This window comes from uncultured Dubosiella sp. (genome assembly GCF_964018005.1).
Taxonomy (GTDB): domain Bacteria; phylum Bacillota_I; class Bacilli_A; order Erysipelotrichales; family Erysipelotrichaceae; genus Dubosiella; species Dubosiella muris.
The window spans coordinates 57,672-111,036 of the sequence record NZ_CAXHOA010000009.1; the positions used below are offsets into that span (position 1 = coordinate 57,672).

57 protein-coding genes and 2 tRNA genes (1 of these 59 running past the window's edge) are annotated in these 53,365 nt (G+C 52.4%); 42 read left to right on the forward strand and 17 right to left on the reverse strand.

The annotated features are described in order from the left end of the window. From ABNS49_RS07610 to ABNS49_RS07630, 5 genes are all read right to left on the reverse strand, one after another. A protein-coding gene (locus ABNS49_RS07610) for a sensor histidine kinase (protein ID WP_135979567.1) crosses the window boundary here: on the reverse strand, positions 1 to 1,117 show its 5' portion. The gene continues 863 nt to the left of window position 1, outside the view; the window shows 1,117 of its 1,980 coding nt (coding positions 1–1,117); its start codon is at positions 1,115 to 1,117; its stop codon lies beyond the left edge, outside the window. Between the two features lie 3 nt (positions 1,118 to 1,120). Next, the gene (locus ABNS49_RS07615) at positions 1,121 to 1,822 is read right to left on the reverse strand and encodes a response regulator transcription factor (protein WP_135979566.1); all 702 of its coding nucleotides are present in this window, start codon (positions 1,820 to 1,822) and stop codon (positions 1,121 to 1,123) included. A gap of 255 nt (positions 1,823 to 2,077) precedes the next feature. After that, positions 2,078 to 3,937 (reverse strand): ABC transporter ATP-binding protein, encoded by a 1,860-nt coding sequence (locus ABNS49_RS07620; protein ID WP_288342108.1) that lies wholly within the window; start codon positions 3,935 to 3,937, stop codon positions 2,078 to 2,080. Next, positions 3,934 to 5,667 carry an ABC transporter ATP-binding protein gene (locus ABNS49_RS07625; RefSeq protein ID WP_135979564.1) on the reverse strand — a complete coding sequence of 578 codons (1,734 nt, stop codon included), beginning with the start codon at positions 5,665 to 5,667 and terminating at the stop codon, positions 3,934 to 3,936. Before ABNS49_RS07625 ends, ABNS49_RS07620 begins: the two co-directional genes overlap by 4 nt. Next, positions 5,624 to 6,115 (reverse strand): MarR family transcriptional regulator, encoded by a 492-nt coding sequence (locus ABNS49_RS07630; RefSeq protein WP_135979563.1) that lies wholly within the window; start codon positions 6,113 to 6,115, stop codon positions 5,624 to 5,626. The genes ABNS49_RS07625 and ABNS49_RS07630 overlap by 44 nt, the downstream gene beginning before the upstream one ends. Positions 6,116 to 6,297: 182 nt before the next feature. On the opposite strand from ABNS49_RS07630, the gene rlmD reads away from it, so the two are divergent. The 3 genes from rlmD to ABNS49_RS07645 are packed head-to-tail and all read left to right on the forward strand — an operon-like array spanning position 6,298 to position 8,083. After that, complete coding sequence (gene rlmD / locus ABNS49_RS07635; protein WP_135979562.1) at positions 6,298 to 7,596, forward strand: 23S rRNA (uracil(1939)-C(5))-methyltransferase RlmD; 1,299 nt, start codon at positions 6,298 to 6,300, stop codon at positions 7,594 to 7,596. Continuing rightward, positions 7,593 to 7,913: a GNAT family N-acetyltransferase gene (locus ABNS49_RS07640; protein ID WP_348688154.1), complete on the forward strand. Its 321-nt coding sequence runs from the start codon at positions 7,593 to 7,595 to the stop codon at positions 7,911 to 7,913. The genes rlmD and ABNS49_RS07640 overlap by 4 nt, the downstream gene beginning before the upstream one ends. Then, positions 7,913 to 8,083, forward strand: a complete 171-nt coding sequence (locus ABNS49_RS07645) for a hypothetical protein (protein WP_277820752.1) — start codon at positions 7,913 to 7,915, stop codon at positions 8,081 to 8,083. Before ABNS49_RS07640 ends, ABNS49_RS07645 begins: the two co-directional genes overlap by 1 nt. Before the next feature lie 52 nt (positions 8,084 to 8,135). Here the strand turns inward: ABNS49_RS07645 and ABNS49_RS07650 are convergent, their stop codons facing one another. From ABNS49_RS07650 to ABNS49_RS07660, 3 genes are all read right to left on the reverse strand, one after another. Continuing rightward, positions 8,136 to 8,633 (reverse strand): flavodoxin, encoded by a 498-nt coding sequence (locus ABNS49_RS07650; RefSeq protein ID WP_135979561.1) that lies wholly within the window; start codon positions 8,631 to 8,633, stop codon positions 8,136 to 8,138. A gap of 72 nt (positions 8,634 to 8,705) precedes the next feature. After that, positions 8,706 to 9,305: a hypothetical protein gene (locus ABNS49_RS07655; RefSeq protein WP_135979560.1), complete on the reverse strand. Its 600-nt coding sequence runs from the start codon at positions 9,303 to 9,305 to the stop codon at positions 8,706 to 8,708. 52 nt (positions 9,306 to 9,357) lie between these two features. Beyond that, positions 9,358 to 10,011 carry a phosphatase PAP2 family protein gene (locus ABNS49_RS07660; protein WP_135979559.1) on the reverse strand — a complete coding sequence of 218 codons (654 nt, stop codon included), beginning with the start codon at positions 10,009 to 10,011 and terminating at the stop codon, positions 9,358 to 9,360. Between the two features lie 136 nt (positions 10,012 to 10,147). Here ABNS49_RS07660 and ABNS49_RS07665 point away from each other — a divergent pair. Further along, positions 10,148 to 10,232: transfer RNA gene (locus ABNS49_RS07665), tRNA-Leu, on the forward strand. A gap of 384 nt (positions 10,233 to 10,616) precedes the next feature. Then, positions 10,617 to 10,808, forward strand: coding sequence for a hypothetical protein (locus ABNS49_RS07670; protein ID WP_135979558.1), 192 nt, complete (start codon positions 10,617 to 10,619; stop codon positions 10,806 to 10,808). Positions 10,809 to 10,828: 20 nt separating this feature from the next. Here ABNS49_RS07670 and ABNS49_RS07675 read toward each other — a convergent pair whose 3' ends face one another. Continuing rightward, on the reverse strand, positions 10,829 to 12,202 hold the full coding sequence (locus ABNS49_RS07675; RefSeq protein WP_338400913.1) for an MATE family efflux transporter: 1,374 nt from the start codon (positions 12,200 to 12,202) through the stop codon (positions 10,829 to 10,831). Positions 12,203 to 12,390: 188 nt separating this feature from the next. On the opposite strand from ABNS49_RS07675, the gene ABNS49_RS07680 reads away from it, so the two are divergent. The 5 genes from ABNS49_RS07680 to ABNS49_RS07700 all read left to right on the forward strand — a co-directional run bounded on the left by ABNS49_RS07680 (position 12,391) and on the right by ABNS49_RS07700 (position 18,247). After that, entirely contained in the window at positions 12,391 to 12,666 is a 276-nt protein-coding gene (locus ABNS49_RS07680) for a DUF2500 domain-containing protein (protein ID WP_168353523.1), read from the forward strand. A gap of 69 nt (positions 12,667 to 12,735) precedes the next feature. Further along, a complete protein-coding gene (locus ABNS49_RS07685) occupies positions 12,736 to 13,401 on the forward strand; it encodes a hypothetical protein (protein WP_135979555.1) in 666 nt (221 codons plus the stop codon). Between the two features lie 83 nt (positions 13,402 to 13,484). Continuing rightward, positions 13,485 to 15,218 carry an ABC transporter ATP-binding protein gene (locus ABNS49_RS07690; RefSeq protein WP_289642005.1) on the forward strand — a complete coding sequence of 578 codons (1,734 nt, stop codon included), beginning with the start codon at positions 13,485 to 13,487 and terminating at the stop codon, positions 15,216 to 15,218. Continuing rightward, complete coding sequence (locus ABNS49_RS07695) at positions 15,211 to 17,016, forward strand: ABC transporter ATP-binding protein (RefSeq protein ID WP_135979554.1); 1,806 nt, start codon at positions 15,211 to 15,213, stop codon at positions 17,014 to 17,016. The genes ABNS49_RS07690 and ABNS49_RS07695 overlap by 8 nt, the downstream gene beginning before the upstream one ends. A 187-nt stretch (positions 17,017 to 17,203) precedes the next feature. Further along, positions 17,204 to 18,247, forward strand: coding sequence for a hypothetical protein (locus tag ABNS49_RS07700; protein WP_135979553.1), 1,044 nt, complete (start codon positions 17,204 to 17,206; stop codon positions 18,245 to 18,247). Between the two features lie 193 nt (positions 18,248 to 18,440). Here the strand turns inward: ABNS49_RS07700 and ABNS49_RS07705 are convergent, their stop codons facing one another. Then, a complete protein-coding gene (locus ABNS49_RS07705) occupies positions 18,441 to 19,505 on the reverse strand; it encodes a sugar kinase (RefSeq protein WP_135979552.1) in 1,065 nt (354 codons plus the stop codon). Positions 19,506 to 19,645: 140 nt separating this feature from the next. On the opposite strand from ABNS49_RS07705, the gene ABNS49_RS07710 reads away from it, so the two are divergent. The 8 genes from ABNS49_RS07710 to ABNS49_RS07745 all read left to right on the forward strand — a co-directional run bounded on the left by ABNS49_RS07710 (position 19,646) and on the right by ABNS49_RS07745 (position 23,826). Further along, positions 19,646 to 20,008, forward strand: a complete 363-nt coding sequence (locus ABNS49_RS07710) for a hypothetical protein (RefSeq protein WP_135979551.1) — start codon at positions 19,646 to 19,648, stop codon at positions 20,006 to 20,008. A gap of 128 nt (positions 20,009 to 20,136) precedes the next feature. Further along, complete coding sequence (locus ABNS49_RS07715; protein WP_135979550.1) at positions 20,137 to 20,562, forward strand: hypothetical protein; 426 nt, start codon at positions 20,137 to 20,139, stop codon at positions 20,560 to 20,562. Next, positions 20,555 to 20,899, forward strand: a complete 345-nt coding sequence (locus ABNS49_RS07720) for a hypothetical protein (RefSeq protein ID WP_135979549.1) — start codon at positions 20,555 to 20,557, stop codon at positions 20,897 to 20,899. The genes ABNS49_RS07715 and ABNS49_RS07720 overlap by 8 nt, the downstream gene beginning before the upstream one ends. Before the next feature lie 26 nt (positions 20,900 to 20,925). Then, on the forward strand, positions 20,926 to 21,348 hold the full coding sequence (locus ABNS49_RS07725) for a hypothetical protein (RefSeq protein ID WP_135979548.1): 423 nt from the start codon (positions 20,926 to 20,928) through the stop codon (positions 21,346 to 21,348). Beyond that, a complete protein-coding gene (locus tag ABNS49_RS07730) occupies positions 21,345 to 22,403 on the forward strand; it encodes a hypothetical protein (protein ID WP_135979547.1) in 1,059 nt (352 codons plus the stop codon). Before ABNS49_RS07725 ends, ABNS49_RS07730 begins: the two co-directional genes overlap by 4 nt. A 110-nt stretch (positions 22,404 to 22,513) precedes the next feature. Continuing rightward, entirely contained in the window at positions 22,514 to 23,107 is a 594-nt protein-coding gene (locus ABNS49_RS07735) for a hypothetical protein (RefSeq protein ID WP_288342227.1), read from the forward strand. Between the two features lie 33 nt (positions 23,108 to 23,140). Then, positions 23,141 to 23,452 (forward strand): hypothetical protein, encoded by a 312-nt coding sequence (locus ABNS49_RS07740; RefSeq protein ID WP_288342229.1) that lies wholly within the window; start codon positions 23,141 to 23,143, stop codon positions 23,450 to 23,452. After that, positions 23,449 to 23,826: a hypothetical protein gene (locus ABNS49_RS07745; protein WP_288342231.1), complete on the forward strand. Its 378-nt coding sequence runs from the start codon at positions 23,449 to 23,451 to the stop codon at positions 23,824 to 23,826. Before ABNS49_RS07740 ends, ABNS49_RS07745 begins: the two co-directional genes overlap by 4 nt. 27 nt (positions 23,827 to 23,853) lie before the next feature. Here ABNS49_RS07745 and ABNS49_RS07750 read toward each other — a convergent pair whose 3' ends face one another. Beyond that, positions 23,854 to 25,224 carry a helix-turn-helix transcriptional regulator gene (locus ABNS49_RS07750; RefSeq protein ID WP_348688155.1) on the reverse strand — a complete coding sequence of 457 codons (1,371 nt, stop codon included), beginning with the start codon at positions 25,222 to 25,224 and terminating at the stop codon, positions 23,854 to 23,856. Between the two features lie 22 nt (positions 25,225 to 25,246). Between ABNS49_RS07750 and ABNS49_RS07755 the strand changes: the two genes are divergently transcribed. The 7 genes from ABNS49_RS07755 (at position 25,247) to ABNS49_RS07785 (ending at position 32,368) form a co-directional block, all read left to right on the forward strand. Then, positions 25,247 to 25,390 (forward strand): hypothetical protein, encoded by a 144-nt coding sequence (locus tag ABNS49_RS07755; RefSeq protein ID WP_288342234.1) that lies wholly within the window; start codon positions 25,247 to 25,249, stop codon positions 25,388 to 25,390. Positions 25,391 to 25,422: 32 nt separating this feature from the next. Next, entirely contained in the window at positions 25,423 to 25,845 is a 423-nt protein-coding gene (locus tag ABNS49_RS07760; RefSeq protein WP_288342236.1) for a thioredoxin family protein, read from the forward strand. Positions 25,846 to 25,915: 70 nt separating this feature from the next. After that, positions 25,916 to 26,608 (forward strand): hypothetical protein, encoded by a 693-nt coding sequence (locus ABNS49_RS07765; protein WP_288342238.1) that lies wholly within the window; start codon positions 25,916 to 25,918, stop codon positions 26,606 to 26,608. 725 nt (positions 26,609 to 27,333) lie between these two features. Further along, complete coding sequence (locus tag ABNS49_RS07770) at positions 27,334 to 28,974, forward strand: ABC transporter ATP-binding protein (protein ID WP_288342239.1); 1,641 nt, start codon at positions 27,334 to 27,336, stop codon at positions 28,972 to 28,974. Then, complete coding sequence (locus ABNS49_RS07775; RefSeq protein WP_288342241.1) at positions 28,955 to 30,541, forward strand: ABC transporter ATP-binding protein; 1,587 nt, start codon at positions 28,955 to 28,957, stop codon at positions 30,539 to 30,541. The genes ABNS49_RS07770 and ABNS49_RS07775 overlap by 20 nt, the downstream gene beginning before the upstream one ends. 89 nt (positions 30,542 to 30,630) lie before the next feature. Then, positions 30,631 to 31,065 (forward strand): hypothetical protein, encoded by a 435-nt coding sequence (locus tag ABNS49_RS07780; RefSeq protein WP_288342243.1) that lies wholly within the window; start codon positions 30,631 to 30,633, stop codon positions 31,063 to 31,065. Positions 31,066 to 31,069: 4 nt separating this feature from the next. Further along, entirely contained in the window at positions 31,070 to 32,368 is a 1,299-nt protein-coding gene (locus ABNS49_RS07785; RefSeq protein WP_288342245.1) for a hypothetical protein, read from the forward strand. 56 nt (positions 32,369 to 32,424) lie between these two features. Here ABNS49_RS07785 and ABNS49_RS07790 read toward each other — a convergent pair whose 3' ends face one another. The 3 genes from ABNS49_RS07790 to ABNS49_RS07800 are packed head-to-tail and all read right to left on the reverse strand — an operon-like array spanning position 32,425 to position 35,867. After that, a complete protein-coding gene (locus tag ABNS49_RS07790) occupies positions 32,425 to 33,414 on the reverse strand; it encodes an aspartate-semialdehyde dehydrogenase (RefSeq protein WP_288342247.1) in 990 nt (329 codons plus the stop codon). Beyond that, complete coding sequence (locus tag ABNS49_RS07795; RefSeq protein WP_135979537.1) at positions 33,411 to 34,733, reverse strand: aspartate kinase; 1,323 nt, start codon at positions 34,731 to 34,733, stop codon at positions 33,411 to 33,413. The genes ABNS49_RS07790 and ABNS49_RS07795 overlap by 4 nt, the downstream gene beginning before the upstream one ends. 21 nt (positions 34,734 to 34,754) lie before the next feature. After that, entirely contained in the window at positions 34,755 to 35,867 is a 1,113-nt protein-coding gene (locus ABNS49_RS07800; RefSeq protein WP_288342250.1) for a homoserine dehydrogenase, read from the reverse strand. A 231-nt stretch (positions 35,868 to 36,098) separates the two neighbouring features. Between ABNS49_RS07800 and thrC the strand changes: the two genes are divergently transcribed. The 5 genes from thrC (at position 36,099) to ABNS49_RS07825 (ending at position 40,174) form a co-directional block, all read left to right on the forward strand. Further along, a complete protein-coding gene (gene thrC / locus ABNS49_RS07805; RefSeq protein WP_288342252.1) occupies positions 36,099 to 37,568 on the forward strand; it encodes a threonine synthase in 1,470 nt (489 codons plus the stop codon). After that, on the forward strand, positions 37,565 to 38,425 hold the full coding sequence (gene thrB, locus ABNS49_RS07810; RefSeq protein WP_288342254.1) for a homoserine kinase: 861 nt from the start codon (positions 37,565 to 37,567) through the stop codon (positions 38,423 to 38,425). The genes thrC and thrB overlap by 4 nt, the downstream gene beginning before the upstream one ends. Next, entirely contained in the window at positions 38,418 to 38,852 is a 435-nt protein-coding gene (locus ABNS49_RS07815) for an ACT domain-containing protein (protein WP_135979533.1), read from the forward strand. Before thrB ends, ABNS49_RS07815 begins: the two co-directional genes overlap by 8 nt. Then, complete coding sequence (locus ABNS49_RS07820) at positions 38,849 to 39,547, forward strand: TIGR01906 family membrane protein (protein ID WP_288342256.1); 699 nt, start codon at positions 38,849 to 38,851, stop codon at positions 39,545 to 39,547. The genes ABNS49_RS07815 and ABNS49_RS07820 overlap by 4 nt, the downstream gene beginning before the upstream one ends. A gap of 72 nt (positions 39,548 to 39,619) precedes the next feature. Then, a complete protein-coding gene (locus ABNS49_RS07825; RefSeq protein WP_348688156.1) occupies positions 39,620 to 40,174 on the forward strand; it encodes a Maf family protein in 555 nt (184 codons plus the stop codon). Between the two features lie 58 nt (positions 40,175 to 40,232). Here ABNS49_RS07825 and ABNS49_RS07830 read toward each other — a convergent pair whose 3' ends face one another. Beyond that, complete coding sequence (locus ABNS49_RS07830) at positions 40,233 to 41,144, reverse strand: AEC family transporter (protein WP_348688157.1); 912 nt, start codon at positions 41,142 to 41,144, stop codon at positions 40,233 to 40,235. Between the two features lie 124 nt (positions 41,145 to 41,268). Further along, positions 41,269 to 41,342: transfer RNA gene (locus tag ABNS49_RS07835), tRNA-Thr, on the reverse strand. Between the two features lie 177 nt (positions 41,343 to 41,519). Between ABNS49_RS07835 and ABNS49_RS07840 the strand changes: the two genes are divergently transcribed. From ABNS49_RS07840 to ABNS49_RS07880, 9 genes are all read left to right on the forward strand, one after another. Further along, entirely contained in the window at positions 41,520 to 41,900 is a 381-nt protein-coding gene (locus tag ABNS49_RS07840) for a hypothetical protein (RefSeq protein WP_348688158.1), read from the forward strand. After that, on the forward strand, positions 41,897 to 42,391 hold the full coding sequence (locus ABNS49_RS07845; RefSeq protein ID WP_289647321.1) for a GNAT family N-acetyltransferase: 495 nt from the start codon (positions 41,897 to 41,899) through the stop codon (positions 42,389 to 42,391). The genes ABNS49_RS07840 and ABNS49_RS07845 overlap by 4 nt, the downstream gene beginning before the upstream one ends. A gap of 104 nt (positions 42,392 to 42,495) precedes the next feature. Then, a complete protein-coding gene (locus ABNS49_RS07850; protein ID WP_135979526.1) occupies positions 42,496 to 42,783 on the forward strand; it encodes an HU family DNA-binding protein in 288 nt (95 codons plus the stop codon). 82 nt (positions 42,784 to 42,865) lie between these two features. Beyond that, positions 42,866 to 44,464, forward strand: coding sequence for a putative manganese-dependent inorganic diphosphatase (locus ABNS49_RS07855; RefSeq protein WP_135979525.1), 1,599 nt, complete (start codon positions 42,866 to 42,868; stop codon positions 44,462 to 44,464). Between the two features lie 18 nt (positions 44,465 to 44,482). After that, positions 44,483 to 45,682 (forward strand): peptidase T, encoded by a 1,200-nt coding sequence (gene pepT / locus ABNS49_RS07860; RefSeq protein ID WP_135979524.1) that lies wholly within the window; start codon positions 44,483 to 44,485, stop codon positions 45,680 to 45,682. Position 45,683: 1 nt separating this feature from the next. Beyond that, positions 45,684 to 46,859 (forward strand): malic enzyme-like NAD(P)-binding protein, encoded by a 1,176-nt coding sequence (locus ABNS49_RS07865; protein ID WP_348688159.1) that lies wholly within the window; start codon positions 45,684 to 45,686, stop codon positions 46,857 to 46,859. Between the two features lie 7 nt (positions 46,860 to 46,866). Next, entirely contained in the window at positions 46,867 to 47,712 is an 846-nt protein-coding gene (locus ABNS49_RS07870) for a patatin family protein (RefSeq protein ID WP_288343323.1), read from the forward strand. A gap of 41 nt (positions 47,713 to 47,753) precedes the next feature. Further along, positions 47,754 to 48,668, forward strand: coding sequence for an aldose 1-epimerase family protein (locus tag ABNS49_RS07875; RefSeq protein ID WP_288343325.1), 915 nt, complete (start codon positions 47,754 to 47,756; stop codon positions 48,666 to 48,668). A gap of 10 nt (positions 48,669 to 48,678) precedes the next feature. Next, positions 48,679 to 49,086: a PTS fructose transporter subunit IIA gene (locus ABNS49_RS07880; RefSeq protein ID WP_135979521.1), complete on the forward strand. Its 408-nt coding sequence runs from the start codon at positions 48,679 to 48,681 to the stop codon at positions 49,084 to 49,086. Positions 49,087 to 49,103: 17 nt separating this feature from the next. On the opposite strand, the gene ABNS49_RS07885 is transcribed toward ABNS49_RS07880, so the two are convergent. Further along, positions 49,104 to 50,273, reverse strand: coding sequence for an AraC family transcriptional regulator (locus ABNS49_RS07885; protein WP_135979520.1), 1,170 nt, complete (start codon positions 50,271 to 50,273; stop codon positions 49,104 to 49,106). A gap of 139 nt (positions 50,274 to 50,412) precedes the next feature. On the opposite strand from ABNS49_RS07885, the gene ABNS49_RS07890 reads away from it, so the two are divergent. The 3 genes from ABNS49_RS07890 to nagB all read left to right on the forward strand — a co-directional run bounded on the left by ABNS49_RS07890 (position 50,413) and on the right by nagB (position 53,205). Then, positions 50,413 to 50,886: a PTS sugar transporter subunit IIB gene (locus ABNS49_RS07890; protein WP_135979519.1), complete on the forward strand. Its 474-nt coding sequence runs from the start codon at positions 50,413 to 50,415 to the stop codon at positions 50,884 to 50,886. Between the two features lie 23 nt (positions 50,887 to 50,909). After that, positions 50,910 to 52,331, forward strand: coding sequence for a glycoside hydrolase family 1 protein (locus ABNS49_RS07895; RefSeq protein ID WP_135979518.1), 1,422 nt, complete (start codon positions 50,910 to 50,912; stop codon positions 52,329 to 52,331). 157 nt (positions 52,332 to 52,488) lie between these two features. Then, positions 52,489 to 53,205, forward strand: coding sequence for a glucosamine-6-phosphate deaminase (nagB, locus tag ABNS49_RS07900; RefSeq protein WP_135979517.1), 717 nt, complete (start codon positions 52,489 to 52,491; stop codon positions 53,203 to 53,205). The last annotated feature ends 160 nt before the right edge of the window (positions 53,206 to 53,365 follow it).

The following is a 53,365-nucleotide window of genomic DNA, read 5'->3' on the forward strand; positions in this document are numbered from 1 at the left end:
CATACGTCATGAGCAGCATCGCCACGATCCAGCCCAATGGCGCGATCGCGAATAAAATCGAAACGACGACAAGGGAAGCGACCATCGCGATGACGATTTTATCCAAATTGTGCCGTCCAAGATCGAGGGCGAAAAGCGCGTCCGTTTTTCCTTGCACCCAGTGGATGATCCCAAACAGCCACGTGTCGCGCTGGATGAAGCGGCCGATTCCCTCGCAAAAGATGCGCTTCAAATACACAAGAACCAAAAAGTAGGAGCCGTAAACGAGCGACCACACAAACCAAAGCAGCGTGTACAGCGCCTTGTAAATGTTGCCCTGAAGCAAGCCGTCAAACAGCAGGCTTTTGCCGTCCATCAAAGAGGCTTGCGACAACAAGATCACGCCCATGAACAAAAACGTGAACAACGTGCCGTAAAAGAGGATGGAAGGCTCGAGCTTCCATTGCAGCGTCTTGCGAACGAGCGGCGCCTCCTTTTCGTCCTTGTATGGAAACAACAGCACAAACAAGCCAATCAGGGCGAGCGGCACGCAAGCCGCAAGCAGGATGCAAGGCATCATGTACGAGTCGTAGTCGATAAACGAGGCCACGTATCCGCCATCGTTGACGAGCGGATCCTTGAGCGTGTATTCGAACGTGAAGCCGGCCGGCAGCGGATTGATCGTGTAGCCAACCTGCTCGCTGCCATAGTCCCAGCCCAAATGATTCATGATTTGCTGTTCGAGCGTTTCGACCTTCGTCGCCTGCCGGGCGTTTTTCAGCGCGTCGCCATCCAAATTGCCGGCGCTCTCTTTTTTGTAGGAAGCCTTGAATTGAAAGTTCGAATCGTCCTCCAGAAGATGGCGCGATTCCAGCACAAGCCCCTCGACTGCCTGCTCGACCATGTTGCGAAGCTCGGTCGGAGCGTTGTCCTCGAACGTGATGATTTCGTAGTCGGGATCCAGCTCCCTGGCATAGGAGAGCGCCATCGCCTCGATGTCCTCGTTCAGGCTTTGCTCGCCCCAGTGCGTCAGCGTGGAAGGCAGCGTACGCCCCTGGCCGATGGCGTACGTCGCGATCGTGGCGAAACCAAGTGTCAAAATGCAGGCGATCGTAAAGAAAATCTTGTTTTTTTTCATCCGTCAATCCTTTCTAAGCTTGTAGCCGACCCCCCACACAACCTGAATGTACATCGGCTTTTTCGTGTCCAGCTCGATCTTTTCCCGCAGCTTGCGGATGTGTACCGTAATCGTGTCGGTCGTGATCGCCTCCTCCTGCCAGATGAGCTCGTAAATCTGCTGGGCCGAAAACACCTGGTTAGGATGGCGCATAAGCAACTCGAGAATCGCGAACTCCTTGGGCGTCAAGTGCACTGGCGCCCCATGCGCGGACACTTCCTTGGTCAGCGGATTCAGCTCCAGGTCGCCAATGACGAGCGCGTCCCCCTCGGAGGCGCCACCCGACTGCAAGGCGAGAATTTGCTCGTAGCGACGCAGCTGGGCGCGTACTCTGGCAATGAGCTCCATGCTCGCGAACGGTTTGGTGATATAGTCGTCGGCGCCAATCATCAAGCCGTTGATTTTATCCATGTCCTCGCTTTTCGCGCTCAAAAAGATGACGGGAAAGTCGTACGTCTTGCGCGCCTGCACAACCATTTGAATGCCGTCCATGACCGGCATCATGATATCCACGATTGCCAGATGGATGGGATGCGTTTTCATTTTTTCCAGTCCGTCGGCTCCGTTTTCCGCCAGCACGACTTCATAGCCCTGGTTTTCCATATAAATGCCAATCGCCTCGCGGATGCCCTGGTCGTCCTCCACGACTAATATTGTATGTTCCATATATTCTCCTCCTCGCTTTCCTGCATCGGATGCAGAAGGAATCCGGCGCAAACCCACAAGATTCCAAGTCCGATTCCAATCCATTTTATCATTTCCATCGTTATCACCTCAATCAAAGGAGAGCGAAATGAATGTTGCGCGAAGGGCGCTCTCCTTATGGACGTACTATACGAAAACTTTCTAAGCAGAAACGACAGGATTTTCTAAAGATTTCCTAAACATGAAAAAAGTCCCGGAAAAACCGGGACTCTTGGGTTAGTCGAGCTCGAACGCGCCCGTATACAGCTGGTAGTACGTGCCTTTTTGCTTGATCAGGTCGTCGTGGTCGCCTCGCTCGATGATCCGGCCCTGGTCGAGCACCATGATGGCGTTCGAGTTTTGGATCGTCGACAAGCGGTGCGCGATGACGAACACCGTCCGGCCGCTCATGAGCTTGTCCATGCCTTCCTGCACGATGCGCTCGGTGCGCGTGTCAATCGAGGACGTCGCCTCGTCGAGGATGAGCACCGGCGGGTTGGCGACAGCCGCCCTGGCGATGGCGATCAGCTGGCGCTGGCCTTGCGAAAGCGACTCGCCCGAACCGGAAATGACCGTGTTGTAGCCATGCTCGAGATGGCGGATGAACTCGTCCGCGTTGGCGAGTTTGGCGGCCGCGACGCATTCCTCGTCCGTCGCGTCCAGCTTGCCGAACCGGATGTTTTCCATGATCGTGCCGGAAAACAAATTCGTATCCTGGAGCACGATGCCAAGCGACCGGCGCAAATCCGGCTTCTTGATCAGCTTGATGTCGATGCCGTCGTACGTGATCGAGCCTTTTTGAATGTCGTAAAAGCGGTTGATCAAATTCGTGATCGTCGTCTTGCCCGCGCCCGTCGCGCCGACAAAGGCGATCTTTTGTCCCGGCTTGGCGAACAGCGAAATGTCATGCAGGATGACTTTCTTTGGCGTGTAGCCAAACGTCACGTCTTCAAAGCGCACATCGCCTTTGAGCTCGACGAGCTCCACGTGGCCGTTGGGACGCGGATGCCGCCAGCACCAGTGGCCGGTGCTTTCCACGCATTCGACCCAGTGTCCGTTTTCGTCGCGGACGTTGACGAGCGTCACGACGCCATGGTCCTCTTCGCTTGGCGCGTCGAGAATGGCGTACACCCGGTTGGCGCCGGCGCCCGCCATGATGACGGCGTTGATTTGCTGCGAGATTTGCCCGATCGGGTTCGTGAACTGCCGGTTGAGCAGCAGGAACGAGGCGATCGTACCAATCGTCATGCCAAACATGCCGTGCAGTGCGAACCACGCGCCGATAAAGGCCGTGAGCACGTAGGAAACGTAGCCCAGGTTCATGACGATCGGCATGAGGATGTTGGCGAACTTGTTCGCTTCGGTGCTCGCCTTGCACAGCTTGTCGTTGACTTTTTCAAAGTCGGCGATCGACTGCTGTTCGTGGGTGAACACCTTGATGACTTTGCTGCCTTCCATCATTTCCTCGATGAAGCCGTTCACTTCTCCCAGCGTCATTTGCTGCTCGCGGAAATACTTGCCCGAGCGGCGGGTGATGAAGCGGCTTGTGAAAATCATGACGGCGCCCATGAAAATCGTGATCAGCGTCAGCGGGGCGCTGAGCATGAGCATGGAAATGAGGACGAACACCATCATCGACAGCGACGAGATCATTTGCGGCAGACTTTGCGAAATGAGCTGGCGCAGCGTGTCGGTATCGTTGGTGTACACCGACATGATATCGCCGTGGGCGTGGGTGTCAAAGTAGGCGATGGGCAGCGATTCCATGTGCTTGAACAACGACTCGCGGGTGTCGTTGAGCGTGCCAAGCGAAATGTTGATCATCAGCCGGTTCCACGTGTACGTGGACACGATGCCCAAGCCGTAAATGCAAGCCAAATACAAGATGGCTTTCGCCAGCGGGCCGAAATCCGGCTCGCTCATGATGGTCAGCGGCGTGATGTAGTCGTCGATGAGCGTCTGCAAAAAGACGCTGCCATACACGTTGGCGATCGCCGAAACGAGAATAAGCAGGAAGACGATCAGGCATTGGACCTTGTAGCGGCGAATCGTTTCCTTCATGACGCGTTTCAATCCATTTAAGTTGTTTCCAATCATTGTTCGTCCTCTCCTTTCTGCTGGGCCTCGTACGTCTGGCGGTAAATCTCGTTGGTTTTCAACAGCTGCGCATGCGTGCCCAGACCCGCGATCTTTCCATCGTGCAAAACGAGGATTTGATCCGCGTCCTGAATGGAGCTGATGCGCTGGGAAATGATGATCCGCGTCGTGTCGGGAATTTTTTCCAGAAACGCCTGCCGGATCAGCGTGTCGGTGCGGGTGTCGACCGCGCTGGTCGAGTCGTCCAAAATGAGGATTTTCGGCTTTTTCAGCAGCGCGCGCGCGATACAAAGACGCTGGCGCTGGCCGCCGGACACGTTCGTTCCGCCTTGGGTGATGTACGTATGGTATTTGTCCGGCATGCGCTCGATGAATTCGCTGGCTTGCGCGAGCCGGCACGCTTCCTCGATTTGCGCCTCGGTCGCGTCCGGGTCGCCCCAGCGCATGTTGTCGAGAATCGTCCCCGAGAACAGCACGTTTTTCTGAAGCACCATGCCGACGTTGTCGCGCAGCGTTTTCAAATCGTAGTCGTGCACGTTGACGCCGCCCACTTTCACGCTTCCCTTCGTCGTGTCGTACAACCGGGGAATGAGCTGGACAAGCGAGGACTTCGCCGAGCCGGTCGCGCCCAAAATGCCAAATGTCGAACCGGACGGAATCGTCAGGTTGATGTCGTCGAGAACGTATTCGTTCTCGTCGTTTTCAGCGTAGTTGAAATACACGTGCTCAAAGCGCACATCGCCGTTGTCCACGTGGCGCACGCCGTCTTTTGGCGACTCCAAATAGCTGACCTGAGTGATGACTTCGGTAATTCGCTTGGCGCTGGCAATCGACATGGACACCATGACGAACACCATCGAAAGCATCATGAGCGACATGAGGACGCTGGCCGTGTACGTGAACAGCGACATGAGCGTGCCGACTTCCATCGAGCCGCCGACGATTTGTCTGGCGCCAAACCACGAGATGCCCAGCGTCAGGGCGTACATGGAAAACTGCATGACCGGCGAGTTCCACACGAGCAGTTTCTCGGCTTTTTTGTTGATGACGTAAATATCCTGACTCGCCTTGTCGAAGCGGCTGATTTCATAATCCTCGCGCACGAACGACTTGACGGCGCGGATCCCGGTGATGTTTTCCTGAATGTCCTCGTTGAGCTTGTCGTATTTCTTGAACATTTTCTCGAAAATCGGCCGGACAAGGAAGATGATGCCAAACAAAACGATGACGAGCAAGGTGACGATCACAAGGAAGATGCAGCCGATGACCGGCGAAAGAAAGAACACCATCCCCATGGAAAAAAGAAACATGAGCGGGGAACGGACGCAGGCGCGGATGATCATCTGGAACGAGTTTTGCACGTTGGTGACATCCGTCATCATCCGGGTGATCAGTCCGCCCGTCGAATATTCGTCAATATTGGAAAACGCGAAATTTTGAATGTTTCTGAATTCGGCTTCGCGCAGGTTTTTCGCGAAGCCCGCCGAGGCGATGGCCGCGTATTTTCCGGATTTGGCGCCGGCCCACAACGCCAGAAACGCGCACAGCAGCATGAGTCCGCCGTACATCCACACTTTGTTCATGTCGTGCTGGTTGATGCCCTGGTCGACCAGCAGCGACATAAGATACGGAATCAGGACGTCGAAGATGACTTCGAAGGCGACGAAGATCGGCGTCTTGATCGCGTCAGTTTTGTACTCTTTCAAATGGGAGAGTAAGGTCTTTATCATTTTTTTCCTCCTTTGCTTCCTCGATGACGTTGTTCATGACTTTTTCAAGAAGCAGCGTCAGCTGGGCTTTTTCCTCGTCGGAAAGCCCCTTGGTGAGAATTTGATCCACATATTCTCGCTGTTTCGTAAATTGAGCACACAGTTCCTCTTCATCGAACGTGGAGCGGATGCGGTGGATCCGTTTGTCTTTTTTGCTTTGTTCCCGCACGATGTAGCCTTTTTGCTCCAAACGATTCAGGATGCCTGTGACGGTGGGATTGGAAATGTGAAAATAGTTTTCGATGTCCCGTTGAATGATGTCGTTTTCCTTGTTTTTGGCAAGAAAGAAAAGGACATCGCATTGCGATTTCGTCAGGCCCATGGATTTCAGTTTGCGATTCATGATTTTTTCAATTTTATGCGACGTGCTTCGAAAGAAAAAACCGAGCGGATAGGTGTTTTGCGGCATAAGCGCTCCTTTCTAGGAAATATATAGTGTGCTAGGCTTAATTATAGTGCGCTATATATTCAAAGTCAATCGTTTTTCCTCCTCGCGTTTTATGGTACGGCGAATCGCGCGAAATTGCCGGGAAAACGCAACAAAAAAGAAAAACAAGGGAAAGAAAAAGATGTTTGTGCTACGATGGAGCTATGAAAAAGAATGAACAATATACCGTGGAATGCCTGTCGCTCACGGATCTGGGCGCGGGCGTATGCAAAGTGGACGGACAAGTCGTCTACGTGTATGACTTTCTTCCGGGCGAGCAAGCCGACATCCGGATCATAAAGACGTACTCGAAATACGCCATCGGCAAAGTGGTGGCGCTCCATAAAAAAAGCGAGGCGAGAACCGATCCGGTTTGCCCGGTGGCGAAGCGATGCGGAGGCTGCCAGATGCAGTCGGTCCGCTACGAGGCGCAGTGCGGCTTCAAAAACAAGTGGATGCGCGACTTGTTCAAAGATGGTGACGTGCGGCCGATCCTTCCGGCAAAAGAGCCGCTTTTTTACCGCAACAAAGCGCAGTTTCCGGTTTCCGTCCAAAACGGGCAAGTCGAGATGGGGTTTTACCGCCCGCGATCCAACACGATCGTCGACACGACGCAATGCTGGATCCAGTCCAGGCCGATCAACGAGATTTTCGCCTGGATCAAGACGCACTTGTCCATCGCGCAAGCCGAGGCGCTGCGGCACGTGATGATTCGGGTTTCCAGCCAAACCGGCGAGGCGCAAGTTGTGTGGATCGGTCGTGAAAACATCGGTCTGGACGACTTGACGGCTCGAATGGTCGAGCGGTTCCCGGCCATTCAAAGCGTCGTGTTCAATGAGAACCGGCGCGCCGACAACGTGATTTTGGGCGAGACGTACACCGTCCTGCATGGCCGCGACTGGATCGAGGAACGATGTATGGGCAATCGGGTCAAGCTGCATTTCAAGGCGTTTTTTCAAGTGGATCCCGCCCAGATGGAGGCGTTGTATCAAACCGCGATCGACCTGGCGGACTTTCAAGGCGATGAAACGTGCGTCGAGTTGTACGCGGGAACCGGCACGATCGGCATGGCGATGGCCGGCCACGTCAAAGAAGTGGTGGGCGTCGAGATCGTGCCCGAGGCGGTGGAAAACGCCAACGAAAACGTCCGGTGGAACGGGTTGGAAAACTGCCGCTATGTTTGTCAGGATGCCACGGCGTTCGTTGGCGAGTATGCCGGGGCGTGCGATGTGCTCGTCGTCGATCCGCCCCGCAAAGGCATGAGCGAGGAAGGCATCTGCCACATCGAAAAGCTGGATCCCGAAAAGATCATTTACATTTCGTGCAATCCCAAGACGCTCAGGCGCGATGTGGAGCGTCTGGCCCAAAGCGGCTATCGCTGCGAAATCATCCAGCCTGTCGACATGTTTCCGTATACGACGGGTATCGAGTGCGTGGCGCGGATCGTGAAGGAACGCGAATGAGCGCGCCGTCGTTACAAACCGGACGGCTGATTTTGAGAAAATTCACGCCGCGGGACATGGAGGCGCTGTTTCAAATTTTGAAGGACGAGGAAGTCAACACGTTTTTGCCGTGGTATCCGGTCAGGACGATGGCGGAAACCGTGCGGTGTTACGAAGAGCGATTCGCTTCGAATGCGCGGGCGTACGCGATTTGTTTGCGGGAAGACGACAAGCCCATTGGCTATATTCAAGTGGGGGAGGAAGAGCCGTACGATCTTGGCTATGGACTTCACCGGGAATTTTGGCGCCAGGGTATCGAGTGCGAAGCGGCGGGGTGATGAAAAAAGCCGGGATGCGCTACCAGTACTCTTACGAAGAACAATGGCAGCCGAAAAACATTCCGGTGGTCTTTCGGATGTACCAGCTGAATTTGCAAGGCGACGAGTCTTTTGTTTATCGAAAATACAAGGACAAGGCGCCGGCGTGGTTTGTCGAGCCGGACGCATGAATCAAAAGAAAAAGAACCAGGACATGCCGGTATGGTATCCTGGTTCTTTCGTTTACATAATGGTTTGCGCCCATTCCAGAGCGAGCGGGATCGCGGAATCGTATTTGCCGGAAATGAAGCTGGATCCTTCGTCAAGCGCGGCTTCAGGGTAGGAGGCTTTCAAATCGGTTATACAGTTTTGCGGCCCGCTGCCCGCGTTAATGACAAACGGGACGACGCGCTTGCCGGCCAGTTCGCCGTTTTTTTGCTTGGCGTCCAAAAATGTGAACACGGGCATTGGCGCGGTGCCGCACCAGTTTGGAAAGCCGAGGATGACGGTGGAGTAGCCGGCCAGATCGGGCAGCGGCTCGACGATGCCCGGACGCGCGTTGGAGTCAAGCTCGCGCAGCGCCTCGTTGACGCAGTCTTCCTCTTTCTTGCTGTAAGGGTGGACCGGTTTGATTTCAAATAGGTCGGCGCCAGTCATTTCCGCGATTTCCTTCGCGACTTTGGTCATGGTGGACTGGCTCGGGTTTTGACCGCCAAAATAGACGACAAGGGTTTTTTCCATAGGAGTACCTTCTTTCTTTTTTGATTTCACGTTTTTGAAAAAAGAGCATACGACGTACACTCTTTTCAAATGCTAATTGTTTTTCTCGGTTTTTTCAATATCCTCGTTGGTGACTTGCTCGCCATACAGGAAGCCCCAGGTGATAAATTGCTCTTTCATCGCGTCGTACTGGTCTTGCGGAACCGTGCCTTTGACGATGACGTTGTCGTTGAGCACGTACAATGTCACTTCGTGGTCTTCCATGTCGATGTCCTCGATTTGGGTCTGGTCGTCCGAGAAGGTCAAAGTCGAGCCCTCGTCCGTGTCCTGGTCGACCAGTTCGTCGTTGTAGAGCGTCTGGATTCCGGCTTTGGCGTCGGCGTCGTTGGCGAAGATGAAAAACTCGTAATCGGTTTTTCCTTTTTCGGCCTCGTGGATGGTGGCGTTCGTGATGCCGTCGCTGTCGAAATCCTTTTCGATTTTGAAGCCATCTTTTTCCAAATCGGATAAAATGCCGTCAATAACATCCGAACGGATATCTTCCCGTTTTTCTGTTTTTATTTGTTGTTTCTCTGCTTTTGTTTCCTGTTTCGCGTTTTCCGTGCCGGGCTTCGACGTCGAGGCCGGGGCGCTGCTGCATCCGGCCAGCATGAGGGCCGAAACCGCGAAAACAGCGATGCGTTTTGTATTCATTGGAATCTCTCCTTTTGTTTAATGCCATCATAGCATTTCAAATCGGGAAAGTTTAATGAAACACATCCACAAAAACTTTGTACAGCCAGACGAGCGCGCAGCCAAGCAGCAGTCCGCCCGCGATGTCCGTCAGCCAGTGCACTCCGCAAAGCAGCCGTCCGCATACGGCAAACGCGATCAGCGCGAAGCTGGCGACCGGGATCCAGAAGCTGAGCGCTTTGTTTTTGGGAAACAGCGTGTGGAAGGCGACGATACCGGTGCCGTAAATCGTGACGACCATCATCGTGTGCGAGGAAGGGTAGGATGGCTCCAAAATCCCGTTTTCCAAAACCGGGCGCATGTTGATGACGACGTGCTCGAAAGCGACGTACAAAACGGCCATCAAAACGTAAATGGCGGCCAGCGCGTAAATCGAAGGGTCGACTTTGCGCAGGCTTTTGCCGCGGATGAGCTGAACGAGTCCAAGTCCGGCGAAAAAGGCGCATTCCAAAAACGCGAGATACAATGGAATGTCGGTCAGCTTGTCCAGCAGTCCGGTCTGGCCCGTCCACGTATGAAAAGCGGTGTTGATGGCTGCCAGTCCAATCAGGCTGTTTTGCGGTCCTGCCGGCTGCACGTCAACGACGCAAAGCGCGGCAGTGAGGGCGAAAAAGAGCACGAACCACAGCAGACACCAGCACAGGTCTTTTTTTGTTTGGGTTGTCATAATAATCTCCTTTGCGTTCAACTTCTATTTAATCGCATTTTTGACTGGGATTCAAATGACACTCTAAAGAAAACGCGAAAAAACGAAAACTTCTCTTGACGAACCGGAACGCAATCGGTATACTCTTAAGAGTAATGAGGCCGTGGTGGAATCGGCAGACACGCTACTTTGAGGGGGTAGTGACTTCGGTCGTGTGCGTTCAAGTCGCATCGGCCTCACCATTTGAAAAGAACGTCGGACAGGTTCCGGCTTTTTTTATGCCGATTTTTCCGCTTTGGAAACCGTTTCGTCAATCTTAGGCGGTTGTTTCGAAAATCTTTCGATTTGGATGGTATGCTTTGACCATGAAAACAAAAACGTATCAACTTAAATCGACAGCGTATTTGAAAGAGCTGCTGTCCAAACCAAAAAAAGAATCGAAAGGGCGCTAGGCTATTTGTGGCTTTTCTTTCAAGTTTTGAAAAAAAAGTCCACTCCAAAGAGGCGTTTTACCGCAGGCATCCTACGCTTCCATGGCTCATCACAAAATCATAAGATGTTTTTAGGGTTTTCTCACATTTCATGTTTACAAACACCGATTCCGAGAGGAAACAGCCGGAAATGCTATGCTTAAAACAAACGAGGTGGAAGAGATGGAAGCGAATGAAAAGACGAGTGTGGATGAATGGCGATTTGGCAGCGTGCTGATGACGTTTATCTCGCTGCTGGCAGGCGCGGTGCTCATTCTTTGCGTCGTCGCGATCGCGATGATGGCCTGCAGCATCGTGCTCAACAATTCGATTTGGATCGCGGGATAAAGGAAAAGCGGAAGAAACCGTTAGCTGGTTTCCTCCGCTTCTTCGTAACGGGCGAAATTTTGGTCGTAAAGCCACGTCTTGGACCGGAAGGAAAAGAAAAAGCATACCGACGAGGCCGCCCACGTCAGCGGGTACACCCAGTACACGAACCAGATGTTGTGGAACAAGGCGCCGGTCACCATCAAAAAACCGATGCGCAACCCGCACCAGCAGGCGAGCATGACGTACATGGGCACGACCGGCTTGCCGCCACCGCGCAGCACCGCCGCCACCGCGTGCGAGTAGGCGAGCAAAAAGTAAAACCAGGCATTGCAGAAAATGCGGTCGGCGCCAAAGCCAACAACGGCGGGGTTGGAATCGAACAAGGCGATGATTGGCCTTGCGCCCAGCACCATGAGCAAGCCGATGAGCTCGGCGCAAACGACCGAGCAGAGGATGCCGAATTTCGCGCCGGCGTCGGCCCGCTCGAACTGGTTGGCGCCAATGTTTTGCGACACGAACGTGGAGATGGCCATGTTGAACGACAGGATGGGCAGAAACGCGAATCCTTCCACTTTCGAGTACGCGCCGCAGCCCGCCATCGCCATCGGGCCGAACGCGTTAATGTTGGACTGCACGACGACGTTGGCGATCGAGATAATCGAGTTTTGCACGCCGGTCGGCAAGCCGTAAGTCAAAATTTCCCCCATGCATCCTTTGTAGAAGCGGATTTTCAGCAGACGAATGTGGTAAGGCACGTTTTTGCGCAGCATGACGAGCAGCGACAAAAACGCCGAGACGAACTGGGCGATGATGGTGGCGTACGCCGCGCCGTCGACGCCCATGCCAAAGCGGGTGATGAACACGATGTCCAGCACGACATTGAGCACGGAGGAGACGATCAAAAAATAAAGGGGTGTCGTGGAGTCGCCGACCGCGCGCATGATGCCGGATAAAAAGTTGTACAAAATCAAGCCGAGCGAGCCGGCAAAGTAAATGCTGAAATACAAATTGGATTCCGCCAGCACTTCGGCGGGCGTCTGCATCCAGGCCAGCAGCAGCGGGGACAGCCACGTGCCAAGCGCCGTCAGCGCGATCCCGATCCCGATCGAGAGGGCGACGGTCGTGTAAATCGTTTCCTGCATGCGCTCGTACAGCCTGGCCCCATACAGCCGGGAAATCACGACGCCCGCGCCCAGGGACATGCCGTTGAAAAAGCCAATCATTAAAAAGATCAAATTGCCTGAGCTGGAAACGGCGGCCAGCGCGTGCGAGCCAAGAAAATTGCCGACGATCAAAGAGTCCGCGGTGTTGTACAACTGCTGGAAAAGCTGTCCGAGAAAGATGGGGAGAGCGAACAGCAGCATCTTTTTCCAGATGGCGCCTTCGGTCATGACGACTTGCGATTTGTTCAAATGAATCCCTTCCTTTCGTTGTCGATTCGTTCCTAATTATAGGCGGAATCGCAATTTGTGCAATTCCTGAAGTGCGCTTTATGTGGAAGAACATGGCGTTTTGCAGGAAAGTTCAGAAAAAAATGAAACAATTTACAGAAAACGGTGTAAAATAAAAACACATAAGAAAGAAAGGAATGTTGGTAGGAATGTTTCAAAATCAGGATTCGCTCAACGCGCTTTTGATCAACAAGAAAAAGGGAACAGCGTTTGGCAGCGGCAGGTCTATTTATAAATTGGTGTTTCAAACGAAGAGGGGCATCCTCAGTTTCCAAGTCGACGAGGAAAAGTACGATCGGGTGGCGGTCGGCAGCCAGGGGCGGCTGACGTTTGCGGGTCTGAAGCTGATTTCTTTTGGCAAGTGGATCGACGAGTCGCTTTTCTCCGCGTACAACCGGCCGGATCTTCCATGGCTTCGCTCGTAAGGGCGAAGCTTTTTTATTGCGTTCGCGCCGTCAAAATTTTAAAATACTGAAAGTAGGAGGATCAGTCAAATGAAAAAAGAAAAAAATCTACGTATATTTTTGTATGTAGTGACGATCTTGTCATTGATCTATACTTGTTTCACGGTATTCCAGGCGTATGGAACGTTCGCTTCGTACTACCAGGGCATGCCGTATGGTTTCATGGATATTTTCGCGTACGTGATCAGCTCGAGCTACGCGCCGATCTGCTTCACGCTCATCTTCTATGTGATGATCGCCGCGCTGGACATCTGGTGCGCCCGCGTGGAAGGAGCGGCCGCCACGGGCGCACCAATTCATTTTGACGAAATGAAGCACGACGCAGTCAAAGACGCGAAAGCCGTTCGCGACGACGCCAAAAAAGAGGCGCGCGAACAATTCAAAGACGAGAAGGATTTGACGAAAGCGGAAAAGGACGTCGCGAAAGCGGCAGTCGACACCGACAAGGATCTGGTCGACTCGTTTGTGAAAGCGCAGAAAAAATCGGCGCGTGAGCAAGATCTCGACCGGGAGGAGCGACGCGAAGTCGACGCGGTCATGCGCGATCAAAAAGAAGCGGCCCGTCAAAACAAGCGCGAGCAGGATCACGCGATCGACGAGGCGGCCCGCCAGACGATCAAGGACGCCAAAGCCAACGAAAAGGCCGTCGACAAGGCGGCGGACGAGGCGGTCAAAGACGTGAAGAAATCGCTTTAAACTATGGTTTACAACGATCAAGAAGGCATCCGCCTTCTTTTTTGCGTATAATGGAAAAGAAATAGAAAGAGAGGATGAATCGAATGAATGCCATCCGACTGCTTGCCAGGGAATCGAAGGCGATTCACAAATATTTCGCGCTGGCTGTTTTTTTCGTCGGAATCGAAACGCTTTTCGAAGTGCTGATTCCATTGCTGATGGCCGACATCATCGACCAGGGCGTCGTGAACAAGGACATGGGCGTTTTTGTTTCCCGGGGATTGGGAATGCTGGCGTGCGCCTTGCTGTCGCTGGCGACCGGCTTGCTGTACGCGCGCTTTGCGGCCAAGTCGAGCACGAAGCTGGGCCAGCTGCTGCGCGACAAGCAGTTCGCGCGCATCCAGCGTTTTTCGTTCACGAATCTGGATCGCTTTGAAACAAGCGGCATCGTGACGAGGATGACGAGCGATGTCACTGTCGTGCAAAACGCCATCACGAGCGGATTGCGGCCGCTGGCCCGCGGCCCGATCATGCTCGTGCTCGGGCTGGTCATGTCGTTTTTAATCAACGCCGAGCTGGCCTTCGTGTTTTTTTTCGTCTGCCCGGTGCTCGCGCTCATCATGGTGTGGATCGTTTCCAAAGTCGCGCCCCAGTATCCGCGCATGCAAAGCGCCCTGGACACGATCAACCAGGTCGTGCAGGAAAACCTGATCGCCATTCGGGCCGTCAAGGCGTTTGTTCGCGGCGACTACGAGCTTGAACGCTTCGACCAGGTCAACGACGAGGTCGCGTCCATCACCAGGCAAACGTTCCACTACGCCTTGTTCAACACCCCGGCGTTCCAGCTTTGCATGTACACGACGATTGTCGTCCTGATGGTTACGGGAAGCCGCCTGATTTTGGAGGGCCGGCTCGAAGTCGGCCAGCTGACGGGCATTTTGTCGTACGTTTTGCAAATTCTCAACTCGTTTGTGATGCTGTCGAACGTGTTTTTGCTCATGACGCGCTCCATGGCTTCCGTGCGGCGCATCGAGGAGGTGCTGCTCGAACCGCTGGCTGCCCAAAGCGAAAATCCCGTGACAACGATGCCGGACTCTACCATCGTCTTCGACCATGTCGACTTCAAATACGCGGCGGCCGGCAGGAAAAACGTGCTCGAAAACATCGACTTGACGATCGAGCCGGGCACGACGCTGGGGGTGCTGGGCGGAACGGGAAGCGGCAAAAGCTCGTTTGTTTCCCTCATCCCTCGGTTGTATGACGTGTCGGCGGGCGCGCTGACGATTGGCGGCGTGGATGTGAAAAACTACGATTTGGCGTTTTTACGCGACCAGGTCGGCGTCGTCCTTCAAAACAACGTCTTGTTTTCGGGGACGATTTTGGAAAATTTGCGCTGGGGCGACGAAAACGCCTCGATGGAAGACATCGAGCGGGTGTGCCGCATCGCGTGCGTGGACGAGTTTTTGGACCGGCTGCCTGAGGGGCTCGACACGCGTCTGGACCAGGGCGGAACGAACGTGTCGGGCGGCCAGAAACAGCGGCTGTGTATCGCGCGGGCCTTGCTGAAAAAGCCGCGGATCTTGATTTTCGACGATTCGACAAGCGCGGTCGACACCCATACGGACGCCAAAATTCGAAAAGGGCTCGCCTCGATGGAGGGACTGACGCAAATCATCATCGCCCAGCGCGTGCAAAGCGTGGAGCATTGCGATCAAATCATCGTGCTGGACGATGGACAAATTGTCGCCAGAGGGCGTCACGACGAGCTGCTGTCCGGCAGCGCGGTGTATCGGGAAATTTATGAAACGCAAAAAAAAGGAGGCAGAAACCATGGCTAAGTACGGTCGTCCGCGGGATTTAAAGAAGACGCTCAAAACGCTGTTGTCGTATATGGGACGTCACGCGAAGCTGTTTCTTGTGGTCGGGATCCTCGTTTCGCTGGCGGGGCTGGCCAACTTGTTTGGCGTGTTCATGATCCGGCCGGTCGTCAACGCGCTGCCTTCAGGCGACTGGGACAAGGCGGTGCAAGGCATCGTGGCGATGGCGGTCATCTTTTTGATTGGCGTCTTGTCGTCGCTTGGCTATACGCAAATCATGGCGGTGGCCGCGCAGCAAGTCGTCAAAGAGATCCGGCACGACTTGTTCGCCAAGCTGCAAAAGCTGCCGGTCAAAGTGTTCGACACGACCGCGCATGGCGACTTGATGTCGCGCTTTACCAACGACGTGGACACGATTAGCGACGCGCTGAACAACTCGTTTGCGATGATGGTGCAGGCGTTCATTCAGGCGGCGGGCACGCTTGTGCTGCTGTTTGTGCTCAACTGGCGGCTGACGCTGATCGTTTTCGTGTTTTACGGCTTGATGATGGTGTATATCCAAATGGCGGGTACCAAAAGCAAGGCATATTTCGCGTTGCAGCAGCAAGGCCTGGGCGCGCTCAACGGCTTTGTGGAGGAAATGGTGTCGGGACAAAAGGTCGTGAAGGTGTTCAACCACGAGCAGACGAACTGGAAGGCGTTTGAGGAAAAGAGCGCCCGCCTTCAGCACGTGTCGCAAAAGGCGCAGGCGTTCGCCCAAACCATGGTGCCGATGGTCGTGTCGCTGTCGTATGTCAACTACGCGATCGTCACGCTGGTGGGCGGCTGGATGGTGCTGACCGGGCTTTCGGATCTTGGCTCGCTGGCGTCGTATTTGGTGTTCGTGCGCCAGGCCGCGATGCCAATCAACCAGTTTACCCAGCAGTCCAACCTTGTGCTTGTAGGCGTTTCGGGAGCGGAGCGGATTTTCGAGTTCATGGAGCAAAAAGAGGAAGTCGACGATGGCAAGGTGAAGCTGGGCGACGAGGAGGGCAAACCGGTTTGGCTCCATCCTAGAGCCGATGGCCGCATGGAAGTCGTTCCGGTGCGGGGCGATGTCGTTTTCGACCAGGTCGACTTTGGTTACACGCCGCGCCATCCGATTTTGAAGAACTTGTCGTTGTATGCCAAGCCGGGCCAGAAGGTGGCGTTTGTCGGCGCGACTGGCGCGGGCAAGACGACGATCACGAACTTGATCAACCGGTTTTACGAGTTGCAGGGCGGGGCGATCACGTTTGACGGCATCGACATCCGGCTCATTCAAAAGGACGATTTGCGTAAAAGCCTGGGCATCGTTTTGCAGGATACGCACTTGTTTACGGGCACGATTGCCGACAACATCCGGTTTGGCAAGCTGGACGCGACCAACGAGGAAGTGGAGCGGGCGGCGAAGCTGGCCAACGCCCACTCGTTTATCGAGCGGCTTCCGGATGGCTACGACACGATGATCACCAACGACGGGGCGTCGCTTTCGCAAGGGCAGCGGCAGCTGCTCGCCATCGCGCGCACGGCGATTGCCGATCCGCCCGTGCTCATTTTAGACGAGGCGACGTCTTCGATCGACACGCGGACGGAAAAGCTCATTGAAAAGGGCATGGACGCCTTGATGGAGGGGCGGACTGTGTTCGTCATCGCGCACCGGCTGTCGACGATTCGCAACGCGGATGTCATTATCGTGCTCGATCACGGTCAAATCGTGGAGCGGGGCAGTCACGACGAGCTGCTGGAAAAGCAGGGCATGTACTATCAGTTGTACGAAGGGATGTTCGAGTTGTCGTGAAAGAAACAAACAGAGTGGAAGGAATCGAATCCTTCCGCTTTTTTGTGAAACAGAAAAATCATTTTTTGTTTGCGTTTTAGGGGGAAATTGTTATAATCGGGATGAAATATTTCAACCCCGTCTTTCGACGGGTCATCCCAAAACGATCTTTCCATGGAAATCCTAAATAGAAAGGAATTTCTTATTCATGTCCAACAAAGACATCACCCAAAAGGCGCTTCTTCGCGTCCCCGATGTGTTCGCCTCTCTTGTGAACCTGCTTTTGTTTCACAACGCGCCCATCATTTCTTCGAATCAGATCCGCTATCTTGACATCCCCAGCCATTTTGTATTCGACGACTCCCTTCATGACTTGTACCGCGACGTTTGCGCCATGATTCTCGACAAACAAGGAAACCCGCTTTTTATCGTCTGCTTTGAAAACCAGATTTGGCGCGACTGGACGATGCCTATACGCGCCTTAGGCTATGGCGACACCCTCTACTTTTGGCAGCGAAGCCAGATCCTTCACAAATCGAAAGCTCCATTCGAGATCCCTCTTTCCCGTTTTATTCCGTGTGTCATATTTGTTCTGCATTATGGCGACGATGCCTGGAACGCCAAATCCCTGGATGATTTGACCCGGCTTGAGAAGACGCCCTTCTTGAAACCCTTCGTTTCCGGTTATACAATGAATTTAGAAAACATCGCGTGGTGGAGCGAGGAGAAAATCGCGTCGATTCGAAGTGATTTTCGGATCATCGCGGACTATTGCGCGCAAATCCGGCGCAGCCGGAAGAAGGATCCGGACCATCCGATGTACGAACCTCCAAAACAATGGAAAATCGAGCATGTGGAGGAGACGCTGATGACGCTGGCGGCTTTTTCCAATGACAGGAAGCTGACCGAGGCGCTGTATGTGTATTTGGAACAATTTGATTTATACGAGCGAAAGAAAGGAGGGATCACGATGCGGAGTGTGATCGACTATATTGAAGAAGAAGCTTATTTGAAATTTGAAAAAAAAGACAAGGAGTACAACCGGCAGCTGAAAGAAAAAGACCGTCAGTTAGAGGAAAAGGACCAACGGTTGGAAGAAAAAGACCGTCAAATTGACCAAATGATTTCCAGATCTGTCGTCTCGGCTCAACGCCTTATGGCCAAACAAGGGCTCACCGCCGAACAAGCGTGCGACCTGCTTGGATACGACGAGGAATTTCGCGCGATTGTGCTTCCATACCTTGTTAGCTGATTAAGCAAGACAGGAGAGCGTAGGACGGATAATATTGAAATCCGCGCGAAGATCCATGATCATTTCATCGCCTGTCTTATGAATGAAGTAAGGAGTGGAAGAAAATTCGATTCTTCCACTTTTTGTGCGGGAAAAGGAAAAAAGAAGAAGACGCTTCTGATTTCGCATCTTCTTCTTTCCAATTTCCGTTTTTTTATCGTTTGATGTCGTAGTTCATGTCCATAATGTTGCGGATGAGTTGCTCGTCGTCGATGATGTTGGCATCGCCGTGGATCGTGTGCTTGATCACGCTGCTGGCGACCGCGAAATCGACCATGTCCTGCGCCGGGAAGTTTTTGATCATCGCGTAGATGAGGCCGCTGGCGAACGCGTCCCCGCCGCCGACCCGGTCTAAAATGTGGAACGAGAACTGCTTGCTTTCGTAGGTGCGTCCTTCATACCACATGTACGCTTTCAAGCTGTTTTCACTCACGCTTGGCGCCGTGCGCACGTGGCGGGCGATGCATTTTAAATTTGGATAGCGCTCGACAAAATGGCGGAACACGGCTTCCTGCTGTTCGAAGCCTGGCTGCAAAGGCACGCCGTCCTTCCAGTCGCCTAAAGACGGGTCGCTTTCGTCTTTCCACAAATGGTAAGGCTCGATGCCAAAGAGCACGTCGACGTACGGCAGGCATCGGGTGCAGAAGTCGCGCGCCTGCTCCCATGTCCAGAGCGTGGAGCGAAAGTTGCCGTCGAAGCTGACTGTCAGGCCTTTCTCTTTCGCGGTTTTCAGACAATCGAGCACGAACCGGGCGCAGCTTGGCGACAGCGCGGGCGTGATGCCGCTCAAGTGCAGCCAGTCAAAGCTTTCCAGCAAGGAATCGAGATCGACGGTGGAAAAGTCGAATTCGGAAATCGCGCTATGCTTGCGGTCGTACGTCACCTTGCTTGGACGGATGCCGTATCCGGTTTCCAAATAATACGTTCCCAAACGGTGCGAGGGCGTTTGTTCCGGTGTCGAGAGCAGGACGGGCGTGCAGTGCACGTCGTTGCTGCGCAGCATGCGGATAGCCGCCTTGCCCAGGCTGTTGTCGGGGACGACGGAAAAGAACGTGCTGTCGACGCCTAAATTGGACAGGGCGAGAGCGATGTTCGCCTCGCTGCCGCCATAGTTGGCTTCGAAGACGTTGCTGACGACGATCTTGCCATAGTTGGGCGGGGTGAGCCGGAGCAGGATTTCGCCCATCGTGATAAATTTTGCGTCTTTTTTTGAGTTCATGAATACCTCCTGCAATTTATTATAGAACACCAGTATCGGAAAAAGATGGAAAAATCGTGGATTTTATGGTCAATAAAAGAAAAGTGTTTTCGAATCCGGATCTATTGCTGTAAAATAATTATTGAAAGGAAAAGGGTTGAATGATGAAAAAGAAAACAGGATGGCTCATTAGTTTGGCAATGATTGTTTTTTTGACCGCGTACGTCGCGGACGGGAAAAAAAGAAACGAAAACCCGGTGCCGGATTTACCTGGGACGTTTCAGCAGGCGGACTTTCCGAAAGATTTTCTTACGTTTTACGCCCAGGAGGACGCGTACGAGTACATTTCCCAGTCCGAGTACACGACGACAGGCGGGCGTTACACGTTAAAGGGAACGACGATTGTTTTCGAGGACGGCCCGCTGGCCCGGCAGGAGGCGACGATCGAAAGGGACGTGCTCACGCTGGGGAACGTCGTTTTTCACAAGGTTTCCCAGTTGCCGACGCAAATCGGGTATGAATGAGACGGATGGAAAGAATGGTTCTTTTTTTGGCTTATTTTTCTTATAATATTATAAATAAAGTAAAAATGATTGCTGGATACTGATATCGTTTTGTAAAATAGGAAGCAGAAGAAGAGGAGGCTCTTGTCATGAAGAAAATGTTTCAAATCGGATGGCTGGCGTCCATCGTGTTGTATATCGGCTGCGTGCTGCTCATGCAAAATACCTTGTTTCAGCTGTTTTCGCTGCAAGGGGAAGTGAGTCAGGAAATGATGGCGCAGATCCAGACGAATCAAACGATTTTGGCGACGGGAAAATGGCTTCTGCTAGTCCTTTCACTCATCGGGTTTGGCTGCTGCGGCATGCTGTCGCTGCAAAAGCGGACGTATTTGCTTTGGGGATTGCTGACTGTCGCTGGCGAAATCGTCTTTTCCGTCGCGTACGCCAAGTGGATGACGGGCGCGTCGCTGACGTTTGTGGAAGCGTACCAGTTCCAGCCATGGTTCTGGATCGTGCTTTTGGGCGCGGGAATTTTGTTTTATGGAGTTGGAAAGCGAGGAAAAATCCATGAATAACTCAATCGTTTTAGGCGTTGTCATCTTCGGGCTGTTTGTCGCCTGCGGCGCGTACTTTCTCATACAGTACCGCAAAAACAAAAACAGCGATCTACGTTCAAGAAACACGTGGTACGTGTTTTTCCCGGACAAGAACAATGCGCCGGATCTGACGCAGTCGAAATCGTTGAACAAGTTTGGCAAGTGGATGAAAAACGGCACCCAGCTGTATTCGGTTGGCGGAACGGACACGCTGACAAAAGAAGAGCTGGAGAAAGCCGTTCAAAAGGAATGTAACGGCGTCCCGTTCGAGATTTCGAATACGGCGGAATTGTACACGTCTTCGGTCGTTCTTTGAGGAATTTAAAAAGAGGAGAGGGAAAAATGGAGCGATGGAAGAAGGGAATCCCGGTTTTGCTCGCGGTTTGCGGCTGGGCGCTGGTGCTCATCGTTATCGGTCGGGCCGCATTTGGAAAGCAAACGGGAATCATGGAATTGACATTCGCGCAGTGGAAGACAAAAGATCTTTCGGATTCGTTTCTTTTGATTTCAAAAGACGACTGCCCGCATTGCGGCAGCTTCTATAAAGGACTGGACGAGGTGCTTGAGAAAGACCGGAGTTTGCTCGTTTTCTATCTCGATATGAGCGCGTTGACAAAAGCCGAGAAGGAGGAAATCGCCGCGACGTATGTGATCGAGCGGGTCCCGACGCTGCTTTATATTTCGAAAGACGATGAGTCGGTTCGGCTGAACTGGGACCGGAGTCCCGAGTCCATCCGGCGGTTTGTAAAAAGGTATCAGACATGAGAAAACGACGAAGGAGAACCGGCTTCGGACTCGCTCTCCTTCTTGTCTTCCTGCTTGCGGACTGTGGAGGAACAAAACGGTTTGATATTGTGGATGGGGCGGATTTTTACATCCTTGGCTACGATGGCGTGACCGGGTATCGAATGGATAACGGACAACCGGTGCCCGTCGCGCAAACGGAAATGAAACTTGTGAAAAAAAGCGTCAATCCACTCGTGCACCGGGCAGAGTTCCATGAGCGGTATGTCGTGTTTTTCGACGAGGCGGGCCGGGTGGTTTCGGTCGATTTCCACGAAGGAAAAGTTCGTTTTCAAAAAACGAAGCATGGCGCGTGGACGACGGCCGGTTCGTCGAACGACAACTATTTCGCGTATACGAATGGCGTGGCGGTGTTTACGCCCGAGCTGAAGGAAACGGACTATGTGAAGTTGGAACCTTCTGTCCTTGTGAACGATTTTCAAGTGGCGGACAATCCGTTTTTCATGACTGGTTCGGATTTGCAGGAAAGCGTGGACGAGTTTGGAAACCGGGTGTTTCAAAACCGCCTGCTGCAAGGAAGCGTGCAGGATGGAAAGCTGACGATAGAAAACCGGGGCGCGCTCGAAAACGGAGCGTACTGGTTTGGTGATACGCTTGGTCAGGGCGATGTGTTTTATTGCGTTTGTCTGGGCTGGACGGATCCGGCGACGCGGCAAAAAGTGATGGAAGGTTCGATGTTTCGATACGATATCGGTCAGGGAACGGGCGAATTTTTTCCGATCAGGGAAAGCGGACCCTTGGATTTGTACGACGTAGGGGAAAACCGGCTGGCGATCACTCACATGTTTCGGTTTGGCTTCACGTTGTTTGATCAAACGACGGGAACGAGCTCGTTTGTCGAGCTGGAAGAGCAGGAGGAGCGGATCATGGATATTCATCGTCTGGACGCCGATCGTCTGCTGATTTTATCAGAAACAAGGTTGCTTGCCTACAATTTGAACACGGGCGCGATTGATTTTGCGATGCCGTGCGATTCGAAGACGGGAACGGCGTTCCATGTGTGGGTGGCGAAGTAGAAAGAGAAGGGAAGATGGACATAAAAAGAGTTTTGATCGCGCTGCTCGCGCTGGGGTTGGCAGGATGTGGAAGTCAGTAGCCGGCCGATATTGCGGAACTGGATGAGTGTATGCAAAAAAGCGCAGATGCCGACGCGCTTGTGGTGACGGTGGAAGATGGACAATCGAATCCGCTTTCCACGTTGTTAAACTGGAAGGAAGGCGAAACGCAATACGGAGCGTGGACGTATGTGAAGAAGGGGGATCAGGAAGTCAAGGCGGAAAACACGTTTGTCGAACTGGTTGAATATCGGCCAGCCGAACAAAAGTCGATTTTTGCCCGGAAGATTGGCGACACGCTGGCGGTGGAAGGCGTCAATGAAACCGATCATCGAGGCCCTCTTTCAAATAAAGTGATTTTAGAAGGAATCCTCGCACCAGCTGTAATCGAAGACGAGGATTCAATCGCATTTGCAGAAGGATATGAATTAAGCAAAACAAGTTCGGATACGTATGAAATCCAATCGGAAGGATGGAAATATACGATTCAAATGGACGACGAGGGGAAGATCGAAGAAATCACCGTGTCGGATCGGGAAGGGGTCGTAAAGAGCGCGAAATTCGCGTATTCGCTTTCGGGACCGGAAGAAAAAGAGAAAAACCCGATCCAGGCGATCTTAAACAAGGAAGATCTTTCGGAAGGCGCTCTTGTGGATGATTTTTAAATTGGAGAAGAAGGAAAGAGAGGTTAACGCGACATGACAAGTGTTTTATTTTTGGTGGCGGGTGCTTTGATGATCTTGGTTTGTAATTGGGGGAGCATGGAGGTTTCGACGACGCTTCGGGCGCTCTACCCGATGGTGAATATCGTGGTGCTCGTGTTGGCAATCGCGGCGTTGAGAAAATACGACAAGACCCGTTACACGCCTTATGTACTCATTGTTTCTTTGATTGTGTATGATGTGGCGACTTTGTTTTTTTACCAAATCGCATGGTTTACGTATGTGGCGCAAGTCGTGGTGGTCGGGGCGTATTTCCTGTATGGAAAATGGAAAAGGAGAGCGGTATGAGCGAAAACATGAAAATTTATGACGATTCTTTTGAACTCGAAGGTGTGACGTATCCTTTGAACGCGATTAAAAAGGTGACGATTTTGAACGAGGACGCGAAATACAAAGGCAAGACGAAGCCGTTCACCCATCAGGTGTTGAGCGGGGTGACGATGTTGATGCCTATCGCGGGCAACCCGGCCTTGTACGTTGGATTGCGCATTGTTTTAAATGACGATTCGATGCAGCATGTGTATGTGTCCCAAAAGCCGGTTCAAATCAATTCGGAAGCGTACTTTGCGGACCGGAAGGAAGCCGAAAAACTGATGGAACAACTGACGAAGGACGCGCCGTCTTCGGTTTTGCGAGTGGAGAAAAACGATCCGATTTTGTAGAAAAAGCTGGAATCAAAACCAGCTTTTTTAATGGAAATTAAAGTCGAATTTCAAATAGGAAACGAGCTTGTCCTGCGCGTCCAGAGCGCCGGAAAAATCATTTTTCGATTTATAGTAGTCGGTCAACAAAGAGTAAAAGGGAATTTCCAGTTCAACCGCCCGAAAGTCGGGAAGCAGGGCAGTGATTTCATAAGATAAAGAAGCGATGTCCGGTTCCTGATTCAACACAGCCAGCACGAGCTTCATAAACAGTCCAATCAGAACAGCGCGTTTTTCCTCAAAATTCTTTTCCAGAAACTCAGTCGCGTACTGCCTTGCCAGATCAAACTGGCGCAGCCGATAGTTGGAGAAGACGAGGACGATGTAAACGTCGGGGAAGGTGCTTCCTAAAGAGAGCGCCTGCATCGCGTACGCAAGGGCTTGTTCATCCTTTTCCTGCATGAATAAACACCATGATAGATTGGTATAAAGCGATGTTTTGATTCGATTGCCCATGACTTGATCCTTATTGGTGGACAAATTCTCGTAAATAGACATTGCTTTTGAGTAAATTCTCAATTTCTTGTATAGAACGCCTTCTGTCAGTTGCATCTCCAAAATCCGTCGATACGCGCCCGCTTTTTGGAGATGGTTTTTGCAGGATTCAATCAAATCTAAAGCATGAATTGGCTGATTCAAGTCGTCATAGCGATAAATCAAGTGGTATTCAATCAAGCCGGTCAGTCCTGTATGGTTAGCACGTTGGGCATAGGACAAAGCTTTATGAAGAATCTCGATCTGATTCTCAATGATTTCCGGATTTGTAGAGTCTTCGATGATTCCCCACAAGTCATATAAAATCGCCAGAGAATAATCATCTTGAAAATATTGCATTCCTATCAAGTTTTCAATATCCTTCATTGTGCCTTTTTCGTTGAATAAATTGTAAAAAGCCTCCACGATTTTATAGAGAAAATAGGCGGAAGAGTGCTTGTTTTCCTCCTGATTTAAATAGGCTTTGATTTCATCGAGTCTGTCAAAGTAGGAAAGATTGATAAATCCTTGTAAACAGAAATTGATCCATTGTTCCGCTTCGGATAATTTCGAAATATTTTCATTGAAATCATAATCAGGATCAACTTTATTAAAGTAGTTGATACATTGTCGAAATGTTCCATAATCCATATTTTGTTGTCCGGACTCCATTTTTGACAGGGCAGGCGCACTCATGTGAAGCGCTTTCGCTAAATCTTTTTGGGAAATCTCATAATATCTTCTTAAATCATGAATATAAGCGCCATAAAAGCGTTCTTTATCGTATTTTTCTTGTTTATTTTCTTTAAAAAACCTCATTTTAAAATTTTTGAATTTCGAAACTAATTCATTCCCTTTCTTTTGCGTAAATTCTATCATATTCATAACAAAGAAAGGATAAAATGTTATGAAAAAGAAATTTTTAAGGCTAATTGCAGCGGTATTTGTTGGTGGTGTACTCCTCTTGCCCCACTACTGTCCTGAGCACCATAAGGTAGATGATTGCTGGAAGGTAAGTTCACCTTATGGCGATGAAAAAGTAGGTAAATGAGCAAATGGAACTGAAAGATTGGAGGTGAGAAAATGAAAAAGTTTAAAAAGGTAGTTCCGTTCGTCTTCGTGTTGTGTTTGCTGTTGAGTACATATGTCTTTGCGAGACATTCTGAAATTGAACGACAAACAGGTCTAATTGAATTGACCTATCAGGAGTTGAAAGAGGAAGATCTTTCAAATAATTTCCTTGTTTTTTCGAGGGAAGATTGCCCGCATTGTGTTGATTTCTATGAAGGCTTGAATAAGATTTTTGATGAAGATGGAAATCTACTGGTTTTCTATGTCGACACGAACAAACTTACACAAGAAGAGAAAGACGATATTCGTGATCTTTATGAAGTATATTATGTTCCAACATTTCTTTATATAACAAAGGATAATCAACATATAAGGTTTGAAGGGGAGAACGATTATACTTCAATCAAAGAATTTGTAGATGCAAATCAAAAGTAGGCAGTAATAGATGCTTAAAAACATCTATTATTCAGAGGGTAATTAAACATTTTTAAGAAGGAGGATATGTATGTTAAAGAAATGTTTATCTATCATCATGGTGTGTTTCGTATTTTGTGCAACAATGATTCCGACATATGCGGAAGAGAATACTGGATGTACAACTTGTGGCATTGACGAAAACGACGAACAAGTTCAGAAAACTCTAGAGAATCTTCTGGATTATTCTGATAATGAAAAAGACTTAGTTATGAACAGCGTGCAAAATAGTTCATTCTATGCAGAACATGCTAAATTTATTGAAAGTAGTGATCGTATTAATATCTATAAAAACGATACTGCGGATTCATATTTTACTGTTTCATACATTCATAAAAATGATAATGGTCAAGTAGTTGGGACACTGATCTTTGAAGTAAATCGTGAATACGAAGTAGAAGAGGTTTTTGGCACAGAACTTAGTGAAAAGACAGGCAATCTAGTGTTAAATGATTATGTGAAAAATACAGTGCAAACATACGTGACACGGTCTAATGTGGATTGCTATACGATGCGTTGCGCTAGATATGAAGCGAGAGCAACGGAGCATGGATGGGTAGGTTGTGAAATTGCAGTAGGAGCTGCTTGTAGTGTTGTACTTGCTTGGACTTCGGCAATTGTATCCAGTTTGGTATGTTATGCAGGCTCTATCGCTATTTGTTCTCCAGCCCCAGCGGGTATGTATTGTGCGCAACTCACACGGGTAAATGTGTGTCCATATTAAAGCGAAAATGAATATCTTATTTCTGTTATTCGGGGTTCTAACTGTTCCAATCTGCAATATGGATGTGTTTTCAAATACGAATCCAAATAGTTGGAGATACAATGCGTATTTGTTTTTAGGACTATTGATTTTTAGCCTTGCTCAGCGAGTATTGATGAAACAGAATCAATCGAAGCGTAAATTGCTTCAGCCCGTTTATGTTCTGATTGGCTGTTTGATCGTCTATGATTTGTTTTGCTTGCTGTTTTTTAGAATCAAACCTCTTACGTATTTTGTGCAACTTATTGTTGTTGGGATTTACTTTCTATATGAAAAGTGGAAAAATAAATCAAAACTTTCTCTATAAAATTGAAAAAACAGCATAACTTGACTCTCTCTACAAATAGCGGTGAAATTGTTTACAACGACAATCCGCCGCTATTTGATTTTTATTGTTTTTGTTCAAAATGCTGAAATAAATTATTCTCTTTTTGAGATAGTTTTCTACTTTTTTGGTTAAAAGGGTTTTTATGGGCATGAAATTTTGATATAGTTTGATGTATAAATAATATCAATTCGCTGAATTGATTCGTAAAGAGGAGGATAAAGGAAATGGTACTGTTTTTCTAACGATCCGGCATTTGTCATTATGAGCGGGAAAACGCTTTTCATCCAGTCTTTTCTGGTGTGAACAGGACGGTGTTTGGATCACTTTTTTGTTGGAATCAGAAAGGTAGGTGCATGGTATGAGAGCGATGTCCCGTTGGAAGGAAATCCTCTATTTTTCACGAGCGCCAATCGGTCAATACGTCGTATTGATCGGCACAATGATGTATTTGGCGTTTTTTAATATTTTGTTTTCGATGTTTGTGCAAACAGGCATCAACATGGTGACCGGCGGTTTTGTGGATTCAAGGTTTATCGGCTACACGCTGTTGTTTTGCGCGGCCAGCGGCGGCTACGCGGTTGCCGGGTATTTGTTTGGCGTGTTTCAGGAAAAGGTCGTGCAAAGCATCGCGCAAACGAACAGGAAACGAGGGATGGAGCGGGTGCTGAAAGCGCCGTATTCGACGTTTGAACGGTACGAGAAAGGGGATTTGCTCACGCGCTTGTTCGACGATTGCGACCAGATTTCCCAAATGGTCGTCGTCAATATGCTGCCCGCGATCCAAATCGCGCTTTCGATCGTGTTCGGATTGGGCTACGTCCTCTACTACAATCTTCAAATGGGCTTGTTCACGCTGCTTTGGGTGCCGTTTTTTTACTTCGTGAACCAGCGGTGCGCCAGGCAGGTGCACACGTCCTTTACGCGCATGCAGGAAGCGGAGTCGAGCATCAAAAGTTTTGCTGAAAATCTTTACGACAATAACGCCGTCACCCGGTTGTTCGCTCTGTTCCAGCCGCTTTCCCAAAAACATCAGCGTCTGTTTGCGAAAAAGTATGAAAACGCGGTCCGCAACGCGAAAGCGATGGGCAGGATGGTGTCGCTCACCGAAGCGGGTGTGCGGCTGCTCGAAATTTTCAACTTGCTCATTGGCGTGTTTTACGTCGCGCAAGGCAGTCTTGCCATCGGCACGCTCATCGGGATCTGGAACGTCACCATCGGCACGATCGCGTATTCCGTCGCCGATCTGCCCAACATGCTGGGCGGGCTTTCGATGCAAAGCGCCTCGCTCGAACGCGTCCAGGAAATCATGGACTGGCCGCAGGAACAAGGCGGACAAACCGTTTCATTGAAACGCCCCGACACGCTCGTTCTCGACCACGTTTCGTTCTCCTATTCCAACGCCCAACCGCTGTTTCAAAACCTCGACGCCACGCTAGACGCCAAAGCCATCAACTACATCGTCGGCCCGAGCGGAAGCGGCAAGAGCACGCTCATGAAACTCGTGTTGTCGTTGTACGCGCCCGATACCGGCACGATTCGCCTGGCCAATCTTGAAGGCCCCACCTTGCGCCAGGCCGTCGCGTACGTGCCCCAGGGCCGATCCCTGCTGCACACGACAATCCGGGACAACCTTTGCCTGGGCCGTTCGCTCGATGAAAAAGAACTCGATTCGCTTTGCGCCCGGGTCAACATGGACACCGTCATTCAATCGCTGCCGAAAAAATACGACACGATCGTCGGCGTCGACCACGACTTTTCCGAAGGGCAGGCGCAGCGCCTCGCCATCGCCCGGGCGATGGCCGCAAACGCCCGCCTTGTCGTCATGGACGAGCCGTTTTCCGCGCTCGATCCGGACAACATCGCCCGGCTGGCCCATATCCTGCAAGCCGACACGGACCGCGGATATCTTATCATTTCGCACGAAACGCAATCGCTGTCCATCGCGACGCACGTGTACACGCTGAAGGGAGGCACGCTGTATGAAAGCGCCTCTGTATAAAGCCGTCATCCGCAAAACGCTGCCCTCGAAAGGGCTGGTCCGGGCCACAGTGTGCTCGTTCGTGTATATCGGCATGAAATTCGTGCTCGCGTTCACGTATCAGGATATCATCGAATGCTTGCAAAAAGGCGATCTGAAATCCATCGCGCCCTATGTCGCGTTCGCCATCGCCACCGTCTTTGTGAGCAACTTCGCGTTTTACGAGTTTTTCGTATTCCGGAAAACATACAAGGAACAATGCGCTTACACACTGCAACGCGAGCAAATCGACCACCTCGACGCCCTGCCGTTTTCTGCGTATGAAAAACGGGCCAAAGGCGAGTTTTTGACGAAGCTGTTCAATGACAGCCCGCTGTTAGCCGACACGTATCCCGGGACGGTTTCCTTGTTGATTTTGGGCGTGTTCCAGTTTAGCCTCGCGCTCGTGTACGGCTTTTTGAACTCTGTCGTCTTCACGCTGATCATTTTAGCCGCCTCGTCCATCGCGTGTTTTTTGCCCGCCTTATTTTTAAAGCACATTGAAAAGACGCAGGAAAACAAGCAGGCCAGCGACGCCGGCGTGCGCGACTACGCCTCGTCCGTACTCGACGAAGTGCCGATGATCAAATCGTTTCGCGCCGAAAACCACGTGGCCGAAGGATTTGACGAACGCGTGGAAACGTATCGCCGCCACGCCATCGCTAACCGGAAAAAAGAGGAAATGATGAATTCCGTCAGCGTCGGCATCGGCTATTGCGTCAACGCGATGTGGATGATCGCGGGCATCTATCTGATCGCCAGACACGTCATCACGATTGGCGTGTTCGTCGGCTTCATTTCGCTGTCGATGGAATTGAGCTGGCCGTTCAACGAACTGTCCCGCTTGCTTGCCGGCTTGTCGCGCGCCAGCGTGTCCTATACCCGGCTGTATTCGAATGAAAAGGCGGAAAGCGGGACAAAAAGAAATCCCGAAGACTTGCCGGCCGACACGCTCATCCAGGCGTCCCACGTCTTTTACACATACGACGGGCAAAAAGACGTCATTCAGGACCGGAGCCTGACGCTTCACGAAGGAGAGAAACTCCTGTTCGCCGGACCAAGCGGCGGCGGAAAGTCGACCTTCCTGAAAATCCTTGCTGGCCTGTACACGCCTCAAAAAGGCGCGGTGCGGCGCAAGGAAGGGCTTCGCGTCGCGTATGTGCCGCAAACCCCGTCGCTGTTTTTAGGAAGCATCCGGGAAAACATCCACATGGGAAATCCTGACGCGAGCGAACAGGACATGGTCGAAGCCGCCCAAAAGGCGAACATCCACGATTTCATTGTCCGGCTGCCCGACGGCTACGACACGCATTTGGATGGTCTTGGAAAACAAAACGTGTCCGAAGGCCAGTTGCAACGCATCGCGATCGCCAGAGCGCTGCTCAAAAAAGCCGACGTGTACTTGTTTGACGAAATCACGTCGGCACTGGACGAGGAGAGCGAAGCCGCCATTTTGGCGACGATCCGCTCCATCGACGCGGCCGTGGTGATGATTTCCCACAAACCGCGCGTCATCGACGCGTTCGACCAGACGATTGAATTTAAATGAAAGAGGAAAACGATGAAATTTCAAACGACATGCACGCTTTCAAAGGAAGGAACACTCACGCAAGCGCTGCGCCGCATCACGCCCGCCGAATGGATTACCATTGGCTTCTTTCCGTTTTGTTTTTGGGTTTTAAGCATCGACACGTTTCTTGGCCGCTCGACAGCAACGTCGCCATCGGCTGTTTTCTGCTCGTTGTCGGGATCGTCTTTTTAAGCTGGGGCTTGTACCGGTTTGTGCGCCCCGCTTGTGAAGTGGTAAAAAAGCTCGACGACATGGGCGAGCCCGGGATGCGGCTTGTTTTTCAAATCGACGAAAACGGGCTTCGTATCGAAAAGAAACGGGACGGGAAAGATGTGACGGAAAGCTTTCCGTTGCGTGCCTTTCAGCGCTACATCGACCATCCGTATTTTCTCGAACTGCTCGACAAGGAGAAGCCGTTCGTGTTTTACACCGGCTCCTTGTCGAAAAAGGAAAAGATGGATTTGATCGCTTTTCTTGAACAAGCGGGGATTCGAAGAAGGTGAGAGCATGAACGAAAAGTTTCAATGCGAATACGCCATCGACAAACGATGGGCCGAAGCGATGTTTTGGCGGCGCGTGCCCGTCCAGGCCGTTTTCGCCAGCGCGCTCTTTCCGCTGGTTTTGTTTGGACTGGCGTGGTATGTGAAAGCTGCATGGCTTAAGATTCTTTGCCTGCTTTGCGGACTCGGGCTCATCATCTGGAACGTTGTCGCCATTGGCAAGCAGGCCGCAAAGGAAATCCAGGGAAACGGCCATGTCGAGGTGACGATCGAAAACGACGAGGTGCGCTCGGTGCTGACGCTTGAAAATCAACCGGAAAAGCGCGTGACGCAGTCGCTATCGCGGTTTGGCGCGTTTCGGCAAAACGGGAAATGGCTGCTTTTGGAAGGCACGGACGAGCCGGGCGACCTTTATGTGTGCGGCTCCTCATCCGAGCTGCATAAACTGGCGTCCTTGTTCAAAAAATGGGGGTTGATGGAGCGTTCCGGCTGGACGGACACGCTGGGAAAAGGACTGGCGCTCGTGCTGCTGGTCGCCGGATTCGCGATGGCCGTCTCGACGCTTTTTCCGGACCGAACCGGTGCCGGCGCCCTGATGGCGTGGGAGAAACAAGGCGGGTACACCGCCCATACCCGATGGACGCAAACGGATGTGGACGATCGGGACGTCCAAACGGCTTCCGTATGGACCGACGGGGATCGTCTTTACCGCGTGGAGCGTCTGGAAAAAGACGGGGAAACGACGCAAATCGAGCTGTCCCGCTTTCATGACAATACAGAAAAAGTCATTCGCCTGGACGCGAAAGGAAAGGTCAAATTGATCGAGGAAGCCGAGATTGCGAAAACGGATTTCTTTTTCGCGCCCGTTTTCCAGACGTGCTGGGAAATGTTCGAGCAGGATATGAGAGGAAATATAGAACTGAGTCCCGCGTTTTCGTGGCGCACAGAAGGAAGCCAAACGATTGGGGAACTGCGCGATCCTGAGCACTGGACGCAAAGACGGCTGCGGCGTGAAAAAGCGGCCTACACCCAAGCCCAGCTGAACGCCATGAGCCTGACGGAACGGATGGAACGGTTCTCGACAAGCCGGTTCGTTCCGGTGTCCGTGACGTATACGCTCGATGCCCGTGAGGGGTTGATGAGATCCATCGCGTTCGACGCGTTGATTAACGGAAAACAAGGAAAGACGCAAGAGCGGGGAACGATCGACTTCGAGCCGCTGGCGCTGCCGGAAGATGTCAAAGAGGAAGTGGAAGCCGTTTTTGAACAGGACGTTCGCCATGGCGACGTGATCGCCGTGAAATGACTGGATAAAAAAGGACCGGGAAGTCATCGTGTGAAGGATGACGTCCCGGTCTTTTTTTATTGTTCGGTTTGTGCAAGCAGTTTTTCAAGGATTTGCACCGCGTTGGTCGCGGCGCCTTTGCGGATCTGGTCTCCGCAGCAAAACAACGACAACGTCTTTCCGGTTGGATCGGTGAGATCCTTCCGGATGCGGCCGACAAACACGTCGTCCTGGTTGGTCGTATCCAGCGGCATTGGATACACCTTGTTTTGCGGATCGTCCTTGAGCTGGACGCCCAGCGCGTTGCTCAGGACGTCTTTTGCCTTTTCAACATCGACTTCCTTGTCGCATTCGAGCAGGATGCTTTCCGAATGGCTGCGCAGCACCGGCACGCGCACACACGTGCAGTTGACGAGCAAGTCGTCGTCGTGCCAAATCTTGCGGCCTTCGTTTTGCATTTTCCACTCTTCCTTGGAAATGCCCAGCTCGTCGAAGTCGCCGATTTGCGGAATGAGGTTGTACGCGATCTGGTACGGGAACGCGGTTTTCGGGGCGTTTTCGTCCTGGATCTGGTTTTCCAGATCGGCGATGCCTTTCACGCCCGCGCCCGAGACGGCCTGCATCGTCGTGACGACCATGCGGCGGATGCCAAACTCCTTTTTCAGCGCGTCGCACGCCACCAGGGCGATGATCGTCGAGCAGTTCGGGTTGGCGATGATGCCGTTGTTTTTGGCGATATCGTCGGCGTTGATTTCCGGCACGACAAGGGGTACGTTGTCGTCGAGGCGGTACGCGCTCGAGTTGTCGACCACGACGCATCCGGCCTCCATCGCCCACGGCATCCACCTTTTCGTGACGTCGTTTTCACACGCGCCCAGCACATAGTCCACGCCTTGAAAAGATTCCGGCGTCAGCTCCTCCACGACATAGCCGTCGATGACTTTTCCCTTGGAGCGGGCGCTGGCCAGCAGTTTGACGTCGACGTCCATGTTTCTTTCTTTCAGGCACTCGAGCATTTGCTGCCCGACCGCGCCGGTCGCTCCCGCGATCGCTACCGTTTTCTTCATCGTTTTTCCTCCTCTGTGACGAACGTGTCGTAAATGACGCGCACCGTTTTCTTAAAATCGTTCTCGTTGACACCGACCGTGATGTTGATTTCGTCGCTGCCCTGGGCGATCATGACGATATTGATGTTGTTCATGCCCAGCGCTCCGAACAATCTTCCGCTCACGCCCGGACGCGAGGACATGTTTTTGCCCACCGTCGAGATGAGGGCGATTTTGTTTTGGGTGCGAATCTCGTCGGGACGCAGTTCCTTTTTAATGCGGGCGAGCATTTCATACAGCCTATCCTCGATGTCCTTTTCCTGAATGACGATGGTGAACGAGTCGATGCCCGAAGGAATGTGCTCGATGCTCACGTTGTAGTCTTCCAAAATGGAGAGCACCTTGCGCATGTAGCCGACCTCGTTGGACATGTGCTTTTTATAAATGTAAATCGACATGAAGCCCGCCTTGCCGGCAATGCCGGTAATCGCGTACGGCGACGTTTTGGCGGTTCGCTCCTGAATGATCGTTCCCGCGTCCTGCGGGCGGTTCGTGTTCAAAATGTGGATTGGAATGTTTTTTTCCTTGACCGGGAAAATCGCCTCCTCGTGCAGGACGCTGGCGCCCATGTACGACAGCTCGCGCAGCTCCGAGTACGAAATGTGGGTGATTGGCTCCGGGTTTTTCACGACGGTCGGATCGGCCATGAGGAAACCGGAAACATCCGTCCAGTTTTCATACACGTCGGCCTCGATGCAGCGGGCCAGGATCGCGCCCGAAATGTCGCCGCCGCCCCGGCTGAACACCTGCACCTGGTCGTGGCTTGTCGCGCCGTAAAAGCCCGGCATGACAAAGTTGGAATGCTGCGCCGTCTTGGCGATCAGCTTCGATTTCGTCGCCTCCCAGTCGATCGTCTTGTCCAGCCGGAACCGGATGACGTCCTTGGCGTCCACGAACGGAAAGCCAAGATACTCGGCCATGAGCTTGGCGCAAAAATACTCGCCGCGCGACACGATTTCCGCCTGGGTCATCGTGTTGAGATTCGTGTAAAACAAGTCCAGCTCCTTTTCGATGGGCTGTTTTAGATCCAGCTCGGTTTTGATTTCCAAAAAGCGCTCCTTGATCATGGCGAACACGTTGCTTGCGTCCACGTGGTACTGGCGGTGGGCGTCAAGCAAGTACAGCAGGTCCGTCAGTTTCGAGTCGGAGTGGAACCGCCTTCCCGGCGCGCTCACGACCACGTATTTCCGGTCCGGATCGGCTTCGATAATGGATTTGACTTTTGAAAACTGGCGGGCGTCCGCGACGGACGATCCGCCGAATTTCGTAATTTTCAACATAGGCTCACTCGTATCCTTTCTCTACTTCCACAAAGCGATCATGGCGTCCGGGTCGATGGCGCGCACGCCAGCGATCAAATCGCCGCCGCGACCTTCAAACATCCAGTAGCCGTCTTCGTGGCGTTTGGGTTCGAGCGCGCTCAAATCCGTCTCGCTGCGCACGATCCAGTCCTCCCGAAGCAAGTCGTTGTCGACGCGCTTTGAAAATTTTAAATCAATCCGCCGTTCCGTGCCGGCCAGCGTGTCCAGCGCGTTGGCCAGCATCGCCTGGGCCGTCGCCATGCGGCCGGCGCCCTGGCCGAAATAGCCAAGCTGGTCGAACGACTTGGCGAACAGCAGCTGTGCGTTGTAGTTGGAAGGCACGTTGGCCAAATAGTTGTCCGGTTCCAGAAAGGCCGGCGCGATCAGCGTGGCGAACGCTCCGTCTTTTTGCACCGATCGCGCGATGTGCCGGATGACTTTGCCGGTTTTCTTCGCCAGCTCGATGTCCTTCGTGTTCAGCTTGGAAATGCCAAGCGGCGGCAGGATCGCGTCGTTTTTCGTCTGGTACGCCAGCATGTTCGTGATGTTGGCTTTATAGTAGACGTCGATGCCCTCGATGTCGTTGGTCGGGTCCGCTTCCGCGTAGCCCATCGCCTGCGCCTGCTCGAGCGCGGTCGCCAAATCAAGACCTTTCGTCTGCATCTGGTCGAGAATGTAGTTGCTCGTTCCGTTGAAAATGCCCTCGTAGCCGTCGATGTCCTCGAGCTTTTGCAGTTTCAGGATCGCGTCCAGAAACGGAATGCCGCCCGCCACGCTGGCCTCGATCTGAATCGAGCCGCCGTGTTTTTGGGCCAGCTGGATATAGCGCTCCAAATTCGGGGAAACGACGGCTTTGTTCGACGTGATGACGTGCTTACCGTGTTCCAACGCTGCGGTAATCAACGTGTTGGCCGGCTCCGTGCCGCTCAAGCATTCGAATACGATATCCACGTCGTCGCGGGTGACCATCCCGATTCCGTCGTTGGAAAAGTAGGGGAGATCTTCAAACTGGGGAAGGACGAAAACTTGCGAAAGATGCAAGTCGTCCACGTTGCGGCAAAGGACTTCGACACCTTTTCCCACGGTGCCGTATCCAAGTAAGACTGCGTTCATACAAACCCTCCTTGTTTCTTGTCAGAAAACACTTGTATTTAAAACGCGGACATTGTATCATAGGAGTTGTTGTTTTTCAAGGAGCAATCTTAGACAAACGGAAGTTCTGAAACGCGCCGGCCGCTGAACCGGATCCCGTCTTTCTTCGAATCGGGACGGAATTTCCGAACACAGAAAGGATAAAGCCGCATTCGATTCCCCTTTCAGCGCTTCGAATGGGCAGGATTTGAGATGGAAAATCAATACGTATCGACAAGAGATCCAAAATGCGCCGTGAGCGCGAAACAGGCGATTTTAAAAGGTATCGCGCCCGATGGAGGGCTGTTTGTGTGGCCCGACGTCGACAAAGTGCGCGTCGATCTGGAAAAAATCGTGGACAACGGGTACTTGGACAACGCCGTATATATTTTGAACGCGCTGCTGGGCGACTATTCCGAAGCGGAGCTGCGCGCGTGCGTGGACAACGCCTATAAAAACTCGTTCGCCTCCCCGGCGATCACCCCGCTGCGCGCGGTGGGCGATATTCACGTCCTCGAACTGTTCCATGGTCCGACCAGCGCCTTCAAGGACGTCGCCTTGACTTTGCTTCCCCAGCTGATGAGCACGGCGCTCAAGACGACCGGGCAAAAGGCGATGATCATGACGGCGACCAGCGGCGATACCGGCAAAGCCGCGATGGCGGGATTTCAGGACGTGGACAACATCGCGATCGAGGTGTTTTATCCCCACAACAAAGTGAGTGCGATGCAGTACCGGCAAATGGCGACCCAGGAAGGAAACAACGTCAAGGTGTTCGCCATCGAAGGCAACTTCGACGACGCCCAAACCAAGGTGAAGGAGCTGTTCATGGACGAGGAGCTAAACGCCGAGGCGGCCCGACAGGGCGTCATGCTCACGAGCGCCAACTCCATCAACGTCGGCCGGCTCGTGCCGCAAATCGTCTATTATTTCGAAGCGTACAAAGACCTTGTTCGCGAAGGCGTTGTCGCGCTTGGCGATAAGGTGTCGTTCAGCGTGCCGACGGGCAACTTCGGGGATGTGCTGGCCGGATACTACGCTTCGATGATGGGACTGCCTGTGGAAAAGTTCTACGTGGCCAGCAACTCCAACAAAGTGCTGACGGACTTTTTGAAAACGGGTGTCTACGACAAAAACCGGGCGTTCGTCCAGACGATTTCTCCAAGCATGGACATTTTGGTTTCCTCCAATCTGGAACGGCTTTTGTATTATATGACCGGAAAGGACAGCGCGAAAGTCGCGCGCTGGATGGACGAGTTGAAGACGCAGGGCCGCTACACCGTGGACGACGCCACGCTGGCGCGCATCCGCTCGCTTTTTGATGGCGACTTTGTCACCGACGAGCAAACGAAAGAAACGATCCAGTCCGTTTACGAGGCGACGGGCATCGTGCTCGATCCGCACACCGCGATCGGGTACCGGGTGGCCCAGTCCCATCCGGAAAGACCGGTTGTGGCGCTGGCGACCGCCTCGCCTTACAAGTTCAGCATGGATGTGCTCGACGCTTTGGGAACGGCTTCCGCCGATGAATGGGACGCGCTGCGCAAGCTGGAAGCCGTGTGCCAGGACGCCATTCCGGCGCCGCTGGCCGCGCTGGAAACGAAGCCGATCCGCCACCGCGACGTCATCGAGGTCGGGCAAATGAAAGAAGTCGTTCGCCAGGGACTGGAGGCGCTGCTATGATCGTCGTGCGGGTGCCGGCGACGAGCGCCAACTGCTGCGTCGGATTCGACTGCATGGGCATGGCGGTGGACTGGTTTGGAACGTTCACGTTTTCTTCCAGCGAAACGTTGACGATCGAAGGCTGCCCACCCGCCTACCAAACCGAGGACAACCTCGTCGTGCAGGCGTTCGACCGGGTGTGCCAGGCGCTTGGCCGCCCGCGCCCGCCGTTTGCGCTGAAAATCGACTCGGACATTCCGTTCGCGCGAGGACTTGGCAGCTCGGCGACGTGCGTTGTCGCGGGGCTGGAAGGGGCCAACGCCTGGTTTGGCTCGCCTCTTTCGAAAGAGGCGCTGCTCGCGCTCGCGACGGAAATGGAAGGCCATCCGGACAACGTGGCGCCCGCGCTGTTTGGCGGCGTGGCCGTCAGCACGATGCAGGAAGGCGAGGTCGTTTCGAAAACGCTGGAAACCGCGCCCTGGAAAGCGCTCGTCGTGGTGCCCGAGCAAACCGTTTCGACTAAGGAGGCGCGCAAGGTGCTGCCGGCAGCCTTGTCTTTCCAGCAAGCCAAGGAACAGGTGGCCAACGCTTTGCTGATGGAGGTGGCGCTTCGCGAAGGCGACGAGCGGGTGCTGCAAGCGTGCAGCGTGGACGCGCTCCACGAGCCGTATCGAAAGCGGCTCATTCCCGAATACGAGCGGGTGAAGCGAGCTTGCGCGGCGCGAAATCTGCCGTTGTGGATTTCGGGAAGCGGCTCGACGATGATCGTCTTGGCGCTGGAGGAATCCAGACTGGACGCGCTTCGAAACGACCTTTCGGACTTGGCGTGCCGGAAAGTGCGAATCGCGAGGAAAGGAGCGGACGTGAGGTATGAGTAAATACTACGTGGTGTCGAGCGAGATTCTTCCCGAAGTGCTCGACAAGGTGATGGAGGCGCAAACGCTGCTGCAAAGCGGACAGGCGCGCCGCATTTCGGAAGCGGTGAAAAAAGTGGGCATCAGCCGGGGAACGTTTTATAAGTATAAAGACGCGGTGTTTTCCTTCAATCAGGACTCGTCGAAGCGAAAGGCGATTTTCACGATTATTTTGAAAAACGAAACGGGATCGCTGTCGAGCGTTTTGAGCATGCTTTCGAGCCAGAAGGTGAACATTATCGCGCTCAACCAGTCGATTCCAATCAACGGGATCGCCTCGGTCACGCTGACGATCGACATCACCGACTTGGCGAACAGCACCGACGATTTGCTCGTTTTGATCAATTCGCTCGACGTGGTGGAAAAAGCGGAGCTCGTCGCCGTCGAATGATGAAGGCGCTGCGGTTTTTATTTGGCTGGTGCGTGCTGGTGAGCGTCGTGCTTGGCTCGGTGCGCCTGCAAGCGTTCGACCGTTCGTTTTACGAGGCGTATTACGAAAAGACGAGGCTGGCGTCGCAAATCGGCGTGTCCGAAGCGGACTTGACAAAAAGCATGCAGGTCATGCTCGACTTTGTGCAAGGAAAGCGGGCCGATCTGAATGAGACGATCGTGCGCGAGGGTCGAACGGTGCCTGTGTACAACGCCAAGGAGAAGGCGCATATGGCGGATGTGCGCCTCCTGTATGAAAGAGCGATGACTGTTTTGGGCGCGGCGGTGGCGGGCATGGTGCTGACGTTGTTTGGCATGGCGTGGATCGCGAAGGATCCAAAGCGGCTGCTGGCCAACGCGTGCGCGGGTCTGTTGACGGCCTCGCTTTGTTTTGGGATCGTGCTGGTGTGGCTTGGTTTGTGGATCGCCACCGACTTTACGGATTTTTGGACGCGGTTTCACACGTTGTTTTTTACAAACGACTTGTGGCTGCTCGATCCGGCGACCGATTTCATGATCGTCATTTGTCCCGAGTCGATGTTCAGCGCGCTGGTGGTCGCGATTTTGCTGCGTACCGCTTTCATTTTGCTGCCGCTCGAACTAGGCGCGTGGTGGCTGCTGAAAAAGAAACTGCCGATTGGCCTGGATGCAGGTTGACCGGTTTTTTTTAATGCCTTTCCGTGGTAGAATAAGAAAGCAAAAATTATTTTCTGATTTGAAGGAGTCCATATGAAAATCATTTTAGCGAGCCAGTCTCCGAGAAGGAAGGAAATCTTGGAGAACCTTGGGTACGGCTTTGAAGTGGTACCGAGCGGAAGTGATGAAAAAATTGAGCTTGAGGAAGGCATTGATCACGCGATCGAAGAGCTTGCGGTGGAAAAGGCGAAGGAAGTGCGCAAGCGGTTTCCCGACGACTGCATCGTCGCGGCGGACACGGTTGTCGTGCTGGATGGCAGGATTTTGGGAAAACCGGCGTCCAAACAGGACGCGATCGACGTGCTTGTGGATTTGAGCGGCCGCGCGCACGAGGTGAAGACGGGCGTGTGCATCAGCTTGCCGAATTCGGATATTTCTTTTTGCGAAACGACCCATGTCCATTTTCGAAATTTGGAAGGACAGGAGATTTTGGATTATGTCGATTCGGGAAAGTGCATGGATAAAGCGGGGTCTTACGGAATCCAGGAATGCGATTTCGTACGGAAAATCGAAGGATCGTACACGAATGTCGTTGGATTGCCGGATGTGAAAACAGACCGGATCCTCAGGAAAATCATCAATCGGTAAAAAAAGAAGATCGAATCCAGGACGGAGTCGATCTTTTCTGTTTTTTGCCCTTTCGCGCTTACAGGCTCGTCAAAAACCACGACCAGGCTGGCAAAGTCAAAAGCGACAAAGCGGTGGAGGCGAAAATCAGCTGGGAAGCGAAAGCGGGCTCCTTGTCGTAGCGGGCGGCGAGCATGGCGGTCGTGCTGGCGGCCGGCATCGCAGATTCCAGCACGCAAATTTTCATCACGAGCGGGTCCATAGGGAGAAACCCGAAAAGCAGAAACACGACAGCTGGCAAAACGAGAAGGCGCACCATGGAGTAGGTCATGATCGTTTTGGAGAAGATGTCGCTTTTTTTCGCGTGGGCGAGCAGGGCGCCAATCACAAACATGCAGATTGGCGTGTTGCACGCGGCGATGGCGCGAATCGTCAAATCAAGAGGCTCGGGCAATTCGACGCCAATCGTTCGCAAGCCGAGCACGGCCAGGCCAAGCGCCAAGGCGACAATGCACGGATGCGTGGACACCTGCCGAACGGTTTGTTTCCAATGCGTGGAGCCGGCGAACAGCGAAAGGCCGGCCGACCACATGACGACGCGCTGGGGAATCAAAAAGATGGACGCAAACAGCAAGCCGATTTCGCCAAAGGCGGCCTGGGCGATGGGCATGCCGAAAAAGCCGGCGTTGGAAACGAGCGTGGCGTATTGCAGGCAAATCCGTTTGTTCGCGCTTTCTTCTTTCCATAAAAACCGGTTGCACACCATGTACAGCGCCTGCACGCCAAGCGAGGCGAGAAAAACAAAGACGCATGCGTTTCGTTGCGAGGGCGTCAAGTCGAGTTCAAACGACTGGATGATGGCGCATGGCAAAATAAGCGAGAGCGTCAGATCGGTCAGCTTTTTGCGCATCGGCTCGTCGATGAAGCCTTTTTTGTACAAGCCGTAGCCTAGAGCGATGAGCAGAAAAATCTCGAGTTGGAGAGCAAGCATCAAATTCCTTCTTTCTGTGTCTTATTTTATCGCAGACCAGGTAAACTTTTCGCGATTTTCAAAAAATCAATTTTCCCTGTCAGACAAATAAAAAACCCTTTCGATGAAAGGGTGGATCGTCAAATGGTGCCGGTACGCGGAATTGAACCACGAGTTCATCCTTACCATGGACGTGTATTGCCATTATACTATACCGGCATTGATCGCGTTCCTGCTGGAACGTTATCTATTATAACAGGTCGATGTCGATTTGGGAAACGATTTCTAAAAAAAGAAAAGAAAAAATAAAATATTTCTCGTTTCCTTTTTTCCACAAACCCGTTAAAATAAAAAAGAAAGGATGTTCCATATTTTTACATGGAACCGGAAACTGGGATGAAGCAAGAAAACGCGGGAACGCAATCACAAAACCCTAACGGCAAGGCAAAGACAGGCGTAAGCGATGCCCTTTTGATTCTTTGCCCTTTTATGATTTTTTTGAATTTTATGATCTTTTCCTGGACACCGAAAGCGGGGTATTCGCTCCTGATCGCGATTTGGCTCGTTCTTTACTGGCTGCATCGCGCCACAGGAGGCAAGGCGGGATGGATCGGCAACCTGGTTTTCTCTCTTGCCGCGATCGCGACACCGTTTTTTGCCGGGCTGTTTCAATGGAATATGGAATCGCTGGATGCCGGACTTCGAATGGGGATGAACGCGATTTGCCTGTTCATGATCGTTTTGGATGGATTCGCTCTGGCGGGAAAGGGAAGATGATGAACACGGAATCTTTGTTTTCGATTCGCGCGATGCGCCTCGAGGATGTCGACGCCTTGACGCCTGTCATGAAGGCCGCGTTCGACGAGGATACAAGACGGCACACCGATTTAATGGAGGACGGCCCCGAAGGCTATGACGACGGCCGGCTGCTGCGTGGTTTTCTTGCTGATCCGGACGCTTTTTGCCGGACGCTCTGGCAAGGTTCCCGACGGATTGGCGCCCTGGTTTATCGAAAGGAAGGCGACGTGTGCGTTGGCGATATCTTGTTTGTCGACCCTTCGCTTCATGGCTTCGGTTTTGGACGGCAGGCGATGGCCGCGCTGGAATCGGAAGCGGCCGGCTGCCGTCTGATCCGTCTGGAAACGCCGGACTACTCGACGCGCAACCACCGGTTTTACGAACATTGCGGCTATCGAAGGCTGGATGAGCCCGGCTTCTGGGCGCAAACCGTGGTGTTTGCGAAGGATTTGCCGGAGGATGGACGCTGAAAAAACGGGGGTTTTGGCGAGTATCTTTACGGGCATCCATCATTGAATCGAGGTATAAACAATGCTATGATAAGTGGGATCTTTATCTAAGGAGGAAGTAGACAATGGCTTTAATGCTCACGAAAAAGGATCTGGCGGACAAATTTGCCCAGGAAATGAACGTTTCGAAAAAGGACGCGGCCAGATATGTACAATATGTTTTTGACCAGATGGCGGAAACATTGATTGGGGAAGGAACCGTGGATATTAAGGGCTTCGGTAAATTCACGATCAGTGAACGAGCTGCGCGGACAGGTATCAATCCGGCAACGAAGGAGCAAATCCAGATCGCGGCTTCGAAATCGGTCAAATTCAAAGCGAGCAAAGGTTTGAAAGACGCAGTCAACGAATAAGAGAGGAAACCCCTCTCTTTTTTTCTTGGCGTGAAAATAATCATGGTATAATGTTCAGGAAAGAAAAACGGAGGAAGAACACATGCAACAACCGATTTATGTCATCGGGCATAAAAATCCGGATACCGATTCGATTTGCGGAGCCATCGCGCTGGCAAAGCTGAAACAAGCGCAGGGCATCAACGCGATTCCGGCACGGATCGGCCATTTGAATCCGGAAACAGAATATATATTGAACAAAGTCGGCGTGACGCCGCCAATCCACATTTCGACCGCGAAATCCACCTTGTCGGAAATTGAAATCGACGAGGCGTACACGGTCGGCACCCACGACACGCTGCGCACGGGCTGGGACGTGCTCATTGAAAACAACGCGAAAACGCTTTATATCATAGATGAAAACGACGAGTACAAGGGGCTGGTCACCTTGGGCGACATTTCAAAAATCCAGATGCAGGATTTAAACATCACCCGGGAACTGCTTAAGGAAACGCCGATTGAAAACTTCCAAAAAGCGCTGAAAGGGAAAATCCTGCTGGAAGGAAACAAACCACTGAACGGCGAAGTGCGCATCGCGGACAAAAAACTTATGGACCGGGATTTAAAGGGCGCCATCATGGTGCTCAACGACCACGAGGACTCGATGATCAAAAGCATGGCCAAAGGATGCGCCATGATCCTGATTGCCGAGAATTTCGTTCCCAACGACTACATTATCGAGATGGCGCGGCAGATGGGCGTGACGCTAATCAACACCCCGTATAATATTATGAAAATCATCCAGATGGTGTACCGGGCGATTCCGGTTTCGCTCATCATGACGCCGGCCAAAAACATGATCCAGTTCAATAAAAACGAGTATTTGGAAGACGTCGAGCGGGAAATGCTGAAAACGCGCCACTCTTCGTATCCGGTCGTGCAGCAAGGAAAGCTGATTGGATCGGTCGCGCGCTACCATCTGCTCAAAAGCAGCCGGAAGCAGTTTATTTTAGTCGACCACAACGAAAAGAAGCAGACGATCAACGACATCGAGCATGGGGAAATCATCGAAATTGTCGACCATCACCGCATCGGGGACATCGAAACCGACCGGCCGATCGTGTTCCGCAACATGATCGTCGGCAGCTCGAACACGATCATCGCGATGATGTACGACGAGTACCGCATCAAGATGTCGGAAAAAGTGGCGAAGCTTGTGACATACGCCATGATTTCCGATACGATGAACTTTAACTCGCCAACGTGCACGCCCATCGACCGGATGCTGGCCAAACGCATCGCCGAGGAATACGACCTCGATCTGGACGCGATGGCGAAAGACTTGTTTGAAAACACCGCGACGATCAAAGGCAAGGAGTTCGAGTCGATTTTGAACAACGACACCAAGGAGTACATTCTCAACGGCTACCACGTCTGCGTGTCCCAGGTGTTCATTTTCGATTTCTCCGTCGTCGACGAGATCAAGGACGACTTCATCGAGTTCATGAAGGAGCAAAACAAGTCGCGGCACATGGACTTGTTCCTGATGGTTTTCACGAATGTCGAAGGCAAAGGCTCCCGCTTCCTGTATACCGGAAAGCTTTCCGGCCTGCTGGCGCCGGCCATTGACGAATTCGAACGCCAGGGCTTCGTGTCCCGCAAAAAACAAATCGTGCCGGGACTTTCCAAAGAACTCATTTAAAACAAGGGAGGATGCAACATGTCAGCCGCTGATAAACTTTTGAACTATGTCACGTTTGACACGCAGTCAGACGAAAACAGTGAAACGACGCCAAGCACTGAAAAACAACGAAAGCTCGCCCGCGCGCTTGTCAAGGAATGCCAGGCGCTTGGAATGGACGAGGTGAGGGAAAAAGACGGAACCGTCTACGCGACGCTGGAGGCCAACACGAGCGAGCCGCGCACGCCCATCGGTTTTGTCGCCCACATGGACACCGCTTCCGAATTGAGCGGCGCCAACGTCAAGGCGCGCCGCGTCGAACGCTACGATGGCGGCGTCATCGCGCTCAATGAGCAGTACGCGATGGATCCCGCGACGTTTCCGGCTTTGAAAAAAGTCGTTGGCGATGATTTGATCGTGACGGACGGGACGACGCTGCTAGGCGCCGACGACAAGGCGGGCATCGCCATCATTATGCAGGCGCTTGAAGAAATCATCCGCGACGACGCGCCGCACGGGCGAATCGCGGTCGCGTTTACACCCGACGAGGAAATCGGGCGTGGCGTGGACCATTTTGATTTGTCGCTCTTTCCGGTCGAGTACGCCTACACGGTGGATGGCGATCGAATCGACGCGGTCGACTACGAAACGTTCAACGCCGCCCAGGCGACGGTTTCCATACAGGGCACCTCGATCCATCCCGGCGACGCAAAAGACCGGATGGTGAACGCCGCCCTGCTGGCGGTCGAGTTCGCCTCCATGCTGCCCGAAGACCAGACACCGGCCAAAACCGAAGGCCGGGAAGGGTTTTACCATCTCGTTTCCATGGAGGGCGAGTGCGAAAGCGCGACGTTGACGTACATTTTGCGCGAGCACGACGCGGAAAAGTTCGAAAAACAAATCGAAACGATCGAGCGCGTGCGCGACACGCTCAATGAAAAGTACGGCGATCGAATCGAGGTGGCGGTTCGTCGTCAGTACGCCAATATGAAAGACTACATGAAAGGCGATATGCGCGCCGTCGAACGGGCGCGAAAAGCCATTGAGAAAGCCGGGCTGGAACCGGTTTCGATCGCGGTCCGCGGAGGAACGGACGGCGCCATGCTGACGCAGCGGGGGCTGATTTGTCCAAACCTGGGCACCGGATCGTACAATCATCACGGGCGTTTCGAGTTCGCGAGCGTCCAGCAAATGGACCGGATGGTTCGCATCGTCCGCGATATCGTTGAGGGAGAGTAAGATGGATTACGCAAAAGAAGCATTGAAAAAACACAAGGAATGGAAAGGAAAGCTGGAAGTCGTCAACAAGATGGATATCGCCAGCCACGACGATCTTTCCATCGCCTACACGCCCGGTGTCGCCGCGCCATGCCTGGCCATCAAAGACGACCCGAAGCAGGTATACACCTACACGGGCAAAGGCAACACGGTGGCGGTCATCAGCGATGGCTCGGCCGTGCTTGGACTTGGTAACATCGGACCGGAAGCCGGTATGCCCGTCATGGAAGGAAAATGCGTCCTCTTCAAGGCGCTGGGCGGGATCGACGCCGTTCCGCTTTGCCTGAATACGCAAAACGTCGACGAGCTCGTGCAAATCATCGCGGCGCTCGAACCAAGCTTTGGCGGCATCAATTTGGAAGACATCGCCGCGCCGCGCTGCTTTGAAGTCGAAGAGCGGCTGAAAAAAATCATGAACATTCCGGTGTTTCACGACGACCAGCACGGAACGGCGATCGTTGTTTGCTCCGCGCTGCTCAACGCGCTGCGCCTGACGAAAAAAAAGGAGCCGGTCATCGTGGTCAACGGAGCCGGAAGCGCGGGCATCGCGATCGCGACCTTGATTCTCGATATGGGACTGGGCAACGTAATTCTCGTGGACCGGCAAGGCATTTTGCGTCCGGACATGGAGTTGACATCGGGTCAGCGCAAGCTGATCGACCGGGTCAACTTGACCGGCCGGCAGGGAACGCTGGCCGACGCGCTCAAAGATGCCGACGTCTTGATTGGCGTCAGCGCGCCGCACATTGTCAGCCAGGACATGATTCGTTCCATGGCGCCGGATCCGATCGTGTTCGCGATGGCCAATCCGGTGCCGGAAATCGAGCGGGCCGACGCGCTGGAGGCAGGGGCCGAAGTCATCGGGACAGGCCGAAGCGACTACCCGAATCAAATCAACAACGTGCTGGCGTTCCCGGGCATTTTCAAGGGGGCGCTGGACGCGCAGGCGACCGAGATCAACGACGCGATGAAGATCGCGGCCGTCAAGGCGATTGCCGGTCTCGTTGGCGACGAGGAGCTTTCGCCGGAATATATTATCGTGTCGGCGCTGGACGAGCGGGTCGTTCCGGCCGTGAGCGAGGCGGTCGCGCAGGCGGCCCGGGAAAGCCACGTCGTGCGAACATGGAAGGAAGTGTAACATTCGCATGAAAAACGTTTCAATCGTTGCGGAAGGGGGAGGAACGAAGATCGCCTATACGGCGGGCGTTCTCAAATGCTTTTTGGAAGAAGGCATCCTCGTTCCGTATTGCGTGGGGATTTCGGCCGGCGCGGAAGTGCTGCTTCCGTACGTGTCCCGCCAGATCCGCCGTCTGGAAGTGACAGGGATCGAGGCGCCAAGCCAGAAAGGGGCGGTCGGACTTTCCGCCTGGTTAAAGGAAGGGAGCATTTTCGGGATCGAGAGCACCAACAACTTTATCCAAAAGGAAACGCCGCTGGATTTCAAGGCGTTTTATGGCAGCTCCACCGCGATGGATACGGGCTTGTACAACATGGAAGAGCATACGATCGAGTATTTCGACAAAAGCTACGTCGATCCGTCCATGACGTTGATCAAGGCGAGCTGCGCGCTGCTGCTGCTCACCAAGCCGTACCAGTTTCAGGGGAAAAAATATTTCGACGCCGGGCTGGTGGATATGATCAGCATCCGCCAGGCCGAAAAGCACGGATGCGAACGTCATATCATTATCTCGACCAAGGAGGAAGGCTACGTCCGCAAAAAAGCGCCGGGCTACCAGCTTTGGCTGACGAAAATGGTGTATAAGGATCCGCAAATCGTCGACGACTTGCGCCATCGCCACGAACGGTATCAGGAACAATGGGATCACATCGCCGAACTGGAAAAAGAAGGAAAGGCGCTTGTCCTGCGGCCGCATAAGGATCTGGGCGTCACGCGCTACACGACCGATCCGAAAAAGCTCAAGCCGTGGTTCCAGCTTGGATACGATGAAACGAAAGCGCGAATCGAGGAAATCAAAGCGTTTATTGAATAGGTCACGTGGTGACCTTTTCTTTTTCGGGCAAAGAAGCTAGAATGAAAGAGAACAAAACCGAAAACCAAAAAGGAAAGGGAGGAGTCAACATGACGTACGGACTGGAAAACGATCGGATCAAGCTGGAATGCACCCCCAAAGGCGGCGAAATGCTGCATCTGATCGACAAGAAAAAAAACTTAGAAGTAATTTATCAAGGCGATGAAGGGTGGAGCGGTTCGAATCCATCGCTGTTTCCTATCATTGGCTCGACGTATAAAAAAACCTACACGATCGCCGGACGCGAATACTCGATGAAAAACCACGGCTTGATTCGCTACGCGACGCTGGAAGGACGGCAGACGCCGGACTCGGTCGCCTTCACGTACACAAGCGACGAGGAAACGAGAAAACAATATCCTTTCGACTTCGAATACGAAATCGAGTACCATCTTGATGGCGGCACCGTCCGCATCGACTACACGATCAAAAACACGGGAGCGGAAGACATGCCGTTTTCCTTCGGACTCCATCCCGCGTTCCGGGTGCCGCAATACGAGGGGGAAACGTTTGAAGAGTATTCGATTCGTTTTGAAAACGAGGAGGACGCGCGGCAAATCGTGTTTAGCGACGACTTGCACGTGCCGGCCCGCGAACAGGACGTGCATCTGGACACGTGGAAGCTGGACCGGGACGAAATCGAAAAATACGCCACGATCGTATACAAGGACTACACGTCCACGAGCGTGACGCTTGAGCATGCGGGCGAGCCGCGGCTGACGATGCGCTTTCCGGGCTTTCCGTTTTTGGCGCTGTGGTCGCATCCGTCGCGCAGTCATTTCCTTTGCATCGAGCCTTGGTACGGGCACGCGGATTTCGACATGTCGTGCGACGATTTTTACGCGCGGGAAGGAACGTTGATCTTGCAGCCAGGCGAAACGTTCAAGACGGGCTATTCGATCGAGCTGTGCGACTAAGGAGCGCGCGATGATTGGATTGCTCGTGACAGGACACGGCCGGTTTGGCAGCGGCATGGTGAGCGCCATGGAAGTCATCGCCGGGCCGGCAAAGTGGGTCGAATTTGTGGATTTCGAGGCGGACGACTCGGTTGGACGTCTGGAGGAGAAGCTGTCCCAAGCGCTGGCGTCTTTGCTGGATGCGTGTGATTGTGTGCTCGTGTTGGCGGATCTGATTGGCGGATCGCCTTTCAAAAGCGCCGTTCGCATCGGCGTGCCGACCGGAAAGGTCGAAGTCGTGGCCGGGTGCAATCTGGGGATGCTTGTTGAGATGGAAACCGCCCGGAAATTCAACGACGATGTCGTTGGACTGGCGGAACAGGCCGCAGAAACAGGCAGAAGCGCCATCGGGCATTTTAAGCTTCGGAAAAAAAAGTGAAACGAGAAAAAAAGCCGTCACGAAGGATCGTGGCGGACTTTTTTCGTATAGGAGCTTTTGGCAAACTCGGTCGGAGACATTTGGAAGTGCTCTTTGAATTTGCGGGAAAAGTAGTGGATGCTCGTGAATCCAAGCTTGGTGGAAATTTCCGAAATCGTGTACTTGTGTTCGAGAATCATCTTTTTCGCCTCGTTGAGCTTTAAATCCGAAATGTATTGTTTCGGGGTCGTGTGGATATGGCTTCGAAACAAGTTTTGGATCGTGGAGCGCGAAATCGTGAAGCGCTCGCACAAGTCCTCGACCGCCAGCGGACTGTACAAGTTGTTGTGGATGTACACGAGAATCTCGTTCAGCAGCGTGTTTTCAAAGTTCTCGTGCATCGGGTCGTCCAGCTGGTCTTCGCTCCGGTTTTGATGCAGCAAAAGCAGCGCCTCTTTCAAATAAATGATCGCCAGATCGTCGTCCAGCTCGGTGTTTTTTTCCAAAGAGGTCATAAAGCGGGACAGGATTTTGTAAATGCGCTTGTCGGTCCGGAAAACCTGGTCTTTAAGCGACTGGGAAAAATACTCGCTCATTTGGAAGTCGATGACCAAATAGGAGCAGGAGTCTTGTTCCGTCGTGTACAATACGTGGTTTTGTCCCGGATAGACGACCAGGGTGTCGTAGTCGCTGAGCACGCACTCTTTGTTGTCGACTAAAAGGTGGATTCGCCCGTGGTCGATATAAATGAGTTCGAAGAAATCGTCGACATGCCCTTTGCCGTGGTAGTTCGCTTTGCGGACGTGGAAGCTCGCGGATAAAATCTCCTCGATTTGCAGGTGCGGGACGATTGGCTTAAAGGTAATAGGCTCCGCGATCATTTTTTGCCTGAACGTTTCCTCGTTATAGCGCAAATTGATCGTGGACTTCGAGGAAATCGGGACAATGTTAAAATACACATTTGGGTCGATCCGGACGATTCGATGCATAATGAACTGTTCGAAGTTCTCGCCGTCCTGGGAGACGAACAGCATCGAGATGCCTTCCTCGTTCGCGATATAAATATCGGAGGACGAGTAAAACATCCGATCGAATTTTTTCGCTCGCAAAGTGAGCGTCGAGTCGTTCAGACTTTCCGCCGCTTCCGGCATGCGGTAATAGACGTCTCCATATTTTTTAAAAAAATAGTTCGTTGTTCTTTTTTGCATAAATGTCACCACTCGTATATATCTTATATTAAAAAGTATAAACGCATCGTTAAATAGTGTAAAGGGAAAAACCGTTTGGAATCGTGTATAATAAAAACAGCTAATTTATAAGCGCTATCATTAGAAGGGAGACAGGACAATGTCGAATATTTTATTAACGCGAATCGACGACCGCCTGATTCATGGACAAGTCGTTTCGCAATGGTGCACGGAACTGAAACCAGATTGGATGCTTGTTGTCAATGACGAAGTAGCTGGGGACGAAATGCAGCAGGAACTGATGAACATGGCCGCGCCGGCTTACGCGCAAACACGCTATGTGACGGTGGACGAGGCCATTTACACGCTGGCGAAGGCGGATGAGGATCAGAAGATCATGATTCTGGTCGCGAATCCGGAAGACACGCTGAAGCTGATCGAGGGCGGGATCCCGATCAAGAAAGTCAATATCGGAAATATGGATATGAAGGAAGGCAAGCATTTGATCGCGCCGGGCGTAGCGGTGAACGAGGAAGATTTGAACGCGTTCCGCCAAATGGAAAAAGACGGCGTGGAACTGGAAATCAAAAAAGTGCCGGGCATGAAAGCGGAATCTCTGGACGTTTTAAAGTAGAAAACAGGAAAGGAAATTGATTGATGAAACATAAAACACGAAAGCCGTTTCCGGAAAACTTTTTCTGGGGCGCCTCGACTTCGGCGTATCAGGTCGAAGGAGCGAATCTGGAAGACGGCAAAGGCCCTTCATGCCAGGACGTGAAGGAAGTGCCGGAAGGCACGTCGGATTTGACGGTTTGCGCGGATCATTACCATCACATGAAAGAGGACGTCGCCCTGATGGCGGAAATGGGATTCAAATCGTACCGGTTCTCGATCGCCTGGACGCGGATCCTGCCAAAGGGAACCGGCGAAATCAACCAGAAGGGAATCGACTTTTACAACGAACTGATCGACGAGTGCTTGAAGTACGGCATCGAGCCGATCGTGACGATGTTCCATTTCGACATGCCGGCGGCGCTGGACGAGCGCGGAAGCTGGGGCAACCCGGATTCGGTGCAATGGTTTGTCGACTTCGCCCGGGTACTGTTTGAAAACTTCGGGGACCGCGTCAAGTACTGGCTGACGATCAACGAGCAAAACATGCTTACTTTGGTTGGTCCGGTGATCGGGACTTTGATGATTCCGGAAGGCTGCACGAACGTTTTAAAGGAAGTGTACCAGCAAAACCACCACATGCTTGTCGCGCAGGCGAAAGCGATGGTGCTTTGCCACCAGATGCTGCCGGAAGCCAAGATCGGACCGGCGCCAAACATCTCGCTAGTGTATCCGGCCACATGCAAGCCGGAGGACGTGATCGCGGCGCAAAACTTCAACGCGATTCGAAACTGGCTGTATCTGGATATGGCGGTTTACGGCATTTACAACGCGATCGTATGGAGCTATTTGGAAGAAAACGACGCGACGCCGACGTTTGCGCCTGGTGACGAGGAGGCGATGAAAAACGCGCATCCGGATTTCATCGGCTTCAACTACTACAACACCGCGACGGTGGAAGCCGCCTCGGATGAGGAAGTTTTGGCGGACGCGGTGGCGGACCAGCAAAGCGGAAGCATCGAGGCGGGAATGTACAAAGGATTCCGGAATCCAAATCTGGTGACGACGGAATTTGGCTGGGAAATCGACCCGGTTGGCTTCCGCGCGACGATTCGCGAGATGGATTCGCGCTACCATTTGCCGCTGCTTGTCACGGAAAACGGATTGGGCGCCTACGACACGCTGACAGAGGACGGAAAGGTCCACGATCCGTATCGAATCGAATACTTGCGCCAGCATATCGCGCAAATCCAGGAAGCCATCACGGATGGCGCGCAAATGCTGGGCTACAATCCTTGGAGCGCGATCGACTTGATTTCCACGCACGAGGGGATGAAAAAGCGGTATGGATTCATTTATGTGGATCGTGACGAGTTTGATTTAGGCACTTTGAACCGTTACCGGAAAGACTCGTTCTACTGGTATAAAAAAGTCATTGCCAGCAACGGGGAGGACTTGAGCGACTAAAGAGACAGGAGAGGTCGCGAGCTTCTCCAATTTAGACCGCTTGGTCTATACCAATAAGCGAAAAAGACAGGCTTATCGTGTAAAAACCGCTTTCAGCGGTGGCTTTACCGGAGTATGAATGATATAATGACTATACCAACGAAGGAGTAAGCAAAATATGAAAGTTGTAGTGTGTGAAAATTATGATGATCTTTCGAACAAGGCGTTCGAAGTGATCAAGGAACAAGTCGTTGAAAAACCGGCCTCCGTATTAGGTCTGGCAACCGGATCGTCGCCAGTCGGCATGTATCAGGACATGATCAAAGATCATAAGGAAAACGGAACGAGCTATAAAGACGTCGTAACGTATAATCTGGACGAGTATGTGGGAATCGACCGCAACGATCTGCAATCGTATTACACGTTCATGAACGAAAATTTGTTCTCGGGTATCGACATTGATCCGGCGAACACGCATGTTCCTTACGGCAATACGAAAGAAGATTGCGAAAAATACGAGGACGCGGTCAATGGTGTCGACATCCAGGTGCTTGGAATTGGTCAAAACGGACATATCGGTTTCAACGAACCGGGCACTCCATTCGACGAACCGACACATATCGTGGATTTGACGGAAAATACACGGGAAGCGAACGCGCGTTTCTTCGATAACGACATCAACAAAGTGCCGACGCAAGCGATTACGCAAGGAATCGGAACGATCATGAAAGCGAAGAAAATCCTGCTGGTGGCTAACGGAGCCAACAAAGCGGACGCGGTAAAAGCCATGGTGGAAGGCGCTGTGGATCCAGCATGCCCGGCTTCCATTCTTCAAAATCATGACGATGTTGTCGTGTTTATCGACAAGGAAGCGGCAAGCAAGCTTTCAAAATAATGATGAAAGACAAAGAGCGAAAGAACGTGTTCGCTCTTTTTTTCTCCCTTCATCTGTCATCTAAATTTCTTTAAAAAAGATACAAAAAGTAGTTGACAGTTGATGAGGAGTGCGGTATGATAAGTGAGCGTTAAGGAAACGCCTCTCGAAAACGACAAAC

Excerpts from the sequence above, each read along its gene's own strand:
- ABNS49_RS07615 (WP_135979566.1), bottom strand. The coding sequence starts at position 1,822 with ATGGAACATACAATATTAGTCGTGGAGGACGACCAGGGCATCCGCGAG.
- ABNS49_RS07620 (WP_288342108.1), bottom strand. The coding sequence starts at position 3,937 with ATGATTGGAAACAACTTAAATGGATTGAAACGCGTCATGAAGGAAACG.
- ABNS49_RS07625 (WP_135979564.1), bottom strand. The coding sequence starts at position 5,667 with ATGATAAAGACCTTACTCTCCCATTTGAAAGAGTACAAAACTGACGCG.
- ABNS49_RS07630 (WP_135979563.1), bottom strand. The coding sequence starts at position 6,115 with ATGCCGCAAAACACCTATCCGCTCGGTTTTTTCTTTCGAAGCACGTCG.
- rlmD (WP_135979562.1), top strand. The coding sequence starts at position 6,298 with ATGAAAAAGAATGAACAATATACCGTGGAATGCCTGTCGCTCACGGAT.
- ABNS49_RS07640 (WP_348688154.1), top strand. The coding sequence starts at position 7,593 with ATGAGCGCGCCGTCGTTACAAACCGGACGGCTGATTTTGAGAAAATTC.
- ABNS49_RS07645 (WP_277820752.1), top strand. The coding sequence starts at position 7,913 with ATGAAAAAAGCCGGGATGCGCTACCAGTACTCTTACGAAGAACAATGG.
- ABNS49_RS07650 (WP_135979561.1), bottom strand. The coding sequence starts at position 8,633 with ATGGAAAAAACCCTTGTCGTCTATTTTGGCGGTCAAAACCCGAGCCAG.
- ABNS49_RS07655 (WP_135979560.1), bottom strand. The coding sequence starts at position 9,305 with ATGAATACAAAACGCATCGCTGTTTTCGCGGTTTCGGCCCTCATGCTG.
- ABNS49_RS07660 (WP_135979559.1), bottom strand. The coding sequence starts at position 10,011 with ATGACAACCCAAACAAAAAAAGACCTGTGCTGGTGTCTGCTGTGGTTC.
- ABNS49_RS07670 (WP_135979558.1), top strand. The coding sequence starts at position 10,617 with ATGCTTAAAACAAACGAGGTGGAAGAGATGGAAGCGAATGAAAAGACG.
- ABNS49_RS07680 (WP_168353523.1), top strand. The coding sequence starts at position 12,391 with ATGTTTCAAAATCAGGATTCGCTCAACGCGCTTTTGATCAACAAGAAA.
- ABNS49_RS07685 (WP_135979555.1), top strand. The coding sequence starts at position 12,736 with ATGAAAAAAGAAAAAAATCTACGTATATTTTTGTATGTAGTGACGATC.
- ABNS49_RS07690 (WP_289642005.1), top strand. The coding sequence starts at position 13,485 with ATGAATGCCATCCGACTGCTTGCCAGGGAATCGAAGGCGATTCACAAA.
- ABNS49_RS07695 (WP_135979554.1), top strand. The coding sequence starts at position 15,211 with ATGGCTAAGTACGGTCGTCCGCGGGATTTAAAGAAGACGCTCAAAACG.
- ABNS49_RS07700 (WP_135979553.1), top strand. The coding sequence starts at position 17,204 with ATGTCCAACAAAGACATCACCCAAAAGGCGCTTCTTCGCGTCCCCGAT.
- ABNS49_RS07705 (WP_135979552.1), bottom strand. The coding sequence starts at position 19,505 with ATGAACTCAAAAAAAGACGCAAAATTTATCACGATGGGCGAAATCCTG.
- ABNS49_RS07710 (WP_135979551.1), top strand. The coding sequence starts at position 19,646 with ATGATGAAAAAGAAAACAGGATGGCTCATTAGTTTGGCAATGATTGTT.
- ABNS49_RS07715 (WP_135979550.1), top strand. The coding sequence starts at position 20,137 with ATGAAGAAAATGTTTCAAATCGGATGGCTGGCGTCCATCGTGTTGTAT.
- ABNS49_RS07720 (WP_135979549.1), top strand. The coding sequence starts at position 20,555 with ATGAATAACTCAATCGTTTTAGGCGTTGTCATCTTCGGGCTGTTTGTC.
- ABNS49_RS07725 (WP_135979548.1), top strand. The coding sequence starts at position 20,926 with ATGGAGCGATGGAAGAAGGGAATCCCGGTTTTGCTCGCGGTTTGCGGC.
- ABNS49_RS07730 (WP_135979547.1), top strand. The coding sequence starts at position 21,345 with ATGAGAAAACGACGAAGGAGAACCGGCTTCGGACTCGCTCTCCTTCTT.
- ABNS49_RS07735 (WP_288342227.1), top strand. The coding sequence starts at position 22,514 with ATGCAAAAAAGCGCAGATGCCGACGCGCTTGTGGTGACGGTGGAAGAT.
- ABNS49_RS07740 (WP_288342229.1), top strand. The coding sequence starts at position 23,141 with ATGACAAGTGTTTTATTTTTGGTGGCGGGTGCTTTGATGATCTTGGTT.
- ABNS49_RS07745 (WP_288342231.1), top strand. The coding sequence starts at position 23,449 with ATGAGCGAAAACATGAAAATTTATGACGATTCTTTTGAACTCGAAGGT.
- ABNS49_RS07750 (WP_348688155.1), bottom strand. The coding sequence starts at position 25,224 with ATGAATATGATAGAATTTACGCAAAAGAAAGGGAATGAATTAGTTTCG.
- ABNS49_RS07755 (WP_288342234.1), top strand. The coding sequence starts at position 25,247 with ATGAAAAAGAAATTTTTAAGGCTAATTGCAGCGGTATTTGTTGGTGGT.
- ABNS49_RS07760 (WP_288342236.1), top strand. The coding sequence starts at position 25,423 with ATGAAAAAGTTTAAAAAGGTAGTTCCGTTCGTCTTCGTGTTGTGTTTG.
- ABNS49_RS07765 (WP_288342238.1), top strand. The coding sequence starts at position 25,916 with ATGTTAAAGAAATGTTTATCTATCATCATGGTGTGTTTCGTATTTTGT.
- ABNS49_RS07770 (WP_288342239.1), top strand. The coding sequence starts at position 27,334 with ATGAGAGCGATGTCCCGTTGGAAGGAAATCCTCTATTTTTCACGAGCG.
- ABNS49_RS07775 (WP_288342241.1), top strand. The coding sequence starts at position 28,955 with ATGAAAGCGCCTCTGTATAAAGCCGTCATCCGCAAAACGCTGCCCTCG.
- ABNS49_RS07780 (WP_288342243.1), top strand. The coding sequence starts at position 30,631 with ATGGATTACCATTGGCTTCTTTCCGTTTTGTTTTTGGGTTTTAAGCAT.
- ABNS49_RS07785 (WP_288342245.1), top strand. The coding sequence starts at position 31,070 with ATGAACGAAAAGTTTCAATGCGAATACGCCATCGACAAACGATGGGCC.
- ABNS49_RS07790 (WP_288342247.1), bottom strand. The coding sequence starts at position 33,414 with ATGAAGAAAACGGTAGCGATCGCGGGAGCGACCGGCGCGGTCGGGCAG.
- ABNS49_RS07795 (WP_135979537.1), bottom strand. The coding sequence starts at position 34,733 with ATGTTGAAAATTACGAAATTCGGCGGATCGTCCGTCGCGGACGCCCGC.
- ABNS49_RS07800 (WP_288342250.1), bottom strand. The coding sequence starts at position 35,867 with ATGAACGCAGTCTTACTTGGATACGGCACCGTGGGAAAAGGTGTCGAA.
- thrC (WP_288342252.1), top strand. The coding sequence starts at position 36,099 with ATGGAAAATCAATACGTATCGACAAGAGATCCAAAATGCGCCGTGAGC.
- thrB (WP_288342254.1), top strand. The coding sequence starts at position 37,565 with ATGATCGTCGTGCGGGTGCCGGCGACGAGCGCCAACTGCTGCGTCGGA.
- ABNS49_RS07815 (WP_135979533.1), top strand. The coding sequence starts at position 38,418 with ATGAGTAAATACTACGTGGTGTCGAGCGAGATTCTTCCCGAAGTGCTC.
- ABNS49_RS07820 (WP_288342256.1), top strand. The coding sequence starts at position 38,849 with ATGATGAAGGCGCTGCGGTTTTTATTTGGCTGGTGCGTGCTGGTGAGC.
- ABNS49_RS07825 (WP_348688156.1), top strand. The coding sequence starts at position 39,620 with ATGAAAATCATTTTAGCGAGCCAGTCTCCGAGAAGGAAGGAAATCTTG.
- ABNS49_RS07830 (WP_348688157.1), bottom strand. The coding sequence starts at position 41,144 with ATGCTTGCTCTCCAACTCGAGATTTTTCTGCTCATCGCTCTAGGCTAC.
- ABNS49_RS07840 (WP_348688158.1), top strand. The coding sequence starts at position 41,520 with ATGAAGCAAGAAAACGCGGGAACGCAATCACAAAACCCTAACGGCAAG.
- ABNS49_RS07845 (WP_289647321.1), top strand. The coding sequence starts at position 41,897 with ATGATGAACACGGAATCTTTGTTTTCGATTCGCGCGATGCGCCTCGAG.
- ABNS49_RS07850 (WP_135979526.1), top strand. The coding sequence starts at position 42,496 with ATGGCTTTAATGCTCACGAAAAAGGATCTGGCGGACAAATTTGCCCAG.
- ABNS49_RS07855 (WP_135979525.1), top strand. The coding sequence starts at position 42,866 with ATGCAACAACCGATTTATGTCATCGGGCATAAAAATCCGGATACCGAT.
- pepT (WP_135979524.1), top strand. The coding sequence starts at position 44,483 with ATGTCAGCCGCTGATAAACTTTTGAACTATGTCACGTTTGACACGCAG.
- ABNS49_RS07865 (WP_348688159.1), top strand. The coding sequence starts at position 45,684 with ATGGATTACGCAAAAGAAGCATTGAAAAAACACAAGGAATGGAAAGGA.
- ABNS49_RS07870 (WP_288343323.1), top strand. The coding sequence starts at position 46,867 with ATGAAAAACGTTTCAATCGTTGCGGAAGGGGGAGGAACGAAGATCGCC.
- ABNS49_RS07875 (WP_288343325.1), top strand. The coding sequence starts at position 47,754 with ATGAAAGAGAACAAAACCGAAAACCAAAAAGGAAAGGGAGGAGTCAAC.
- ABNS49_RS07880 (WP_135979521.1), top strand. The coding sequence starts at position 48,679 with ATGATTGGATTGCTCGTGACAGGACACGGCCGGTTTGGCAGCGGCATG.
- ABNS49_RS07885 (WP_135979520.1), bottom strand. The coding sequence starts at position 50,273 with ATGCAAAAAAGAACAACGAACTATTTTTTTAAAAAATATGGAGACGTC.
- ABNS49_RS07890 (WP_135979519.1), top strand. The coding sequence starts at position 50,413 with ATGTCGAATATTTTATTAACGCGAATCGACGACCGCCTGATTCATGGA.
- ABNS49_RS07895 (WP_135979518.1), top strand. The coding sequence starts at position 50,910 with ATGAAACATAAAACACGAAAGCCGTTTCCGGAAAACTTTTTCTGGGGC.
- nagB (WP_135979517.1), top strand. The coding sequence starts at position 52,489 with ATGAAAGTTGTAGTGTGTGAAAATTATGATGATCTTTCGAACAAGGCG.